Source organism: Aliiroseovarius sp. S2029 (assembly GCF_023195575.1).
Lineage (GTDB): Bacteria > Pseudomonadota > Alphaproteobacteria > Rhodobacterales > Rhodobacteraceae > Aliiroseovarius > Aliiroseovarius zhejiangensis.
This window is the reverse complement of record NZ_JALPQE010000008.1, coordinates 56,253-110,564: the sequence shown is the minus strand read 5'-3', so window position 1 is coordinate 110,564 and position 54,312 is coordinate 56,253. Positions and strand designations below refer to the sequence as shown.

General features: G+C 59.9%; 64 protein-coding genes and 1 pseudogene (1 of these 65 cut by a window edge). 44 read left to right on the top strand and 21 right to left on the bottom strand.

The window, feature by feature from the left end:
• Positions 1-128 precede the first annotated feature (128 nt).
• From MUY21_RS15060 to ccmI, 7 genes are all read left to right on the top strand, one after another.
• Positions 129-851 (top strand): response regulator, encoded by a 723-nt coding sequence (locus tag MUY21_RS15060; RefSeq protein ID WP_007803380.1) that lies wholly within the window; start codon positions 129-131, stop codon positions 849-851.
• Positions 851-2,317, top strand: a complete 1,467-nt coding sequence (locus MUY21_RS15055; protein ID WP_248411119.1) for an ATP-binding protein — start codon at positions 851-853, stop codon at positions 2,315-2,317. The genes MUY21_RS15060 and MUY21_RS15055 overlap by 1 nt, the downstream gene beginning before the upstream one ends.
• Entirely contained in the window at positions 2,253-2,558 is a 306-nt protein-coding gene (locus MUY21_RS15050) for an SHOCT domain-containing protein (protein WP_222481198.1), read from the top strand. Before MUY21_RS15055 ends, MUY21_RS15050 begins: the two co-directional genes overlap by 65 nt.
• A 65-nt stretch (positions 2,559-2,623) precedes the next feature.
• Positions 2,624-4,624, top strand: coding sequence for a heme lyase CcmF/NrfE family subunit (locus MUY21_RS15045; RefSeq protein ID WP_040884124.1), 2,001 nt, complete (start codon positions 2,624-2,626; stop codon positions 4,622-4,624).
• 8 nt (positions 4,625-4,632) lie between these two features.
• Positions 4,633-5,199, top strand: coding sequence for a DsbE family thiol:disulfide interchange protein (locus MUY21_RS15040; protein WP_248411118.1), 567 nt, complete (start codon positions 4,633-4,635; stop codon positions 5,197-5,199).
• Entirely contained in the window at positions 5,196-5,669 is a 474-nt protein-coding gene (locus tag MUY21_RS15035; protein ID WP_008327281.1) for a cytochrome c-type biogenesis protein, read from the top strand. The genes MUY21_RS15040 and MUY21_RS15035 overlap by 4 nt, the downstream gene beginning before the upstream one ends.
• Positions 5,666-6,817, top strand: coding sequence for a c-type cytochrome biogenesis protein CcmI (ccmI, locus tag MUY21_RS15030; RefSeq protein ID WP_248411117.1), 1,152 nt, complete (start codon positions 5,666-5,668; stop codon positions 6,815-6,817). The genes MUY21_RS15035 and ccmI overlap by 4 nt, the downstream gene beginning before the upstream one ends.
• A gap of 28 nt (positions 6,818-6,845) precedes the next feature.
• On the opposite strand, the gene MUY21_RS15025 is transcribed toward ccmI, so the two are convergent.
• Both MUY21_RS15025 and MUY21_RS15020 read right to left on the bottom strand, forming a co-directional pair.
• Positions 6,846-8,975, bottom strand: coding sequence for a protein-disulfide reductase DsbD domain-containing protein (locus MUY21_RS15025; RefSeq protein WP_009807485.1), 2,130 nt, complete (start codon positions 8,973-8,975; stop codon positions 6,846-6,848).
• Positions 8,976-9,258: 283 nt separating this feature from the next.
• Complete coding sequence (locus tag MUY21_RS15020) at positions 9,259-9,561, bottom strand: DUF2933 domain-containing protein (RefSeq protein ID WP_007803398.1); 303 nt, start codon at positions 9,559-9,561, stop codon at positions 9,259-9,261.
• Between the two features lie 155 nt (positions 9,562-9,716).
• Here MUY21_RS15020 and MUY21_RS15015 point away from each other — a divergent pair, with 155 nt between their 5' ends.
• From MUY21_RS15015 to MUY21_RS14985, 7 genes are all read left to right on the top strand, one after another.
• Complete coding sequence (locus MUY21_RS15015) at positions 9,717-10,277, top strand: L,D-transpeptidase (protein WP_009807486.1); 561 nt, start codon at positions 9,717-9,719, stop codon at positions 10,275-10,277.
• Positions 10,278-10,305: 28 nt separating this feature from the next.
• Positions 10,306-10,764 carry a cytochrome c gene (locus MUY21_RS15010; protein ID WP_007803401.1) on the top strand — a complete coding sequence of 153 codons (459 nt, stop codon included), beginning with the start codon at positions 10,306-10,308 and terminating at the stop codon, positions 10,762-10,764.
• Between the two features lie 369 nt (positions 10,765-11,133).
• Positions 11,134-11,727, top strand: a complete 594-nt coding sequence (locus MUY21_RS15005; protein ID WP_007803403.1) for a cytochrome c — start codon at positions 11,134-11,136, stop codon at positions 11,725-11,727.
• A 2-nt stretch (positions 11,728-11,729) separates the two neighbouring features.
• The gene (locus MUY21_RS15000) at positions 11,730-12,647 is read left to right on the top strand and encodes a cytochrome c (protein WP_248411116.1); all 918 of its coding nucleotides are present in this window, start codon (positions 11,730-11,732) and stop codon (positions 12,645-12,647) included.
• A 43-nt stretch (positions 12,648-12,690) separates the two neighbouring features.
• Positions 12,691-14,085 carry a multicopper oxidase family protein gene (locus tag MUY21_RS14995; RefSeq protein ID WP_007803406.1) on the top strand — a complete coding sequence of 465 codons (1,395 nt, stop codon included), beginning with the start codon at positions 12,691-12,693 and terminating at the stop codon, positions 14,083-14,085.
• A complete protein-coding gene (locus MUY21_RS14990) occupies positions 14,082-14,564 on the top strand; it encodes a cytochrome c (RefSeq protein WP_007803408.1) in 483 nt (160 codons plus the stop codon). The genes MUY21_RS14995 and MUY21_RS14990 overlap by 4 nt, the downstream gene beginning before the upstream one ends.
• A gap of 1 nt (position 14,565) precedes the next feature.
• On the top strand, positions 14,566-15,297 hold the full coding sequence (locus tag MUY21_RS14985; RefSeq protein WP_009807488.1) for a DsbA family protein: 732 nt from the start codon (positions 14,566-14,568) through the stop codon (positions 15,295-15,297).
• Between the two features lie 42 nt (positions 15,298-15,339).
• Here MUY21_RS14985 and MUY21_RS14980 read toward each other — a convergent pair whose 3' ends face one another.
• Positions 15,340-15,540: a heavy-metal-associated domain-containing protein gene (locus MUY21_RS14980; RefSeq protein WP_007803412.1), complete on the bottom strand. Its 201-nt coding sequence runs from the start codon at positions 15,538-15,540 to the stop codon at positions 15,340-15,342.
• A gap of 152 nt (positions 15,541-15,692) precedes the next feature.
• Here MUY21_RS14980 and MUY21_RS14975 point away from each other — a divergent pair, with 152 nt between their 5' ends.
• Both MUY21_RS14975 and cueR read left to right on the top strand, forming a co-directional pair.
• The gene (locus MUY21_RS14975; protein WP_040182674.1) at positions 15,693-18,203 is read left to right on the top strand and encodes a heavy metal translocating P-type ATPase; all 2,511 of its coding nucleotides are present in this window, start codon (positions 15,693-15,695) and stop codon (positions 18,201-18,203) included.
• Positions 18,204-18,215: 12 nt separating this feature from the next.
• Positions 18,216-18,614 carry a Cu(I)-responsive transcriptional regulator gene (cueR, locus tag MUY21_RS14970; RefSeq protein WP_248411115.1) on the top strand — a complete coding sequence of 133 codons (399 nt, stop codon included), beginning with the start codon at positions 18,216-18,218 and terminating at the stop codon, positions 18,612-18,614.
• A 21-nt stretch (positions 18,615-18,635) separates the two neighbouring features.
• Here cueR and MUY21_RS14965 read toward each other — a convergent pair whose 3' ends face one another.
• Positions 18,636-19,400 carry a glutaredoxin gene (locus MUY21_RS14965; RefSeq protein ID WP_012187037.1) on the bottom strand — a complete coding sequence of 255 codons (765 nt, stop codon included), beginning with the start codon at positions 19,398-19,400 and terminating at the stop codon, positions 18,636-18,638.
• Positions 19,401-19,412: 12 nt separating this feature from the next.
• Positions 19,413-20,132 carry a DUF305 domain-containing protein gene (locus MUY21_RS14960; RefSeq protein WP_338142629.1) on the bottom strand — a complete coding sequence of 240 codons (720 nt, stop codon included), beginning with the start codon at positions 20,130-20,132 and terminating at the stop codon, positions 19,413-19,415.
• 296 nt (positions 20,133-20,428) lie between these two features.
• Here MUY21_RS14960 and MUY21_RS16110 point away from each other — a divergent pair, with 296 nt between their 5' ends.
• From MUY21_RS16110 to MUY21_RS14940, 4 genes are all read left to right on the top strand, one after another.
• Complete coding sequence (locus tag MUY21_RS16110) at positions 20,429-21,010, top strand: L,D-transpeptidase (RefSeq protein ID WP_012187183.1); 582 nt, start codon at positions 20,429-20,431, stop codon at positions 21,008-21,010.
• A 125-nt stretch (positions 21,011-21,135) separates the two neighbouring features.
• Positions 21,136-22,398: a multicopper oxidase family protein gene (locus MUY21_RS14950; protein ID WP_007803424.1), complete on the top strand. Its 1,263-nt coding sequence runs from the start codon at positions 21,136-21,138 to the stop codon at positions 22,396-22,398.
• 140 nt (positions 22,399-22,538) lie between these two features.
• Entirely contained in the window at positions 22,539-23,024 is a 486-nt protein-coding gene (locus MUY21_RS14945; protein WP_248411121.1) for a disulfide bond formation protein B, read from the top strand.
• Between the two features lie 42 nt (positions 23,025-23,066).
• Positions 23,067-23,732 (top strand): L,D-transpeptidase, encoded by a 666-nt coding sequence (locus MUY21_RS14940; protein WP_248411114.1) that lies wholly within the window; start codon positions 23,067-23,069, stop codon positions 23,730-23,732.
• 76 nt (positions 23,733-23,808) lie between these two features.
• Here MUY21_RS14940 and MUY21_RS16180 read toward each other — a convergent pair whose 3' ends face one another.
• Positions 23,809-24,702 carry a hypothetical protein gene (locus MUY21_RS16180; RefSeq protein WP_306315108.1) on the bottom strand — a complete coding sequence of 298 codons (894 nt, stop codon included), beginning with the start codon at positions 24,700-24,702 and terminating at the stop codon, positions 23,809-23,811.
• A 61-nt stretch (positions 24,703-24,763) separates the two neighbouring features.
• Here MUY21_RS16180 and MUY21_RS14930 point away from each other — a divergent pair, with 61 nt between their 5' ends.
• From MUY21_RS14930 to MUY21_RS14910, 5 genes are all read left to right on the top strand, one after another.
• On the top strand, positions 24,764-25,372 hold the full coding sequence (locus MUY21_RS14930) for an EF-hand domain-containing protein (RefSeq protein WP_248411113.1): 609 nt from the start codon (positions 24,764-24,766) through the stop codon (positions 25,370-25,372).
• Between the two features lie 141 nt (positions 25,373-25,513).
• Positions 25,514-25,900 carry a DUF302 domain-containing protein gene (locus MUY21_RS14925; protein ID WP_248411112.1) on the top strand — a complete coding sequence of 129 codons (387 nt, stop codon included), beginning with the start codon at positions 25,514-25,516 and terminating at the stop codon, positions 25,898-25,900.
• A 96-nt stretch (positions 25,901-25,996) separates the two neighbouring features.
• Positions 25,997-26,917, top strand: coding sequence for a prolipoprotein diacylglyceryl transferase (gene lgt, locus MUY21_RS14920; RefSeq protein ID WP_248411111.1), 921 nt, complete (start codon positions 25,997-25,999; stop codon positions 26,915-26,917).
• Positions 26,918-26,995: 78 nt separating this feature from the next.
• The gene (locus tag MUY21_RS14915) at positions 26,996-29,341 is read left to right on the top strand and encodes a copper-translocating P-type ATPase (protein ID WP_282569079.1); all 2,346 of its coding nucleotides are present in this window, start codon (positions 26,996-26,998) and stop codon (positions 29,339-29,341) included.
• Between the two features lie 48 nt (positions 29,342-29,389).
• Entirely contained in the window at positions 29,390-30,727 is a 1,338-nt protein-coding gene (locus tag MUY21_RS14910; RefSeq protein ID WP_248411110.1) for an APC family permease, read from the top strand.
• A 7-nt stretch (positions 30,728-30,734) separates the two neighbouring features.
• Here the strand turns inward: MUY21_RS14910 and MUY21_RS14905 are convergent, their stop codons facing one another.
• The gene (locus tag MUY21_RS14905; RefSeq protein ID WP_007803445.1) at positions 30,735-31,379 is read right to left on the bottom strand and encodes a hypothetical protein; all 645 of its coding nucleotides are present in this window, start codon (positions 31,377-31,379) and stop codon (positions 30,735-30,737) included.
• A 109-nt stretch (positions 31,380-31,488) separates the two neighbouring features.
• On the opposite strand from MUY21_RS14905, the pseudogene MUY21_RS14900 reads away from it, so the two are divergent.
• From MUY21_RS14900 to MUY21_RS14890, 3 genes and pseudogenes are all read left to right on the top strand, one after another.
• A pseudogene (locus MUY21_RS14900) lies at positions 31,489-31,608 on the top strand (IS5/IS1182 family transposase); the annotation flags it as partial.
• Positions 31,596-32,318, top strand: a complete 723-nt coding sequence (locus MUY21_RS14895) for a cytochrome c biogenesis protein CcdA (protein WP_007803446.1) — start codon at positions 31,596-31,598, stop codon at positions 32,316-32,318. The pseudogene MUY21_RS14900 and the gene MUY21_RS14895, both read left to right, overlap by 13 nt.
• 193 nt (positions 32,319-32,511) lie before the next feature.
• Positions 32,512-33,177, top strand: a complete 666-nt coding sequence (locus MUY21_RS14890) for a L,D-transpeptidase (protein WP_007803448.1) — start codon at positions 32,512-32,514, stop codon at positions 33,175-33,177.
• 47 nt (positions 33,178-33,224) lie between these two features.
• Here MUY21_RS14890 and MUY21_RS14885 read toward each other — a convergent pair whose 3' ends face one another.
• Positions 33,225-33,497 carry a hypothetical protein gene (locus tag MUY21_RS14885; RefSeq protein ID WP_012187176.1) on the bottom strand — a complete coding sequence of 91 codons (273 nt, stop codon included), beginning with the start codon at positions 33,495-33,497 and terminating at the stop codon, positions 33,225-33,227.
• Between the two features lie 192 nt (positions 33,498-33,689).
• Between MUY21_RS14885 and MUY21_RS14880 the strand changes: the two genes are divergently transcribed.
• On the top strand, positions 33,690-36,044 hold the full coding sequence (locus MUY21_RS14880; RefSeq protein WP_207287124.1) for a cation-translocating P-type ATPase: 2,355 nt from the start codon (positions 33,690-33,692) through the stop codon (positions 36,042-36,044).
• Here MUY21_RS14880 and MUY21_RS14875 read toward each other — a convergent pair.
• Positions 36,038-36,301 (bottom strand): hypothetical protein, encoded by a 264-nt coding sequence (locus tag MUY21_RS14875; protein WP_224888552.1) that lies wholly within the window; start codon positions 36,299-36,301, stop codon positions 36,038-36,040. The two genes, MUY21_RS14880 and MUY21_RS14875, sit on opposite strands and share 7 nt — an antisense overlap.
• A gap of 109 nt (positions 36,302-36,410) precedes the next feature.
• Here MUY21_RS14875 and mntR point away from each other — a divergent pair, with 109 nt between their 5' ends.
• Positions 36,411-36,869, top strand: coding sequence for a manganese-binding transcriptional regulator MntR (gene mntR, locus MUY21_RS14870; RefSeq protein WP_008327326.1), 459 nt, complete (start codon positions 36,411-36,413; stop codon positions 36,867-36,869).
• 261 nt (positions 36,870-37,130) lie between these two features.
• On the opposite strand, the gene lnt is transcribed toward mntR, so the two are convergent.
• The 10 genes from lnt to MUY21_RS14820 are packed head-to-tail and all read right to left on the bottom strand — an operon-like array spanning position 37,131 to position 44,583.
• A complete protein-coding gene (gene lnt / locus MUY21_RS14865) occupies positions 37,131-38,702 on the bottom strand; it encodes an apolipoprotein N-acyltransferase (protein WP_046212133.1) in 1,572 nt (523 codons plus the stop codon).
• The gene (gene lspA / locus MUY21_RS14860) at positions 38,699-39,172 is read right to left on the bottom strand and encodes a signal peptidase II (RefSeq protein ID WP_007803461.1); all 474 of its coding nucleotides are present in this window, start codon (positions 39,170-39,172) and stop codon (positions 38,699-38,701) included. Before lspA ends, lnt begins: the two co-directional genes overlap by 4 nt.
• A 4-nt stretch (positions 39,173-39,176) precedes the next feature.
• A complete protein-coding gene (locus tag MUY21_RS14855) occupies positions 39,177-39,959 on the bottom strand; it encodes a ZIP family metal transporter (protein ID WP_007803463.1) in 783 nt (260 codons plus the stop codon).
• Between the two features lie 22 nt (positions 39,960-39,981).
• Positions 39,982-40,440 carry a DUF411 domain-containing protein gene (locus tag MUY21_RS14850; RefSeq protein ID WP_007803465.1) on the bottom strand — a complete coding sequence of 153 codons (459 nt, stop codon included), beginning with the start codon at positions 40,438-40,440 and terminating at the stop codon, positions 39,982-39,984.
• A gap of 3 nt (positions 40,441-40,443) precedes the next feature.
• Positions 40,444-41,817, bottom strand: a complete 1,374-nt coding sequence (locus MUY21_RS14845; RefSeq protein ID WP_007803467.1) for a M23 family metallopeptidase — start codon at positions 41,815-41,817, stop codon at positions 40,444-40,446.
• Positions 41,814-42,440 (bottom strand): SCO family protein, encoded by a 627-nt coding sequence (locus MUY21_RS14840; protein ID WP_007803468.1) that lies wholly within the window; start codon positions 42,438-42,440, stop codon positions 41,814-41,816. Before MUY21_RS14840 ends, MUY21_RS14845 begins: the two co-directional genes overlap by 4 nt.
• Complete coding sequence (locus MUY21_RS14835) at positions 42,440-42,907, bottom strand: copper chaperone PCu(A)C (protein ID WP_028288644.1); 468 nt, start codon at positions 42,905-42,907, stop codon at positions 42,440-42,442. Before MUY21_RS14835 ends, MUY21_RS14840 begins: the two co-directional genes overlap by 1 nt.
• Positions 42,908-42,932: 25 nt before the next feature.
• Complete coding sequence (locus MUY21_RS14830) at positions 42,933-43,592, bottom strand: thioredoxin domain-containing protein (RefSeq protein WP_007803472.1); 660 nt, start codon at positions 43,590-43,592, stop codon at positions 42,933-42,935.
• Positions 43,589-44,011, bottom strand: a complete 423-nt coding sequence (locus MUY21_RS14825; protein ID WP_007803474.1) for a disulfide bond formation protein B — start codon at positions 44,009-44,011, stop codon at positions 43,589-43,591. The genes MUY21_RS14830 and MUY21_RS14825 overlap by 4 nt, the downstream gene beginning before the upstream one ends.
• A gap of 5 nt (positions 44,012-44,016) precedes the next feature.
• A complete protein-coding gene (locus MUY21_RS14820; RefSeq protein WP_007803475.1) occupies positions 44,017-44,583 on the bottom strand; it encodes an SCO family protein in 567 nt (188 codons plus the stop codon).
• A 213-nt stretch (positions 44,584-44,796) separates the two neighbouring features.
• Here MUY21_RS14820 and MUY21_RS14815 point away from each other — a divergent pair, with 213 nt between their 5' ends.
• The 7 genes from MUY21_RS14815 (at position 44,797) to MUY21_RS14785 (ending at position 48,681) form a co-directional block, all read left to right on the top strand.
• Positions 44,797-45,225 (top strand): helix-turn-helix domain-containing protein, encoded by a 429-nt coding sequence (locus tag MUY21_RS14815; RefSeq protein ID WP_007803476.1) that lies wholly within the window; start codon positions 44,797-44,799, stop codon positions 45,223-45,225.
• A gap of 82 nt (positions 45,226-45,307) precedes the next feature.
• Positions 45,308-45,928, top strand: coding sequence for a cation transporter (locus MUY21_RS14810; protein WP_008327361.1), 621 nt, complete (start codon positions 45,308-45,310; stop codon positions 45,926-45,928).
• A gap of 69 nt (positions 45,929-45,997) precedes the next feature.
• Positions 45,998-46,561, top strand: coding sequence for a transglutaminase-like domain-containing protein (locus MUY21_RS14805; RefSeq protein WP_248411108.1), 564 nt, complete (start codon positions 45,998-46,000; stop codon positions 46,559-46,561).
• Complete coding sequence (locus MUY21_RS14800) at positions 46,551-47,516, top strand: cation diffusion facilitator family transporter (protein WP_007803480.1); 966 nt, start codon at positions 46,551-46,553, stop codon at positions 47,514-47,516. Before MUY21_RS14805 ends, MUY21_RS14800 begins: the two co-directional genes overlap by 11 nt.
• Entirely contained in the window at positions 47,488-47,799 is a 312-nt protein-coding gene (locus MUY21_RS14795; RefSeq protein WP_007803481.1) for an STAS/SEC14 domain-containing protein, read from the top strand. The genes MUY21_RS14800 and MUY21_RS14795 overlap by 29 nt, the downstream gene beginning before the upstream one ends.
• 352 nt (positions 47,800-48,151) lie before the next feature.
• Positions 48,152-48,382, top strand: coding sequence for a type II toxin-antitoxin system CcdA family antitoxin (locus MUY21_RS14790; RefSeq protein ID WP_248411107.1), 231 nt, complete (start codon positions 48,152-48,154; stop codon positions 48,380-48,382).
• Positions 48,382-48,681, top strand: a complete 300-nt coding sequence (locus MUY21_RS14785) for a CcdB family protein (protein WP_248411106.1) — start codon at positions 48,382-48,384, stop codon at positions 48,679-48,681. Before MUY21_RS14790 ends, MUY21_RS14785 begins: the two co-directional genes overlap by 1 nt.
• 265 nt (positions 48,682-48,946) lie before the next feature.
• On the opposite strand, the gene MUY21_RS14780 is transcribed toward MUY21_RS14785, so the two are convergent.
• Complete coding sequence (locus MUY21_RS14780; protein WP_248411105.1) at positions 48,947-49,615, bottom strand: LuxR family transcriptional regulator; 669 nt, start codon at positions 49,613-49,615, stop codon at positions 48,947-48,949.
• Between the two features lie 181 nt (positions 49,616-49,796).
• Here MUY21_RS14780 and MUY21_RS14775 point away from each other — a divergent pair, with 181 nt between their 5' ends.
• On the top strand, positions 49,797-50,486 hold the full coding sequence (locus tag MUY21_RS14775; protein ID WP_248411104.1) for an acyl-homoserine-lactone synthase: 690 nt from the start codon (positions 49,797-49,799) through the stop codon (positions 50,484-50,486).
• Positions 50,487-50,630: 144 nt separating this feature from the next.
• A complete protein-coding gene (locus MUY21_RS14770) occupies positions 50,631-50,831 on the top strand; it encodes a hypothetical protein (RefSeq protein WP_248411103.1) in 201 nt (66 codons plus the stop codon).
• On the opposite strand, the gene MUY21_RS14765 is transcribed toward MUY21_RS14770, so the two are convergent.
• Positions 50,825-51,403, bottom strand: a complete 579-nt coding sequence (locus MUY21_RS14765) for a hypothetical protein (protein WP_248411102.1) — start codon at positions 51,401-51,403, stop codon at positions 50,825-50,827. The two genes, MUY21_RS14770 and MUY21_RS14765, sit on opposite strands and share 7 nt — an antisense overlap.
• Positions 51,404-51,571: 168 nt before the next feature.
• Between MUY21_RS14765 and MUY21_RS14760 the strand changes: the two genes are divergently transcribed.
• The 5 genes in view from MUY21_RS14760 to MUY21_RS14740 are tightly spaced (at most 42 nt apart) and all read left to right on the top strand, a layout consistent with a single transcriptional unit that may run on beyond the window.
• Positions 51,572-51,904, top strand: coding sequence for a hypothetical protein (locus MUY21_RS14760; RefSeq protein WP_248411101.1), 333 nt, complete (start codon positions 51,572-51,574; stop codon positions 51,902-51,904).
• Positions 51,876-52,490, top strand: coding sequence for a lytic transglycosylase domain-containing protein (locus MUY21_RS14755; RefSeq protein WP_248411100.1), 615 nt, complete (start codon positions 51,876-51,878; stop codon positions 52,488-52,490). Before MUY21_RS14760 ends, MUY21_RS14755 begins: the two co-directional genes overlap by 29 nt.
• Before the next feature lie 19 nt (positions 52,491-52,509).
• On the top strand, positions 52,510-52,791 hold the full coding sequence (locus MUY21_RS14750) for a TrbC/VirB2 family protein (RefSeq protein WP_248411099.1): 282 nt from the start codon (positions 52,510-52,512) through the stop codon (positions 52,789-52,791).
• Positions 52,792-52,833: 42 nt separating this feature from the next.
• The gene (locus MUY21_RS14745) at positions 52,834-53,112 is read left to right on the top strand and encodes a VirB3 family type IV secretion system protein (RefSeq protein WP_248411098.1); all 279 of its coding nucleotides are present in this window, start codon (positions 52,834-52,836) and stop codon (positions 53,110-53,112) included.
• A protein-coding gene (locus MUY21_RS14740; RefSeq protein ID WP_248411097.1) for a type IV secretion system protein B4 crosses the window boundary here: on the top strand, positions 53,102-54,312 show its 5' portion. Its footprint extends 1,165 nt past the window's final position; the window shows 1,211 of its 2,376 coding nt (coding positions 1-1,211); it begins with the start codon at positions 53,102-53,104; its stop codon lies beyond the right edge, outside the window. The genes MUY21_RS14745 and MUY21_RS14740 overlap by 11 nt, the downstream gene beginning before the upstream one ends.

The following is a 54,312-nucleotide window of genomic DNA, read 5'->3' as shown; positions in this document are numbered from 1 at the left end:
CGCTACCCGGGAGCACGACACGGTGCAGGCACAGATTTGTATCCATCTGTAGCAAGGGACTGACCTGATACAAACGGCTACAATTCTGCCCATGAAACAGAATGCAACGATGATCTAGGAAGGACGCCATGGGACCGCCACCTCATATCCTTATCGTGGACGACCACGCTCAGATACGCGAAAGCGTCGCGCGCTTCCTGGAGAAGAACGGAATGCGCACGACCGTCGCCAGGGATGCCGTGGAGATGGATGCCAAGCTGGCCACTGGTCACTTCGACCTCCTCGTGCTCGATGTCATGATGCCGGGCGAGGACGGTTTGTCGGTTTGCCGCAGACTTGCGCCAGAGGGTGATCTTCCGATCATCATGCTGACGGCGCTTGGTGAGGAAACGGATCGGATCGTGGGTCTGGAAATCGGTGCGGACGATTATCTCGCCAAGCCGTTCAATCCACGAGAACTGCTCGCCCGCATCAAGTCGGTTCTTCGGAGAAGCAACCGCGACGAACCTGTGGCCGGAAGCCTCGCTGGGAGGAAAGTCTCTTTTGCGCACTGGATACTGGATACCGACCGGCAGGTGCTGATTGACGAGTCCACCACCGAGACCCCATTGACGACCTCCGAGTTCAAATTGCTGGCGGTCCTGCTGGAACGCGCGAGGATGGTGCTCAGCCGTGACCAGTTGCTTGACCTGACCGCTGGTCGGACGGCAGGCCCGATGGATCGCACCATCGACAATCAGATCAGCCGTCTCCGCCGCAAAATCGAGCCGGATGTACTTAGGCCCAGTGTCATCAAAACGGTGCGGAACGGCGGATACTGTCTGGCTGCCGATGTCGAGGATGCGCCGTGATGCGCCGTGCGATGAGATCTCTGAGCGGCCAATTGATCCTGCTTGTGGTCGCGGCACTTGTCGTGGCCCAGGTGATCAGCCTGTTCCTGTTCGCCGACGAGCGCAGCCTTGCGATCCGTGCAGCTTTAGGATTCGAGGCCGCGGGTCGCGCAGCGAATGTCGCGCGGTTGATCGAAGAGGCCCCGCTGGATCTGCAGGACTCGATCCTTCGCGCGGCAAATTCGCCTCTGATCCGGTTCGATCTGTCGGACGCTCCGATCGTGGATCACACCGGTCATTCGGACGGCGGCATCGTGGAAGCGCGCATACGCGCCCTGATGGATGACAGCTACAGCCGGGATATTCGCGTTGAATTGCACGAGGTCGAGGGCGAGTTGCGGCCTCTTCCCAATCTCTCGGACGAGATGACAGAAATGCATCTCGCGATGATGCGCGGAGAGTTGACAGCGGTTGAAATGAACCTGTCCATCGCCATCAAGGGAGCGCGTTGGCTGAATGTCGGAACGCGGTTCGAGCGACCGCCGATCCAATGGCCTTTCTATTCGATGCTGACCTTCGGGATTTCCGCCGGACTGCTTCTGGTGGCGATCTTCTGGTTTGTAATGACGCGCCTGACGCGTCCTTTGCGGCACCTGTCGAAGGCCGCGGACCATCTTGGCCGGGGCGAAGATGTGGGCGAATTGGCGGTCACAGGGCCGACCGAGGTCAGAGATCTGACCGTCGCATTCAACCGCATGCAACGACGGCTGACCCGGTTTGTCAGTGATCGTACACGTATGCTCGCAGCCCTTGGCCACGATTTACGCTCGCCGTTGACTGCCATGCGTGTCCGCGCGGAGCTGGTTGACGAAGAAGAGACGCGGGACAGCCTCATCGCATCGGTCGAAGAGATGCAGAGTATGGTCGAAGCGACGCTCACCTTTGCACGCGGCCTTACCGGATCCGAAGGTGCCGAAGTGGTCGATCTGCGCAATTTTCTGGACAGCTTGTGCAGCGATATGGCGGCACACTGCACCTTTGCCCCGAGTGATGGTGTTGCCGTGCGGCTTCGACCCAACGCGTTCCGAAGGGCACTGAGGAACTTGCTTGAGAACGCCGTTCGCTACGGTGGTGCCGCAAAAGTCAGCTGGGCGACCCACGGTTCGAACCTCGTACTCAACATCGATGACAATGGGCCCGGCATTCCCGTCGACCAGTTGGAAAAGGTCTTCGATCCGTTCTATCGCCTCGAGCAATCGAGGTCTCTGGAAACGGGCGGTTATGGGCTTGGGCTCTCAATCGCGAGGACAATCGTCCAATCCCATGGCGGCGATATCCAGCTGGTCAATCAGAACAGCGCGGGTTTGCGCGCTGTTGTCACCATCCCGTTGGATGAAACCGAACTGATCGAAGGAGAAACAGATGAAACTGAACGCGTTGATCCTGCCGTTGCTGGCCAGCTTGCCCGCCAGCATGGCGCAGGCTGATGGACCAGGCTCCTGGACGGGGCACATGTGGGGCAGTGGCTATGGCTTTATGGGCGGCTTCATGATGCTCGCCTTCTGGGGTGCGCTGATCGCATTGGTGGTGTTTCTGGTGTTCAGGCTGCGGGACAATGGCACCCGTCCCCCGGACTCGGACGCGCAGGAAGCGCTCAGGCGCCGCTTTGCAAATGGGGAAATCGACGAAGAAGAGTTCCGTCGCCGCAAAGCAACGCTCGACGAATAGACCCCGCCGCGGACGCCAAAGCCGTCCGACGCGACGCCCACCGACGCTGAATAGGAAAGAACGCCATGGTCCCGGAAATTGGTCACTTCGCACTGGCCCTCGCACTGGCGCTTGCGCTTGTTCAGAGTGTTCTACCGATTGCAGGTGCGTCGCGTAGAAATGCCGTCTGGATGAAATCCGCCCAGGCGACGGCAATAGGACAAGTGCTGTTTGTGGCCATCGCCTTCGCAGCGCTGATGCAGGCTTTCATCGTCAGCGATTTTACCGTCAGGAACGTCGTCGAGAACTCCCATTCGCTCAAGCCAATGCTCTACAAGGTGGCCGGGACCTGGGGCAGCCATGAGGGTTCGCTGCTGCTCTGGATCCTGATACTCGCGGTGTTCGGCGCGGGCGTCGCCTGGTTCGGATCGAACATCCCCGCCGAGACCAAGGCGCGCACCTTGTCGGTGCAGGCGTGGATCAGCGTCGGCTTCCTGTCCTTCCTGCTGCTGACGTCGAACCCCTTCGAGCGGGTGTTTCCGCCGCCGCTCGACGGCAATGACCTCAACCCGTTGCTTCAGGACATGGGTCTCGCCATGCACCCGCCGCTCTTGTATTTCGGGTATGTCGGCTTCTCCATCGTGTTTTCCTTTGCCGTTGCGGCTCTTCTGGAAGGGCGCGTCGATCCGGCCTGGGCCAGATGGGTCCGCCCGTGGACATTGGCCGCGTGGGTCAGCCTTACGGCAGGTATCGCTCTTGGATCGTGGTGGGCCTATTATGAACTGGGCTGGGGCGGCTGGTGGTTCTGGGACCCGGTCGAGAACGTGAGCTTCATGCCCTGGCTTCTGGGCACGGCGCTGCTGCATTCCGCCATCGTCACCGAAAAGCGCGACGCGTTCAAAAGCTGGACCATCCTACTTGCCATCCTGACTTTCTCGCTTTCGCTGCTCGGGACGTTCATCGTCCGGTCAGGCCTGCTTACATCCGTGCATGCCTTCGCCGTCGATCCAGAGCGCGGGCTTTACATTCTGGGTCTGCTGGCCGTGTCCATCGGTGGGTCGCTGGCGCTCTACGCCTGGCGGGCGCCCGAAATGGAGCCGGGTGGTCTGTTTCGCCCGATCAGCCGCGAGGCCGGGCTGCTCGTGAACAACCTCATTCTGGCCGCCGCTACGGGAACGGTCCTGTTCGGGACGCTTTATCCGCTGATCCTCGAGGCTATCACGGGGGACAAGATCTCGGTGGGTCCACCTTTCTTCAATGCGGCTTTCATTCCGATGATGCTGGCGCTGGTCGTGTTCATGGGTCTTGGTCCATTCCTGTCGTGGAAGCGGGCTGATATCGCCGGGTTGCTCGATCGCATTCGGTTCGTGGTCGTTCTGGCGTTCATCGCAGCTTTGGCCGCATGGTATCTTCTGAACGGTGGGCCGATCATGGCCTATCTTGCCATCCTTGGCGCAGCGTGGCTGCTTTTTGCAACCCTACGGGAATGGGCGCTACGCATCCGCCTGTTCGAGGTTCCCCTTGCAGAGAGCGCGAGACGCGCGCGCAATCTGCCACGCGCCTCTCACGGTATGACACTCGCCCATGCCGGCGTCGCTGTGTTGATGATGGGGATGATCGGCTCGACCGGATGGAAGAGTGAGGAGATCGTCTTTGCCGCCCCCGGGACCGAAGTCACGATCGCGGGGTTCGACATCACCTTCGAAGGGGCCACACAGGTTCAAGGGCCGAACTACATCGCGGATCGCGGCACCCTTGTGGTCCGTCGGGATGGCGAGCTGGTCACGACGCTTTTCCCAGAACGCCGGTATTACCCGGTCGCGGAAAGCCAGACGACGGAGTCGGCCATCCGCTCTACATTGGCGGGTGATCTCTATACGTCGATTGCAACGCCAGCCTCCGATCAAGTGAACAACGCCGGAGCATGGACCCTTCGGATCCTCTATGAACCGCTCGTCAACCTGATCTGGATCGGCTCGATCCTGCTGGTGATCGGTGGCTGTTTGTCCTTGTCGGATCGCCGTTTGAGGGTCGGGGCGCCGCGCCGCGCCAAACAGCCAGCCAGCGATGCTGTTCCTGCCGAGTAGGAGAGAAGATGAAACGTCTCATTGCCGGGCTGCCGTTTATTGCGGCGGTCATATTCGGGGGTTTTTTTCTCTGGGGGCTCAATCCCGACCGGGATCCCAACGAGATCCCTTCCGTCCTGATCTCGCAACCGGCCCCGGCGTTCGACCTCGATCCCGTGCCGGGGTTGGAGACACACGGCCTGGCCCGAAGCGATCTTGTAGGCAACGAACGACCGGTCGTGGTCAATGTCTTTGCGTCCTGGTGCGTGCCCTGCCGCGCGGAACATGCCGTGTTGACACGCTTTGTCGAACGCGAGGGCATGCGGTTGTTCGGCATCAACTACAAAGACAAACCAGAAGATGCCGTGAAGTGGCTCAATGACCTCGGCAATCCCTACGAACGGATCGGGTCCGACCTTTCAGGCCGGACAGGGATCGAATGGGGCCTTTCAGGCGTGCCGGAAACCTTCATCGTCGATGGCGATGGTACTGTTCTGTTTCGCTATGTCGGGCCGGTCGTGGGTCCGGACGCCGTCGAACGGTTCACGCAAGCCCTGAAGCAGGCAGGCGCACTGCCAAAGGGAGCAGCATCATGAGACAGTTGATTTTCGCGTTTTGCATCGGGCTCTTTCCCTTTGCCGCCAATGCGGTCGAACCAGACGAAATGCTGACCGACCCGGTATTGGAACAGCGTGCGCGGGAGATTTCCAAGGATCTACGATGCGTCGTCTGTCAGAACCAGGACATCGACAGTTCGAACGCGGGTGTGGCGCGGGACTTGCGTCTGCTCGTACGCGAGCGCCTGGTCGTTGGAGACAGCGACGCGGAGGTGATCGAATACATACGGGCGCGGTACGGGGATTACGTGCTGCTGAAACCGCCTCTGGAGCCTGCGACCTACGCGCTTTGGTTCGCTCCGATCGCTTTCGTTCTGATCGGGGTTTTCGTTGGTGGCGGGCTACTGATGAGTCGGCGAAAGCAAGAGGCATTTGAAGACTTGGGCTCGGAGGATGAGAACACCGTGTCCGAAATTCTCAGGCAAAACGAAGCGGGGGATGCGTCATGATCTGGGGTATTTTCGTTCTTTTGACGCTGGTCGCAATCGGAATTGTCCTCTACCCGCTGCTGCTGTCCAAATCGAACACTCTCACCAGAGGGGATGCGGTACCGGCGATCCTCGCCGATCAGATGCGGGAAATCCAACGAGACATGGACCGCGGTTTGATTTCTGAACAGGAAGCTCAAGCGGCCAGACTCGAGATCAAGAAACGGATCCTCGCGACGACCCGCAATTCGGAAGAAAAAGCCGGATCATCCCGTAATGGTGGCAGAGTCACTCTCGTTGTCGCGGCGGTCCTCGCGCCGGTTATTGCCGCGGGCTACTATCTGACGATGGGATCGCCGGAGGTTCCTTCAATGGCCTTCGCTGCCCGTGCAGAGGAGCGGGCACAGACTGATGAAGTGACGGCGCTGGCAATACAACTTCGCGAAAGGCTTGTATCCGATCCGACCGGCGGCCCTAGCGAAGGGTGGATGCTGTTGGGCCAGACCTATCAGCGCATGGGCAGAGCAGCCGATGCCGTCGAAGCCTTCGAAGTCGTTGCCGAACGGGAGGATGCCACCTCCGCGACATTCTCCATGCTGGCAGAGGCTGTCGCGGTTGCCAATGACGGCGTTGTTATTCCACGGGCGAAATTGGCCATTGATCGCGCTTTGGACCTTGACCCATCCAATCCTGCGGCAACCTACTTCGAGTCTCTGTATTACTTTCAGCAAGAAGAGACGCGTAAGGCCTACGATCTGCTTGTTTCACGACTGAATCAGGAAGAGGCTTACGTTCCCTGGATGGAGACCTATGCAGCGCAGATCAACCGGATTGCAGCGGCAGCTGACCTTCCGGTCGTCAATCTACCCAGCGGGCCGACGTCGCAACCAGGCCCGAGTGCCGCAGATGTCGCGGCGGCGTCGGAGATGAATGACGCGGATCGCGCGGAGTTCATCCGATCGATGGTCTCGCGGCTGGCCGAGCGTCTTGAGGATGAACCGGACGATCTGGATGGTTGGATGCGGCTGGCAAATGCCTATACCGTCCTTCAGGAGCCCGATCGCGCCGTTGAGGCCTACCGCAAGGCTGAAGCGCTGTTGGAGCAGCAGCCCGCCAGTGATCCTCGGCGTGCGGCGGTCAGTGCCGCGCTTGAGCGGCTCGGCGGCTGACTACTGCTCGGTGTCCCGGTCGAGCAGGTCACTCCTGTCCGGCAACCTTTGCGGAAACATCCCGACCACTGGCTTGCGCCAAGGCGTTCATCACATCCTCGGTTTTTAGCAATTCGGACAGCACAATGCCGTTCGGTGCCGATGGTCCGTAGACGGCATTGAAGGGGATGCCGTATCTGCCGAAACTCTCAAGGTAGCGGGAAATGCGCGTGTCCGGGCGTGTCCAATCTGCCTGCATCGCCGTGACTCCAGGCGCTTCAAGCGCGCTCCGGACTGGCTCCCGATCGATGATAAGTGTCTTGTTCGCTTTGCAAGTCAGACACCAGTCAGCGGTCACATCGACAAAAACGACCTCTCCTGCGGACACGCGTTTCGCTATTTCCGAACGATCAAATGCGATCCAAGCCATTGCCAACTGCGGCGTCGAACGCGCAGGTGCTGATTGCTGCAAGAGAGGACCTGCGGCAATGGCCAGGACAAGGCTGGCTATGGCAATAGACCACCTGAATTGGGACTGCACATTCGGGAGAGATAGTATCAGAACGGCGAGACCGGACAACGCCGCGACCGCGATGACAGACGCAAGCCCGGCGACACCGTCGAGCACCCAGAACAGCCACACGGCGGTTGCAAGCAACAAAACCCCCATGACGCTTTTGATGATCAGCATCCATCGACCAGGCTTGGGCATGAATGCGACCAGACGCGGGAACGCGGCGATGACGAGATAGGGCAGGGCGAGGCCGAGCCCGAGGCTCGTAAAGACGATGAGGATGTCCACGCCACGCCCGGCCAAAGCAAAGGCCACCGCGGTGCCGAGGAACGGTGCCGAACAAGGCGTCGCCATGACGGCACCGAACATGCCAGTGAAAAAGTCGGCGGAATACCCGTTGCGTCCTCCGGCCCCTGCAAGCCGCGTCTGCATGCCGTGTGGAAGGGCGAACTCGAACGCTCCGAACAGATTTGCCGAAAAGACGAGCAGGACAGCGATCATCGCCGCAAGAAACAGCGGGCTTTGAAACTGCAAACCCCACCCGACGCTGAGGCCTGCCGTCTGGAGCGCCCAGAGGACGAGCGCCAGACCCCACATGAACGTCATGATGCCGGCGCTGGCAGCGACGAAACCGAACCGGACACGGGTTGTGTCGTGATCGGTGTGTTTGAGCACAGACGACACCTTGATGGACAGCACCGGCAGCACGCAGGGCATCACATTCAGGATCAATCCGCCCAGCAGCGCGATCGCGGCAATCCAGATCAGTTCCATCATGTCCGGTGTCGTGGCGGCCAGTTCAAAGGGTGGTGCTATTCCTTGCGCCACGCGATCCGCGATGATCGTGAAGGCCCGGTTCTCGCCGTCGGTGACGGTAATCGACGGAGCCACTGTCACATCCGTATTCGACGAGAGGATCGGCAAGCGCGCCCAAAGCAAACGATCCTCTTCTCCCAAACGGATATCGGGTTTGCCAAGCGCAACACCCATACCCAGTTCGGGAAACACATCCGGCGACTGGAGTGGTTCATCGACGCGAAGGCTGACGATCAACTCCGTGAGGTCTTCGTCGATGAAGGCATTTGCCTCGCTGACGCCGCTCGTCTTGGCCCCTTCGGGGACGCGCTCGGAAAACGTACCGATCAGCCCAGCCGAAGTGCTGTCGATGACGTTGCCCCGTCCGAGGCGAAGTGACAGGTCAAACTCTTCCGGGACACAGACATTGGAGCACACCAGCAGTTTGACCTGCGCGGAAAGAGTCACAGGTGCGCCGGGATCTTTGAGCGTTATGCGCAGCGGAAAGACGACTTCACCCGCATAACCAAAATTTTCGATGCCGAAGGCGGTGAAGCGCGTCGGGGCGGGCCACATGAATTCGACATCTGCGACGTTTTCGGAACCGCTCCATTCGACCGAAGGCGGTATTCCCACCTCGCCCGCCGACCGCCAATAGGTCTTCCAGTTTTCGTTCAGTTGAAGGTGAAGCCCGGCTGACAGAGTCTGTGTGTTCTCGGGAACGCCGTCCTGTACACTAATGAGATGCGCGGTGAGTGGCGCGCTCTGGTATTCAGCAGAGGTTGCTGCCGCGACACTTCCAGAGACAACGGCCAGGAGCACGAAGGGAATAAGCAAAACCCGTCGGAGGATCAAAAGGCAATCGATCAAGATACCTGCTTCCTTCCCATATTTTCCGCAGATTTCGCCAGGACGGCGGAAATTGCGTCAAAGTCCACCTGTGGCAAAACCCTGACGACCGTCCGCACAGACAATTCGCGCAACGCCAGTCGCAGAAGATGAAAGGGTTCGACACCCATCCGGCAGAAGGTCTGACGCTTGCTTCGTGGACACGATAGCCTTCAGATCTAGGCAGTCTGCAAGGCTTCCCGCGCAACCTCCAAGTAATGTAACCATCAACAGCAATACGAATACCTTTGCTTTCCCTCGCACATCACTGCCTGTTGCGGGCGACGCTAGGAATCACGGAACTTATGGGCTCGGGCGCTTCCTCGATAGTATCGTTTGCCTTGTCGGAATGGCACGATTTCCCCATGAATCTATGCATCACAAGATGCGCTCCAACGCACAACAGGAGCGGGGCGAAAGCCGATGCATTGCCCCACATACCCGCAAGCGTTCCGCCAGCGAGAAAAAAACCGATCACGGGCAACAGCATCACAATGCAACACGCCATCATTCCGTAATGCATGAGCTTGTCTGTAATCGGCTTATTCTTGGGATTTTCGTCGTCCATGACACCCTCTTTGTCTCGTTCCTGGCGTCATTTGCGACCCTCCAGCAGGGTAAGGTCAAGGATACAAATGGATACACTTCTCGCGGCCTTGTCAGGTTGCCTGATGCCGGGTCTCCCGTAAAAGACATGTACAAACCGTAGGCTAGGAGTGTGTCATGACGACATCGCGAAACAACAAGATCAATCGACGAAGCCTGTTGGGGTATGCGGCTGTCGCTTTGGTTGCACCAAGCGTGGTTCGAGCCGAAACCATTCGCCGCAACATTTCTTCTTTCCGAGTTCATGACTGGCAAGACCATTTCGACACGCTCGGCAAAGGGATCATCATCTCAGACACCGTGACGATGGCGCTACAGCACTGGACAGCGGACGGCGAGATGCGGATTTACCCGACATCCGTTCCGCTGACCGACGAACTCACCAAACGCGGTTACACTGAAGTGGTGGAAAAACGCAAAAACCCCAGTTGGGCGCCGACGCCCTCCATGCGGGAACGCAATCCGGAATGGCCGGCACGTATCGAGGGGGGTGATCCGGACAACCCCTTGGGTACTCGCGCACTGTACCTGTCGTGGCAGTACTACCGTATTCACGGGACACAGGACACGCGCAAGATCGGCCGCCGGTCGTCAAACGGCTGCATCGGTTTGTTCAACGAACAGATCGAGGAAGTCTACGAGCGAGCGCCTGTCGGCACTCAAGTCAAACTCATCTGACCCAACGGGCAAGGCGGAAGATACAGGCATGGACAAATTAACTGCGCTGATTGGTGCCGTTTTTGTTATCGGCGGGGGTTTTGCCGTTTGGCAGTTCGTTGGAGCCGAAGATTTAGCGGTTGGCCACTCCATGACGCCACCTGACACAAGCGAGATTGCCGAAGGCGATCCGATCGTCCAGGTCCAGCTGCCTGACGCACTCTCGCAGCAGGCGGCGCTTGGGAAGAACATATTCGAGGCAAAATGTTCCGAGTGTCACGGCGAAAATGCCGCCGGTCGCAACGGTGTTGCGCCGCCTCTCGTGCACAAGATCTACGAACCGAGCCACCATTCGGACATGGCTTTTGTTCTGGCAGCTCAAAACGGCGTCCGTGCACATCACTGGAATTTCGGTAATATGCCTAAGATCGAGGGATTGACCCAAGGAGACGTCAAGATGGTGGCCGCCTATGTCCGCGAATTGCAGCGGGCCAACGGGATCAACTGATGCGTTGGTCGAAGACGAACCGATGGATTCTGTCGGCCGTTTTCGGCCTTTTCCTTGTAGTACTCGGGGTGCCAGAGGCGCCGGTATATCATGGTGAAACGTCGTTGGGGCAGGAATACCATGGTCACGAAGACGCAGGGCCATCGACCGAGGCCTCTGGCCACTGCCATCCAGGCCTCGATTGTTCTGTCCCGGCAGCGTTATTGCTTCAGCCGAACATGGCGTACGAGCCTTCTTTTCTGAAAGCCGTCATGCAAGACGGCGCGATCCAACGAACCGAATTGCGCCCGATCAGCGATCCTCCACCGCCCCGACGGTGGGTCTGATTTCACATCGCTCGAAAAGCAGACCCAAAGAAGGATCGAAGACATGAAAAAGACGACTATCGTAGCGGCAGTGTTGATTGCAGGTACTGCGGTCACGGCATTCGCGCATAGCGGTGCCACCGGCATCGTGAAAGAGCGCATGGATGCCATGCTTGCAATGGGGAAGGCGGTCAAGACCGTGGCCCCGATGATGCGGGGCGAAACGGCCTATGACGCAGAAACAGTGCGCGATGCCGCGCGCCTGTTCCAGCAGCACGCCGGTGAGAGCATGACAAAGCTGTTCCCAGAGGGCACAGGGGGCATGCCCTCGGAAGCCAAGGACGAGGTGTGGACCGACTGGGAGCGCTTCGCGGCATTGGCAAGTCAGCTGGAAGAATACTCTGAGGGCCTGGAACGCGCAGCCGACAATGGATTGGGCGGCATGAGCGGCAATACCTCCATGGATGGCGCCTCGATGATGGGCGGCGGGTCAATGATGGGAGGCGATACAACCATGATGGGCGGGAGCACGATGATGGGCCGAGGCGACATGATGGATGCGGCCGCCATTGCCGAAATGCCCGCCGACGCAGCATTCGCGATGACGACCCAGGTCTGTTCCGCATGCCATGAACGCTTCCGGGCGGAAGAAGACTGACCATGCGCCGGTTCTTGACACTCGTCAGCGGGGCCGCCGTGCTGGGCGCGGCCAGCCTCGGCGTCGTGATTGCATGGCCTGTCGGCAGTGCAGTGACTCCGATTGCAATAGAGGGCAATGTCGACCGGGGCGCATATCTGGCGCGCGCCAGTGGGTGCATTGCCTGTCATACCAATTTTGAAGCGGGCGGCGCACCACTTGCCGGAGGGGCGCCGCTCGAAACCCCGTTCGGAACGTTCTACCCGCCCAACCTGACGACAGACCCGGAACATGGCATGGGCGAATGGACGGCAGAACAGTTCGCAAAAGCCGTGCGGCAAGGCATCGGCCCCGATGGAACGCCGTACTATCCGTCTTTCCCGTACACCTTCTATGCGGATTTTTCTGATCAGGATATCGCTGACCTCTGGGCGGCGTTTCAAACCGTGCCGCCCGTGGACGAGCCTGCACTAGAAAATGATGTCAGCTTCCCATTCGACCAACGATGGGGGCTGAAGCTCTGGCGAGCGGCGTTCTTCTACGATCCGGATACCGAACCGATTGAAGGGCGAAGCGACGCATGGAATCGAGGACGGGAATTGGTGCGCGGTGCGGCACATTGCGGAGCCTGCCATACGCCGCGCAATCTTGCGGGAGGCCGCGATATCGGTGCTTCCTTTGCAGGCAACGCCCAGCTTCCCGGTGGCAGCAAGGCCCCCGCGATACGGCCAAAAGACCTGGTCAAAAATGACTGGACGGTTTCAAACCTCGCTTATGCGCTCCAGACCGGCATCACCCCTTCGGGCGATGCTTTCGGCGGCAGCATGGCGGAAGTGGTTCGCGAGGGAACTCGGTTTCTGACACCTGCCGATCGCGAAGCGATGGCGCTTTTCCTGCTGAACAAGGACACGGTCGAGGCGGAGAACCCCGCGTCGAACTAACACCACGCGGGGGCAACACGCCCCCGCTTTCTCGAGGATCGAAATGAGACAAACACGTCGGGATTTCTTGCGCCATGCAACACTGGCGGCCTGCGCGGCGGCCATCCCGCAGTCGGCTTTTGCCGCGACCCCGTTCGAGGACCTGATTGCCAAGGTTGCACGTCGACAGCTTCTTCCGGACACCTACCCGGAAACAGAGATCTGGGGCTATGACGGCCTCGTTCCGGCCCCGGAAATCAGGGTCACACAAGGCGATCGGGTGCGTCGCAGGTTTCGCAACGAGGTACCCGATCCCAGTTCGGTTCACTGGCACGGAATCCGGATCGACAACGCGATGGATGGCGTTTCAGGGCTGACCCAAGAGGCCGTAGCGCCGGGTGGAACCTTTGACTACGACTTCGTCGTACCGGACGCGGGCACCTATTGGTATCACGCGCATAATCGCTCATACGAGCAAGTCGCGCGTGGTCTGCGCGGTGCCTTGATCGTCGAAGAGGTCGATGGACCGGACATCGACCGCGAGGAAGTCATCGTTCTGGAGGACTGGTTGCTCGACCCTGAGAGCGGGCAGCTGTTCGACAATTTCGAACAGCCCATGATGATGAGCCACGGTGGACGTACCGGCAACTTTATCACGACCAACGGGCGCTATGACCTGACCTTGCCCGCGCAGCGCAACGAGCGCATTCGCTTGCGGATCATCAACGCAGCAAGCGCTCGAATTTTCCCGCTGAGGCTCTCTGGATTCAGTGGCTGGACGGTGGCCGTGGATGGAATGCCAACCGGCCAACCCCAGTCGGTTGACGGCGAGTTGATCCTCGGCCCGGCACAGCGCGTCGACTTAATTGTGGATGTGACCGAAGACGAAGGCGGCACCGCCCAATTGCTTCGCATCGGCGATGATGATCAACTGACCCCGTTGGTGAGTTTTCTGGTCAACGGCACAGCCAGTTCAGTACCAAGAGGCAAGCCACTGCCGTTGCCGCCGAACCCCGCGGCACACGCCCCGGACCTTGCCGATGCGCGTGATTTGCGACTGGTCATGTCCGGCGGGGCAATGGGGCGAATGCAGTCCGCATTGCTTGGCGGGGAACGTCTTGGATTCCGTCAGCTTGCCCAAGCGGGCAAATTCTGGGCCCTGAATGATGTCGCCGAAATGACCTACACGCCACTGGCCGATCTATCCCTGAACGAGCCGGTGCGCCTGAAGATCGAGAACCAGACCGTTTTCCCACATGCGATGCACCTGCACGGGATGCATTTCCGCGAGCTGCGCCCCGACGGCGCGTTCGGGCCGATGCGGGACACGATCCTGTTGGCCGGCAACGAGTCCCGGGAGATCGCCTTTACGGCAGACAATCCCGGCAAGTGGCTGTTCCATTGCCACATGCTCAGCCACGCCGCATCTGGCATGACAACCTGGATACGGGTCACATGAGATATCTCGTTTGGTCCCTTCCGATCACTGTCGCAGCAGCCGCCTTCACGTATTGGCTCTCGACCAGTGCATCCTCGGATGTCGGCAGCGCGTCCAGGGCGGAGAGCTACGACATCGAAGAAGGCGCGTTGCTCTACGCAGAAAACTGTGCGTCTTGTCATGGCGCGGGTCTGGAAGGCCAGCCGGAATGGCGAACGCCCGGCGCGGATGGGCGCCTGCCAGCACCACCACATGATGAGACGGGTCACACCTGGCATCATCCTGACAGCCTGCTCTTCGATTACACAAAACTGGGGGGTGCGGCGCTTCTGGCGCGTCAGGGCGTCGAATTCGACAGTGGCATGCCCGGTTTCGCAGACGTGCTGACCGACCAGCAAATTCACAACATCCTGGCCTTCATCCGGTCCACCTGGCCAGACCGCATCCGCGAAGTCCAGGCCGCGCGGACAGAAGCCGACGAACAACGGGGAGAGAACTAAAATGCGTTTCAGACAAGCCTTCACGACGGTCGCGATAGCTGCCTTGCTTCCGATACCGGCACTCGCGGACGAACTGTCAGAGTCCCGGGTCAAGGAACTTGTGCTCGAGGCAATCCGCGAGAACCCGGAGATTGTCATGGAGGCCGTGGCGATCCTCGAACAAAGGCAGGCGCAAGCGCAGGAGCTCAGTCAGGCCCAAGTTCTGAATGACCAGCGCGATCTGATCGAGAACGATCCGAATGCGCCGGTTCTCGGCAACCTGGAAGGGGACGTCACTGTTGTGGAATTTTTCGACTACAACTGTCCCTATTGTCGGCGGGTCAAACCCGAGGTGCGGGCTTTGATCGAAGACGATCCCAACATTCGCCTCGTCTATCGTGAATGGCCCATTCTCGGAGACGGATCGGTGTTTGCCGCGAAAGCGGCCTTGGCAGCGCGCAAGCAGGACAAATACGAAGAGTTTCACTGGGCAATGATGGGGCTGGAAGGCCGCGCGGAAGAGGCCTCCGTGCTGCGCGTGGCCGAGGAGATCGGCCTGGATATCGCGCAGTTGCGCAAGGACATGGAGGCCCCCGAGGTCGAAGAGCACATTGCGACCTCCATGCAACTGACCCAAGCTCTGGGCTTTAACGGCACGCCGTCTTTCGTGATCGGGGATGCGCTGGTCCCGGGCTTCGTCGAAAAGGCGCAGCTTGCCGACTTGGTCGAGGAAGCCCGCAAAGTCGAAGACTGAAATTCTGTGCCCGGACCACCCTTGGGTGGTCCAGGCACTGCATCAAGCGGCCGCAGGTTCCACGTTGTAGCCCGCATCCCGAATGATCGCTTGGACCTGATCGGCTGGTAACACGCTGTCGACATGCACCTGTCGGGCAGAAAGGTCACATTCTACGCCTGCATTCGGATCTGCGCTCTTCACCGCGCTTTCGATTGCTGCGGTGCAATGCCCACAGCTCATGTCCGGAACGCTGAACTTCATCGGAACCACTCCTTGATCTGATTTCTATCGGTGACATGGGGCTTCCCCCCGCTGGAAGGTCAAGTGAAGAAATTTATTTGGCGCCCTCCCATTGACCCTCCAGTAACTGGAAGCCTCATATTCCACTTCGAATGGAAAAACAGGTGACACATATGCCCGAACCCAAACAGATCAGCCTGCCGATCGAAGGCATGTCATGCGCGTCCTGCGTTGGCAGGGTCGATCGCGCATTGAATGCAATCGACGGCGTAGAGGATGTGTCGGTGAACCTTGCCTCGGAAACTGCTCGCATGAGCGTGGACGCGCTCAAGCGCATTCCCGACATCATCGAATCCCTTCGCGAGCTGGGCTACCCCGCGCGGAAGGCCAGGGCCGAACTCACGATTGCAGCGATGTCCTGTGCCTCTTGCGTCGGGCGGGTCGATAAGGCGCTTGCCGCGGTGCCCGGGGTGGTCGAGGTGAACGTCAACCTCGCCTCAGAGACGGCGACGGTCGTTTACGTCGAAGGTCTTGTCACGACATCCGATCTGATCGAATCAAGCGGCGCGGCAGGGTATCCAGCAACCGTGGCAACGGCCCAGGCCGGTGACGACAGAGTTGCGCGCAAGGAGGAAGAGGCTCAGGCGCTTGCCAAACGGGTCACCTTTGCGGCCATCCTCGCCTTGCCGGTCTTCCTGATCGAAATGGGTGGCCACGTCATTCCGGCCGTTCATATGCTGATCGAGACCACGATTGGCCAGCAGACGAGTTGGCTTCTTCAGTTCGTGCTGACGACAATCGTTCTCTTCGGCCCGGGCCGGACGTTTTACACCAAGGGTTTCCCGGCCTTGTTCCGGGGTGCCCCCGACATGAACAGCCTCGTCGCGGTCGGCACCGGGGCGGCTTACCTTTATTCCGTGGTTGCGACATTCGTACCGTCGGTCCTGCCTGACACGCTGCGCACCGTCTATTTCGAGGCGGCAGCGGTCATCGTCGTTCTGATCCTTCTGGGGCGGTTTCTTGAAGCGCGCGCCAAGGGGAGAACCGGCGCGGCCATCCAGAAGCTATTAGGGCTTCAGGCGCGGACTGCACGCGTGATGCGGGACGGAGAAAGCGTCGAGATCGAGATCGATGCGCTGGTTCAGGGTGACATCGTCATCGTGCGCCCTGGTGAACGCATCGCGGTCGATGGCGAGGTCATCGAGGGGACCAGCCGCGTCGACGAAAGCATGCTGACAGGCGAGCCGATCCCCGCTGAAAAAGGTGCCGGAGATACGGTGACCGGCGGGACGGTCAACGGCGCCGGAAGCCTGCAGTTCCTCGCCACGCGGGTCGGCGCCGACACGACCCTGGCGCAGATTATTCGCATGGTCGAAGAGGCCCAGGGCGCCAAACTGCCGATCCAGGGATTGGTCGACCGGATCACCTTGTGGTTCGTGCCTGCCGTGATGGCGATCGCGGCGGCGACCGTGCTGGTCTGGCTGTTTTTCGGGCCTGATCCGGCCCTGACGATGGCGCTGGTCGCCGGTGTGTCGGTGCTCATTATCGCGTGCCCCTGCGCGATGGGGCTTGCGACGCCGACCTCGATCATGGTCGGGACGGGACGTGCTGCGGAAATGGGTGTCCTGTTCCGTAAAGGTGACGCCTTGCAGCAACTTGATTCCGTTGATGTGGTCGCCCTCGACAAAACAGGCACGGTGACCGAGGGGCGACCCGCACTGACTGACCTTGTGCTGGCGGAAGGGTTCGATCGCCCAACAACGCTCTCGAAGATCGCTGCAGTGGAGTCGCTCTCCGAGCATCCTGTCGCGGACGCCATCGTGCGGGCCGCGCGGGCCGAGGGCGCACCTCTTGTGGCGGCCGAAGGCTTTCAATCGGTCACAGGTTACGGCGTGCGCGCCGTGGTCGAAGACGTGGAGGTGTTGGTTGGGGCCGACCGCTACATGGCGCGCGAAGGCATTGACGTCTCGGCATTGGCTCCAGAGGAAACGAAGATCGCAAGCAAGGGTCGCACGGCGCTTTACGCTGCCATAGATGGGCGTGTCGCCGCCGTGATCGGCGTGGCCGATCCGGTCAAACCGGCAAGCCGCGCAGCCATCGCAGCGCTGCACGAAAAGGGTCTTGCGGTTGCGATGATCACCGGCGACAAACGCGAAACCGCCGAAGCCATCGCCCGCGAAACCGGTATCGACCACGTCATCGCCGGCGTCCTGCCGGACGGCAAGGTTGCGGCGCTCGACAGTTTGCGCCAAGGGAACAAGCGCATCGCCTTTGTCGGCGACGGGATCAACGACGCCCCGGCGCTGGCGCATGCCGATGTGGGCATCGCCATTGGAACCGGCACCGATGTAGCCATCGAATCTGCGGATGTCGTCCTGATGTCGGGCGATTTGCGCGGCGTGGTGAACGCCTTCGAAGTATCGCGGCGGACCATGCGCAACATCCGGCAGAACCTGTTCTGGGCCTTTGCCTACAACGTGGCACTTATTCCGGTCGCTGCCGGGGTGCTTTATCCCGCCTTTGGGTTGCTCCTGTCACCAATCCTTGCGGCGGGTGCGATGGCGTTGTCCTCGGTGTTTGTCCTGACCAATGCCCTGCGGCTGCGGCGCATCGCGCCTGCGATGGACGAGCAGCGCGCAATCCCGGCAGAGCTGGCAGCCGCCACTCCTGCTCCAGCAGAATAACGGAGGTTCGACATGAACATCGGAGACGTTGCCCGACAATCGGGTGTGCCCCCAAAAACAATCCGCTACTACGAGGACATCGGGCTGATCCGCCCGAACCGTAGCGAGAACGGCTACCGCGCGTTCACCGAGAGCCACATTCACAAGCTGGCGTTTCTGGGTCGCGCACGGGCCTTGGGGTTCACCATCAAAGATTGCAGGACGCTCCTGTCGCTCTACGAGGATGAAAACCGCGAAAGCATGCAAGTGAAGGCGGTTGCGGAAGACCATCTGCGCCAGATCGAGGAAAAGATCGCGAAACTGCAATCCATGCGCGCGACGCTCGCCGAACTGGTGGAAAAATGTGCCGGGGATCACCGGCCCGACTGCCCCATCATCGAGGATCTGTCGCCGGAGCGGTTGGCCAAGTGACAGGCAAGAAGGGGCTGTACCTCAGAACCAGATCGCGCGGACCGGCATCCAGATACCCATGAAGATCATCATCAGGTTTTCCGTCAGCGAAATGAACCCCAGCGGGACGGAACTGTCACCGCCGACGCAGGCGCATTTCAGCTCTCTCTTGTCGATATAAACAGCCTTGAACACGCTGACAGCGCCGACCGTGCCTATAAACAGGGCGACAGGCGCCGAGAGCCACAGCAGCGCGCCGGCAGTCATCAGGACACCTGCCAACGCTTCGCCGAACGGGTAGACCTTGCCGTATCGCACCCATTTGCGCGCCAGCAGATCGTAGTTGAGGAACATCGTCGAAAACCCTTCGACATCCTGCAATTTCTGGATCGCGAGAATGGTCATGGACAGCGAAATGAACCATTCGAACCCCCGCAAGGTAAGGACCGACCCGTACTGGTGCCAAGACAGGCCCAATGCCAACAGCGCGGCAACGGAAAAGATCGCGATGACCGGCTGGTAGGTCGTGTCGCTTTGCTCTTCCTCGGGTGGGTCAATGTCGAAAAACACCCTGAGATCATCGTAACCGCCGATCCGTTCGTCCCCGATGAAAGTCTGCGGCGTCGTCTCGACCCCGTGCTTCTCCATGAAAGCATCGGTGTCTTCACGGGTGTCAAGCGGATGGTCTTCCACCTCGAAGCCTTGCCGCTCCAGCAGGTCTTTCGATTTCAGACCGTAGGGGCAGACATGGCCCGGCATGACCATGCGATAAAGCTGCGCGGATTTACTGTCTGTGTCGCGGGGCATGTCCTTTCCTCCTTATCCGCTGCACGTAAGTTGACCACGGAACCCGGCTTCGTAGTCGGTTCCCGCGCTGACGATCAGATCGGTCAGGTCACCGTTCGTCTCTGCGATCTCGGCCGACAGCGGGCCTTCAGAAAATGCATTTTCGCCCTGCGCATTCAGGCGCACCAGATCACCGCTGATCTTCATTGCGGCGGCAGACCCTTCGCCGGTTTCACCAGTCACCAGTACAGCCGGACTGTCCGAGGTGTAAGCAAAGCGGCAATTTCCGCCATTCGGGAACACCGCAGCGATTTCGTCTTCCGTCAGAAACTCAGGATCGACCTTCGACACGACCTCCGTTTGAAGCGCCTGTTGCGCATCCACAACCTGCGCCGGCGTTTCGCTTCGCGTGGCCGATGCTTCGCCGTTTGCTCCAATGTCAGCAATAAGGTAGCGCATTTCGGCGATTTCCTTGTCCTGCGCATAGATAATGTCGTCTGCGAGCCCCCGGACGCGCGGGTCGGTGATCTCGGCACGAGTCGACGTCATGATGGCGATCGAGTGGTGCGGGATCATGGCGCGCATGTAGGACCTGTCCTGCACCGTGAATTGCCCGCGAACCAGCCAGAGGCTCGCCGCGAAAAGGACTATTGCGCCAACGAAAATCGCGATGTTGGCTTTGGTGTTCTGATACATGGACAACATGTACGCCAACATGATCACGGCCATGGTCGCCCCCATCAGGATGGCCATGTAAAGGCGTGTCTCCGAAAAGAAGATATGGCCCCAAAGATAGGTGTTCAGGTACATCAGAACGAACATGACCACGGTCGATGTTCCGATCATCATAAAGAATCGTGAGTAGTGCATTTCCAGTCACCTCCTTGCAGTTCTCTGTAAAACAACAACATTCCAGCGCTGGAGAGTTCCAAAAGCACGAATTTTCGTAGTTTCAAGGCAACAAAGGCGCGTCGTTTGCCCCGGTTCACGGCTTCTTTTCTTTGCCCCTGACGCGCACTGAATTTTCATGGGTCCGAGGAGATCGCGCCATGCAGAATTTCACGAGACGAGAATTGATTTGTGCCGGAGCGATGGGTTGCTTTCTGCCCACAACTGCCTGGGCCCACAAAGTCAAATTGCCCGAACGGTTCGAACCACAATTGGTAAACACCCGTCGTGGTGACTGGGTTAAAGGCGATGTCCACGTCGTTCCCGACGATTTTTTCCTTTATTTCATGCTCGAGGACGGGATGGCGATCCGCTACGGGGTCGGGGTAGGGCGCAAAGGTTTGTACGAACCCGGAGAGTTCACGGTAGCGCGCAAGGCCAAATGGCCATGGTGGCGGCCAACGAACGCCATGATCCGGCGCGAGCCACGCAAATACGCAAAGTACAAGGATGGACTGAAAGGCGGGCCAAACAACCCGCTCGGGGCCCGCGCGCTCTATCTCTACGATGCCGAGGGACGCGATACCTATCTTCGCATTCATGGAACGAACGCCCCGGAGACAATTGGGTCTGCCGTGTCGAATGGATGCGCGCGGTTGACGAATGAACATGTGAAGGATCTGTACGAACGCGTTGAAATCGGCGCCCGCGTCTTCCTGTATCCCAAAGTGACAACGGCGTGAGGAGTGTTCTGTCGCCTTGAAGTTCCTCTTCCGGAAATGGCACAAGTGCGGCAGTTGGCGAAAGCCAGTCTATCATTCATGAGGTGACGGAATTGTCTTTGAGCCGGAGGTCTTTCCTTGGCGGGATGACCGTTGCGCTGGCTGGTACCCGCTTGCCAGCAGCGACACACGAGTTGATCCTCGCGCCCCAATCGATCAAGGCGCACCTTGCTGGGTACGACGTGTCGATGTTGGGCTTCAACGGTGGTCTGCCGGGCCCAGAAGTCAGAATGCGACAAGGACAAACCGCCCGCATTACCCTCGATAACCGATTGGAGGAGGGCGCTCTCGTTCACTGGCATGGGTTGCGGGTTCCAAATCGGATGGATGGTGTCAACGTCCTCACTCAGGATGTGGTCATTCCGGGCGACTCGTATCGTTATCAATTCGGCGTCCCGGATGCCGGCACGTATTGGTATCACTCGCATTACCTGTCTTACGATCAGGTCAGCCGCGGTCTTTTCGGCGCCTTCATCGTCGAGGAGCAAAATGCGCCGGCTGTCGACCATGACATCGTTGTTCAGTTCTTCGATGTCTTGCTGGATCAGTCCGGGCAGTACGACGAAGCGTTCAACCCGGCCCACTTCGCAACCGAGGGCCGTATCGGCAATACGGTCACGGCACTTGTTTTCAATGGAACCGGCAAGACTGTGAAACGAGGCGACCGTCTGCGACTGCGTCTCATAAATCCCTCTATCGACAGGGTGTACCGTGTCGGCCTGGATGGTTTGATAGGCAAGATCGTTGCACTGGATGGCATGCCTCTGGCGCATCCTCGGACGCTCGAACCGATCCTTCTCGCTCCGGGGCAAAGATGCGATGTGATTGGTGATGCGACCGGGCCTATTAGATTCGACGACAGCTTTGGAGAACAGACGTTGAGCCTTGGCGAAATCGCTGTTTCCGGTTCCCGTGAGCCCGCGAAAGCGCCCATCACCGCATTGCCCGCCAACCGAATGCCCGCCCCGAAAGACCCCGGCCAAACCGCGGAGCTGGTGCTCCAGGGAGGTGCGGGAAGCGCGTCCCACAACGGCACAGGGACATGGGCGCTCAATGACGTATCCGGCCTGCCTCGAAGGCCTTTCCTATCCGCCGCGCAGGGGACGACCGCGCGCATTTCGATCCGCAACGAAACCGGGTTCCCACACGTCATGCATCTGCATGGCCACCATTTCTGGGAACTCGATGCGGCGGGTGAAGCCGGTCCATACCGGGACTCGACCTATCTGGATACCGGCGAGACGCGGGATATTCTCGTCGTCCTGGACAATCCGGGATCGTGGATGCTGCATTGCCACATGTTGAGCCACCAAGCCGACGGTATGGCAACGTGGATCAGAGTCGGCTGAGGGTCGAGACGGATACATACCGTTACAAATCTCTGAATGATAACAGGCCTTTCGCCGTCTACGTAACCTGACAAGCGAGAAACAGGTCCATCGACTGCCAATGGGAGCGTTCATTGACCCTGACACCAAAATCTCTCGGCATGACTGCGGCGGCAGGATCAGCCGCCTTGCTGTTGGGGGCCTTCGTTTTCCAGGCTCTTGGGTACGCGCCGTGCGCAATGTGCATCTGGCAACGCTACCCACACGCAATCGCCATTGGAATGGGCGCTCTGTTGCTCTTTGCTCTGCCGATTTTGCCAATCCTGATAATCGGTGCCCTGTCGGTACTCAGCACATCCGCGTTGGGAGTGTTTCATACCGGTGTCGAGCGCGGCTGGCGGGAGGGACCGACTTCTTGCACGGGATCCGGCCTCGATGTTTCCCAAATGTCGGTATCGGAATTGCTGCCCTCTGCCAGTTCAAATACGTCCAATCTTGTTCTGTGCAGTGAGGTTGTCTGGGAATTTCTGACGTTGTCCATGGCCAGTTGGAACGCGATCCTAAGCGGTGTCCTTGCTTGCCTCTGGTTGGTCGCGATCGCAAGACATCAAAAGGTTCGGTGGCATGGGGTCGCGGACGTTTCTTGAATCGTCCCGCATTCATCGAAAACAAACAAAGGGCTTCGCTTCATGGTTACAAGACGACACTTCCTTGCACTTTCCGGCTCGCTGTTTTCAGCGTCTCTGAGTTCGCCAGCATTCGCTAAGACCTGGCCGTCAACAGCCGAAAAAGCAGCTTGGGTTGCGCAGATCACGCCCGCCAACTATGACCCGGCAACAACCAACCCATGGGGGCTGCATCCCAGGCTGCTGCCGCAACGCGTTTTGGCGAATGACGGTTTGCGCCCGGGTGACATTCACGTCGATGCGATCGCGCGCTATCTGTACCATATCGAGGAAGGTGGCACCGCGATGCGATACGGGGTGGCGATTGCCAAGGGCGATCTCTATGAACCCGGCACCTATACGATCCGCCGAAAGGTCGAATGGCCGCACTGGACGCCAACGCAGTCAATGATCGAACGCGATCCGGAGGCTTACGAGCGGTTTGCCGACGGTATGGAGCCCGGCCCCAACAATGCCTTGGGCAGCAGGGCTTTGTATCTATTCGTCGGAGATCGGGATACGTACCTTCGAATTCACGGAACGCCGAGCCCTCGCAGCATTGGCGGCCGGGCCAGTTCGGGATGCGTGCGCATGGTGATGGCCCACATCAATGATCTCTATCCGAATGTCGCTGTCGGATCGACGGCGTTCCTTTACTCGGCCGAAGACAGCGTTACCGCTCGAAGCTAACCTATTGCATCTTTGGCTCACACGCCGAGGACTGCGTCGTGCAGGGACATCTTCCAATGAATTGTTGGACGAACACTCACGGCTGTGTCGCAAGTGAACTTTCGAACTGTGCGATCGCTACGGATTTGTCGTCCTCATCGTTCTCGAACAGCTTTGTGGTTCGCACGCCCGGCAACTTGCCAAAATCCGCCATCAGGCGCTTTGGAAAAAATGTGCGTCCGATGGATTCAAATCCTGGTAATTGTCTGAGTACCGCGGAGGTACTGGCACTACAAAAACCGGAAGCGGCTGGGCCGCTGGCAATTGCAAGGCGCAAAGCCTGCTCCGCGACTTCGGGAGACACATCGATCTCTTGTATGACGACATGGTAGGTCTCGCGAGCATGAGCCCGCGCATAAAAATCGGCCACTTGTGGAGTAATGCCATAAAGCACATCTCCCCGTTCCGGTACAGCGCTCAGCCGGACCGTTCCTGCCGGATCGAAGATAACACGCTGCGACCCATTAATCATGACGCTGCTATGCGCACCCGCCCCGGACCTGTTGTTGATCATGGTGTACAACGTCAGCGCGGCCGGTCCATCGTGACGGTAGGATGCGCTACTGATGACTTCGGCTGAAGCATCCGGGCGCATGTCGTTTCCTGCACCGCACCCCGCCAAAATTACCAAGGTTAGAACTGAGAAAATGCGGTTCAAAAAGAGCACCCTGCAGCCTCCTGCCATGGGTTGAATGATTGAATTTTCGGGATATTCAGGGCCTCTAGCAATCTCGACATCAACTCTTCCGGATTTCACCTCTACCGAAACATGGGTTCGGTTTCGGTTGGTATACGGATCCTCGACACCTTTTTTTCTGGATATCGCATGTTTCAGATGAAGAGGAGCGTTCGCCCCGAATTGATTTGTCGCAATTTGTAACAGACCCCGCCTTTGTGACCTCGCGATACAAAACACCGGCTCGCGTGGCATTCCGCATCTGCAGGTGCCCCCCATATGCTGGGTATCGCAACACTGACACGAGGTGATCGAAATGAAACGCAACACTTTACTCGCTGCAATGACCCTGGCTGCAACCGCCCTTGGCGGTGCCGCATTCGCGGACGCCAACCACGGGCGTGGGGGACAATTTGGCGCCCAGAGCGGACCAGGCATGATGCAGAACGGTGGTCCCGGTATGATGGGGAACATGGGCGGAATGATGGACATGATGAAGCGCATGCACGGAAACATGATGGGCGCAGGCATGATGGGCGCAGGCATGGGCAATGGTATGATGAGCCCAGGCATGGCTGGCGGCATGATGCAAATGTTCGACACTGATGGAGACGGCACAACGACGCCGGAAGAAATGCGCACGCAGCTGGAGGCCAAGCTTTCCGAGTTTGACAGCGACGGGGATGGAAGCCTCTCGATTACTGAATTTGAAGCTCTCCACAGCGCGATGATCCGCGAAATGATGGTGGATCGCTTCCAACACCTCGATGCCGATGGCGACGGCGCGGTGACGCCGGAAGAGATGGCCGCTCCGGCCGATAGGATGGAACGGATGCAGATGATTCGGTCGAACATGGCAGATGCGCCCGTGCGGCCCGGCAATGGCCAGGGCATGGGCGACGGCACCATGATGCAGGACAACTGAGTCGTGGCGTGCCGGTTCTTTTACCGGCACCCTTTCTCGAAGCGCCAAAACCATACGCCGGTGGGACATTGAACCCAACAGCGGCATGAGGCGTTCAGCCTCCGTAGGCAGACAGTTTTAGAAACGGAAAGGAAACAACCCATGTCATATACCCATGATCGCGTCTTGAAAGATACCACTATCGATGACGCGGAGATGCGCGTCCGAGACGCTCTGTCAGACAAGGGATTCGGCGTTCTGACCGAGATCGACGTCAAGGCGACGATGAAAAACAAGCTGGATGTGGATATGCCAGCCTACCGCATCCTGGGGGCCTGTAATCCGGGCATGGCGCACAAAGCCATCGAGATCGAGCCTCGTATCGGCGCGATGCTCCCGTGCAACGTGATCCTGCGGCAACTGGACGGCGACACCGAGGTCAGCGCGGTCGATCCTGTCGCTTCGATGCAGGCGGTGCAGAACCAAGACCTGGCCGCGGTCGCCGGCGAAGTCCGCGATCTACTCCGGGACGCCCTCGACGCCGCGTGATGGGGATTGGATATCCTATCCCCGATTGAGCACCTTTGGCATTGCTCGATCAATGCCATTTGAACCCACATCTGTCTTTTATTAGGAACTCACCCAGTGTTGCCAGCGGCTTTGCCATTTCCGGACATCGGAACCGACCTCTTCTCCTTCGACATCGGGGGGGTCACATTTGCACTCCGCTGGTACGCGCTAGCCTATATCTTCGGTATCCTGATTGGCTGGCGCATTTGTTTGAGTGCCATAAGCCGTCCAGCGCTCTGGACGTCAGCTGGACCGCCGCTTGACCGAACGCAGATCGAAGATCTTCTGACGTGGATTATCATCGGCGTGATTGCTGGCGGGCGTCTGGGCTTTGTATTGTTCTACCAGCCCGCATATTATCTCGCCAATCCCTTGGAAATTCTGATGGTCTGGCAAGGCGGCATGTCTTTCCACGGGGGGTTCGCGGGCGTTGTCATTGCGGCCTTGCTGTTCTGCCTTAGACAGAACGCGTCATTGCTCAGCACTGGCGACTTGCTGGCTTTGGCAACACCACCAGGCTTGTTTCTTGGGAGGCTGGCGAACTTCACCAACAATGAGTTATGGGGGCGTCCAACGGACGTTCCCTGGGCGGTGATCTTTCCCGGCGAAGTCGCGCAGGCCTGCCCAGGGATTAGCGACCTCTGCGCGCGACACCCGTCGCAGCTGTATGAGGCGCTATTGGAGGGGCTCATTCTTGGAATGCTGCTCATTTATCTCGCTTGGGGCCGGGGCTGGCTGAAAATGCCCGGTGCCTTGGCTGGCGTGTTTCTGACCGGCTATGGTCTTGCCCGAAGTTTCGTCGAGATGTTCCGGCAACCGGACCAACAATTTGTGACGGCGGACAACCCGATTGGCCATGCGTTTCATTTTGGTGAGTGGGGTTTGACGATGGGCCAGTTGCTCTCCATGCCGATGGTGTTGGTCGGGCTGGCGTTGATCGTGTTCGCCCGGCGGGAACGGGGCCGGAAAGCGCCACCCCGCAGAGCCGCAATGTAATCTCCATACTGATCTCTCTTGACCTTCCTGTGGATGGAAGCCTTAGGCAAGAGAAGCATTCTCGGAAAGGACCGCAAAATGAGCACTCCCGACAGTTCTGAAACCACAGCAGCTTCTTCGGTATTCGTTTGCCCCATGCACCCTGAGGTGCGGCAGGACGAGCCCGGCAATTGTCCGAAATGCGGGATGCACCTCGTGCCGGAATCGGAGCTCGAGGTCCATTCAGCACATGATCATCACGAACACCACGCGGGTGCCACGCCGGCCGATGGCCGATATGATCTGGTTCCTACAGGACATGATGGTCCCATTTTCACCTGCCCGATGCACCCTCAGGTGCGGCAGCCTGATCCGGGCGCGTGTCCGATCTGTGGTATGGGATTGGAACTGGAATCCGGTGTGCCGGGCGATGAAGGTCCAAATCCCGAACTGGTGGATTTCACACGGCGGTTCTGGGTCGGCACAGTCCTGACGATCCCGCTCCTTGTCCTCACGATGGGGCCATTCGTCGGTTTCCCCGCAGTCCGGACTTTTTTTGGCGAAAGCACCACACAATGGATCGAATTGATCCTGGCAACGCCAGTGGTCTTGTGGTGCGGCTGGCCGTTTCTGGAACGCGGATGGATTTCGTTCCGCACATTGAACCTCAACATGTTCTCCCTGATCGGCATGGGCGTTCTTGCCGCCTGGCTCTTCAGCGTCGTTGCCGTTCTCGCACCGGACATATTCCCTGATGGGTTCCGAGACTTCGAAGGCCATGTCGGCGTCTACTTCGAGGCGGCGGCGGTGATCGTGACGCTCGTGCTGCTCGGTCAGGTGATGGAATTGCGCGCACGTGAAGGAACCGGTAAGGCGATCCGCGCGCTTCTCGACATGGCCGCCAAGACCGCGCGGGTCATGCGGGACGATGGCTCCGAGGAGGAGATTCCGCTGGAGGACGTACAGGTCGGCGACCGTCTGCGCGTGCGGCCCGGCGATAAAGTGCCTGTCGATGGCGTGGTTCTGGACGGCCGGTCCTCGATCGACGAAAGCATGATCTCCGGTGAACCTGTGCCGGTCGAGAAGACCGAAGGCGACCCGGTAACTGGTGCGACGATCAACGGCACTGGCAGTCTGGTGATGGAGGCGACGCGTGTCGGGTCCGACACGATGCTGGCTCAAATTGTCGAGATGGTGTCGAACGCGCAGCGCTCGCGCGCCCCGATCCAGAAATATGCCGACAAGGTGGCGGGTTATTTCGTTCCGGCCGTCATCGGTATCGCGGTCCTGTCCTTCATCGCCTGGGCGATCTGGGGGCCCGCGCCTGCGCTTTCCTACGCATTGATTTCGGCGGTGGCGGTTCTGATCATCGCCTGTCCTTGTGCGCTTGGCCTGGCGACACCGATGTCGATCATGACAGCGACAGGACGGGGCGCTCAGGCAGGGGTGCTGATCAAGAACGCCGAGGCGCTGGAGCGGTTCGAGAAAGTCGATACCCTGATCGTCGACAAGACCGGCACGTTGACCGAAGGCAAGCCGCGGCTTGTCGACGTACTCCCGCAACCCGGCCACGACGAAGCCGAGGTCTTGCGTCTCGCCGCATCGCTTGAGCGCGGATCGGAGCACCCCTTGGCCGAAGCGATCGTCAGGGGTGCGGAGGAGCGAGATGTCAAAATGGACGAGGCACGGGACTTCGAGGCGGTCACTGGCAAGGGCGTCAAGGGGGTCGTTGACGGCAAAGCGGTCGCGCTCGGCAATTTGGCGATGATCCGCGAATTGGGGCTCGAGGCGGGCGCGTTGACCGCCAAGGCCAATGCCCGCCGCGACGAAGGCGAGACGGTCATGTTCGTTGTGCTGGATGGCGAGATCGCCGGTCTAGTTGCTGTCGCCGACCCAGTGAAGGAGACCACGCCAGAAGCCATCGAGGATCTGCATGAACTGGGGTTCCGCGTCATCATGGCGACCGGCGACAACGAACGCACGGCCAAGGCCATCGGCACGCGGCTCGGAATCGATGAGATCCGGGCCGACGTGCTGCCGGAGGACAAGGCGCGGATCATCCTTGAGTTGCAAGAGGCGGGCCACAAGGTCGCCATGGCCGGGGATGGCGTCAACGACGCCCCCGCGCTCGCGCAGGCCGATGTCGGCATCGCCATGGGCACCGGCGCCGATGTGGCCATCGAAAGCGCGGGCGTCACGCTGGTCAAGGGCAACCTTGATGGTATCGTGCGTGCGCGGCGGCTCGCCCGGGCCACGATGCGCAACATCCGCCAGAACCTGTTCTTCGCGCTGATCTACAACGCCTCCGGCGTGCCGGTCGCGGCGGGAGTTCTGTTTCCCTTCTTTGGCATCCTCATCAGTCCGATGTTTGCTGCCTTCGCCATGAGCGCGTCGTCAATCTCGGTGGTGCTCAATTCGCTGCGCCTTCGCGGCGTTCGTATCTAGAAGCGCGCAACAGCGTTCGGATGAACCAAAATTAAAAGGGGGCCATTTATGCAGAGCGAAAAAGAAACGTACCGCGAAAATTCCATCAGTCTGGGCGGAGCCGTTGCGATGGGGACAGGCGTGATGATCGGCGCTGGAATCTTTGCGTTGACGGGGCAAATCGCGCAGCTCGCCGGCCCGCTTTTCCCGCTTGCATTCATCGCCGGCGCGGTCGTCACAAGCTTCAGCGCCTACAGCTACATCAGGATGTCGAACAAATGGCCGTCCTCGGGTGGCATCGCCATGATCCTGCAGAAATGCTATGGCCCCGGAGCCATCGCGGGCGGGGCCGCACTGCTGATGGCGCTCAGCATGGTGATCGCGGAAAGCCTCGTCGCGCGAACCTTCGCCACCTATGTCCTGCGCCCTTTCGATATCGAAGGTGGCCCATTGGTCCCCGCTCTGGCTGTGGCCGTGATCGTTTTCGCCTTTTTGGTGAACATGGCCGGAAACCGCTCGGTCGGGCTGTTCTCGTTGATCATGGCCGCGATCAAGATCGGAGGCATAGCTCTGTTTGGCATCGCGGCCCTGTGGTCCAGTGGTTTTGCGGTCGCCGCGGCGTCCGAGACCTCACAATCCTACGGGCTCACGGGGTTCATCGCCTCTACGGCGCTGGCCATCCTTGCGTTCAAGGGATTCACCACGATCACCAACAGCGGAGCCGAGATCACTGAACCAAATCGCAATGTTGGCCGAGCGATCATGTTCTCTATCGGAATCTGCGTCGTCGTCTACCTGTTGGTCGCCTACGGGGTCGGTTCGAGTCTCACGATCGAGGAGATCATCTCAGCGCGTGACTATTCGCTGGCACAAGCGGCGCAGCCCGCCCTTGGACAAACCGGCTTCATACTCACGGTGATCCTGGCCGCTGTCGCAACGGCGTCCGGCGTTCTGGCCAGCGTCTTCGCGGTGTCGCGTATGCTGGCGATGCTGACCGACATGGAAATGATCCCGCACAGCCACTTCGGTATGCCAGGTCCCATCCAACGCCACACCCTGGTCTATACTGTCGTCATCGCCGCGACGTTGGCCGTGCTCTTTGATTTAGGCCGGATCGCATCCCTCGGTGCTTTCTTTTACCTCGTCATGGACATGATCATACATTGGGGCGTGTTCCGCTATCGTCGAGCAGACGTCGGCGCCTTCGGTATCGTGCTTTTGACTGCCCTGGCGCTCGATGCGATAGTACTGGCAGCTTTCACCGTGATGAAGCTTCAAAGCGACCCGATGATCGTTCTCTACGCCGCTGTCGGGATGATCGCTGTGTTCGCCTTCGAGCGCGTTTACTTGTCGCAATGGGTGGCACCGCAAGTCGCCCCCGCCCCCGCCCACGCCCACGGTGATTAGCCTGCCATCACCTGGCCTGAAGAGATGCGATGCCTTGTGCGCCGATCGTGATCAGCCCGACCGACAAGGCAAACGCAGCCAGGGCAAGCAGCATCACGCCCGTGTTCATGGGCAAGCGACGTACAACCGGTCCAAGAAATTCCGACCGCCCGAAAGCCGAGACGTAGAGCGGCAACGCGCTTATCATAGTCGCATAGAGGTAAACGCCGGAGATGTTCTCGAAAAACGCCGAACGCGCAAGAGTCGGGGATACAACCGCCAAAGCGGTTGAACGATTGCCGCCGAATGACCCGAACCAGTCGGCAGATAGAACGTATATCAGCACGTGGAGACCTGGAAAGAGAAGGGCTCTGAGCAAGACATCGACCAGCACGAAAAACGCCGTGTCTCTTGAGCCCGCCTTTGGTTGCTTTGTCATAGCGAAAAGGAAAAAACTGACATAGTTGACGGCAAAAACCACGGGCAAACCGTTGGTCGCAACCTGCCTTAGTAAGCGCATGAGTGCCGGTCCGCCGGCAGCAAGAGCCGGAGCAAAGCCCGGAGCCAGTAAGACGTAGAACAACAGGACCGGCAGTAATGCAGCGAAGCTGAACAGCAGGACATTTCTAACAAACTGAGCCGCGGGCATACTGATAGAGAAAAATCTATCCATTGAAATAGCCTGCCATGTGGGCACCACTAGGTCGATGATACGGGGCGTTGTTGCACAAGTCTGACGCCTCAGGATTCCCTTCGCGAACCCATGCTGTTAGCCGCATTCCATGAGCAACCCATCTCCCGCCCGCTATCGTACGACCAACTGGTCCAGCTACAACGCATCGCTGCGCAAGCGGGGGTCCCTGCTGATCTGGGTCGACGAAGACATCACTTGGCGCGCGCCCTCACCGCCGCCCTCCTAGCCGGCACGATATCATTTCTGTCCCCCTGCGTGCTACCTCTTGTGCCAGGTTATGTCTCCTACGTAACCGGGCGCACAGCCGCTGAGGGCGGGGTGGTCGGCGCTTCGCCGTCGCGCGCGGTCTGGCTGAGCCTGTGTTTTGTCCTCGGCTTCTCCACCATCTTCATGGGACTTGGCGCATCCGCGACTGCAATGGGTCAGGCCCTGCTTCGGTGGCGGTATGAACTCAACCTCGTTGGGGGCGGCATCATCATTTTCTTCGGGCTCTTCATGATAGGAGCCGCGCGTGTTTCGGTCATGGAACGCGACTTCCGATTCAATCTCAACATCCCCGGGGGCCAACCCGCTGCGTCCTATGTCCTCGGTCTTGCCTTCGGTTTCGGCTGGACTCCGTGCATCGGCCCGATCCTCGGCGCGATCCTGACAGCCAGTGCGGCGAGTGCCACGATGGGCGAAGGTATCATGCTGCTTGCCGTCTATTCCGCCGGCCTTGGAATACCGTTTCTGATCGTGGCCGGATTCACCGACCAGATCGCGGGACGGTTGCGGGCCATCGGCCGGGTTGGCCGCCGCCTCCACCAGCTTGCGGGCATAGTGATGATCTTGATGGGGCTGGCGATGATGACAGGGCAGTTGAGCGCGCTGTCATACTGGATGCTCGACGTATTTCCGGTTCTGGGACGGATCGGATAGCTCCATTAGTAGCAGCGTCTATTGATAACAGAAAATTTTCTTGAACCTCTAGTAGCTTTAGGAGTTAAGCCACCGACAAAGAACGGCACCATGGAGCAAGTTGCCAATAACGCCTCACTCCTTCCCGGGCGAACAACACTGCGTTCGGGGTAAGGTTCGGTTTGCCGTCCAATGCGTGAACGGAGCAATCTATATGCTGACAAGACGACATTTCATCCAGACGACCACCGCGCTGTTTTCGGCATCGATATCCAGCCCGCTCCTTGCAGACACGTGGCCTACCGATGCGCAGAAGGCAGCTTGGGACGCACAGGTTACACCTCCCGGCTACGACCCGGCCACGTCCAACCCTTGGGGCCTTCACCCTCGCTTCCTGCCACAGCGGGTCCTCGCGAAGGACGGACTTGTACCCGGTGATATCCATGTCGATGCTGTTGCGCGCTATCTCTACCACATCGAAGAAGGCGGCACGGCGATGCGCTATGGCGTGGCGATCGCGCGCGGTAAACTTTACGAACCGGGCACCTATACGATCAAGCGCAAGGTCAGGTGGCCGCATTGGCAGCCGACACAAAACATGATCGACCGCGACCCAGAGCTCTACGCCGATATCGCTGACGGTATGGAACCCGGACCTGAAAACGCGCTCGGATCGCGAGCCCTCTATCTCTTCGTCGGCGACCGAGACACCTATCTAAGGATTCACGGGACACCGTATCCAAGAAGCATTGGCGGCCGTGCGAGTTCCGGCTGCGTCCGAATGGTCATGGCACACATCAATGATCTCTATCCCAACGTCGAGATTGGCTCGACGGCATTCCTGTACTCGGCGGAAGACAGCGTCACCCCGAGAAGTTGACTGGCGCATCATGTGTTACGCGTGGGCTTGACGCATCTATGGGCTGATCAGGACTGGCGCGAAGTGCAGATGGGGTTGCCACCTGCCGAGCGTAGCGGAACCAAGGTGTTTTCCACCGGACCGCTGTGTTCATACCAATAACAGCCATCCTCGGGACGAAGCCGCGCCGTGGTGAGATCCTGACCAGGCGCAGCAAGGGCAATGACGGCCTCGGGAACACTTCCCACTTCGTTGCGAGCGCCGCCGTCGTCCAGCGTTGGCACCGCGCAGCCAGCAAGCACCAATGTCGCTGCGATAATCGGCGCGTTTCGTTTCTGCATGTCTACCTCACTCATTCTGATCGCTTCGTACCGGCAAGCGTTGCTCCAACCGCGTCGTTTCAAGGGGGCGGCTAGCTTCAAGCCTCCGCAGGGCGCCTTTCTTGCTGGACGAATATCCACTTGTTGCCCTTGAAGCTCTAGTTACTGTAGGGGCTATGTCAATGTGGAATCAATGAATCCTGAGGTCAATCCATGTCTTCCGACGGCAACCGCAACGATCACGGCCATCCGGGTGATCAAGAGCATTCTGACCCAAGAGGCAACTCCTGTTGCGACGCCAGCAAGGACGTCGCGTCCACGGCGCCAGCGCCGTCTGGCGGAAGGAGCTTTCAGGTCTCCGGGCTCGATTGCGCCGAAGAGGTGGCGATCCTGAACCGGGTTGTCGGGCCGAAAGTGGGCGGAACCGAACACCTGGCATTCGACGTGATCAACGGGCGAATGACCATCCTCGATAGCGCCGAGAGGATACCAGACGACGAAGTCACGCAGTTGGTCGCAACGACCGGCATGAGCGCCAAGCCATGGGATGCCGACAACGCAGCAGAGGACCAGGCGGCGCATCTGGCACGTCAGAAGCGCTTTACCTCGTTGAGCGGCGGCTTCTGGGCGGCGGGATTCCTTTTTCACATTGTCGAGACCGGCATGGGCGGCGCGCTCGGGCTCTTTGCGGGCCATGGCGAGGTGCCTATGCCTATGGTGGAAGCAGGGATCTTCGCCGTCGCGATTCTTTTTGGCGTCTGGCTTGTCGCGCCCAAGGCCTGGTCTTCGGCGCGGAGGCTTAGCCCCGACATGAACCTGCTCATGGTGGTGGCCGTCGCGGGCGCCATCGGCCTCGGCGAGTTTTTTGAGGCCGCGACGGTCGCCTTCTTCTTCTCGCTTTCGCTTTATCTTGAGAGCTGGAGCGTGGGGCGGGCGCGTAATGCGGTTTCCGCGCTCCTCGATCTGGCGCCGCCAACGGCGCGGGTTCTTTACGACGACGGATCTGAATCCGACGTTCCGGCCGCGGCCGTGGCAGTCAATGCAAGGTTTATCGTGCGCGGCGGCGACCGGATCCCCCTCGACGGTGAGGTCGTGGACGGGGCAGGGGCCGTCGATCAGGCCCCAATTACTGGGGAAAGCGCGCTAGTGCCCAAGGAACCAGGCGACGAGGTCTATGCCGGCACGATCAACGGCGAGGGCACACTGACGGTGCGGGCGACGAAGGCCGCCTCGGACACGGTGCTCGCGAAAATCATTCGCATGGTGGGCGATGCCCATGCCCGCCGCGCGCCGGTCGAACAGTGGGTGGCCAAGTTCGCGCGCATCTACACACCCATCGTGATGGCTTTGGCGATTGCCATCGCGCTGGTGCCGCCACTGCTGCTCGGCGGCGCCTGGGACTACTGGTTCTACAATGCTCTGGTCCTTCTGGTCATCGCATGTCCTTGCGCGCTGGTCATTTCTACGCCGGTCTCCATCGTGGCAGCGCTGACCGCGTCGGCACGGGCGGGGGTGCTCATCAAGGGCGGCGCCTATGTCGAGGCGCCGGGGCGGACCACGGCACTGGCGATGGACAAGACCGGGACGATCACCATGGGCGAGCCTGAGGTGGCGGCGGTTCACCCACTGGTCGGCGTTTCCGCACGCGATCTCATGGCGCTGGCAGCAAGCCTGGAGGCGCGGTCTTCACACCCGCTGGCACGCGCCATCCTCTCGCGCGCCGAAGCCGATGGTGTTTCCGTGTCTGCCGCAGAGGACACCCGTACCGTGCCCGGGCGCGGTCTGGAAGGACGCGCCGACGGGCGCGCTATCTGGCTCGGCTCGGATCGCTTCGCCGAAGAGAAGGGGTTCGGCAATGCCATTCCGGCGGATCTGCGGGATCGGATCGAAGGGGCAGGGAGCACCCTCGTTGCCGTGGGTGACGAGACCGGCGTGACCGGCGTACTGGAGCTTCGCGACCGCATCCGCCCAGATGCAAAGGGGATCGTTGCGCGTCTGCATGCGCAGGGTGTGAAGACCATCGTGATGTTGACGGGCGACAACGAACGCACCGCGCGCGCGGTGGCAGCCGAAGTCGGCATCGACGAGGTGCGCGCCGAACTTTTGCCAGAAGACAAGGTGACGGCCATTGAGGAACTCGTCGAAAGCCACGACATGGTGGCGATGATCGGCGACGGTGTGAATGACGCACCGGCCATGGCGCGGGCGCATTATGCCATCGCCATGGGCGCTGTCGGATCGGATGCCGCGATCGAGACGGCCGACATCGCGCTGATGACCGACGACATCGGCAAGGTACCCTGGCTTATCGGCCATTCGCGCCGTGCCATGACGATCATCCACCAGAATATCGGCATATCGCTGGCGACCAAGGCGCTGTTCGTCGGGCTGACCGCGTTCGGTATGGCCTCAATGTGGGGCGCCATTGCTGCGGATGTAGGCGTGTCTCTGCTGGTGGTCGCCAACGCACTTCGGCTCCTGAACGGCCATCAGGTTGAGGCCGGGCCTTCAGGCGGAGAACCGGTGGGCGAGCAGATGGCGAAAGGAGCACTGGCGCACGGTCATTGATCCGGCGGTTTCGGTAGCTCGATATCGCTTTTGCGGTCCAGCCACGCCAGCGCCCCGACAGAGAATTCCGAACCCCGGTAGGGTTCCGTCCAGGCGGTCTCGATGTCGTCCCAGGGCAGCGGCTCGAGATTTCCAAGAAAGAGCGTCAGACGGTAGGCCGCTGCCTCGGGAAGCCAAGGCGCCTCCTTGGCCGGCGTCGCGGCGACAGGTCCGGACAGGAGGAGCGCACTTGCGAGTGTGGCGAGCAGCACTCTCATAATATTTCGCATCACCACGGCCTCCAAAGTAAAAAGTTAGACATGGCTAACTTATCTACCCGAAGCAAACAAGTTGTCAATCCCGCTGTTTCGCTGCAAAGTCCCGAGTATGACAAAGCTACAATCACAAGGGCGTGAGCCATTCGAAGCGGTCGACCGGGCTCCCGAGGCGCAGGCCGATGGCTTTGCGACCGTGCGTCAGGCACATGAAAGCGAGATGGCGGAGGATTACGTCGAACTGATCGCGGAACTGATCGAGACGCGCGGGGAGGCCAGACCGGTCGAGATCGCCGAGCGGCTTGGCGTGAAGCCGCCGACCGTGACCAAGAACATCTCGCGGCTCAAGGCTGCTGGTCTGGTCCGGCGGGAGCCATACCGCGCGATATTCCTCACCGATGCCGGGCAGGACCTCGCGGAGATCTGTCGACGCCGCCACAGGGTCGTCGTCGCCTTTCTTCTGAGCCTGGGAATCGACGAAGAGACCGCGGAACGCGATGCGGAAGGGATCGAGCATCACGTCAGCGGGACGACATTGGAGGCGTTCGAGCGACGGCTCAATCAGAAATGAGCTCGCCTAGATGCACATTCGCGCGATTCTCTATCGGGACCTCGAGCTATCAGGTCTTCAAGCCGCTGACACGTTTGCGCAATTTCGAAGCTCGCTAGCCGAGAACCCGCGACAGCACGATGGTTGCAAACAGGGCGACAAGTCCGAAGGCGATCGCAGACGCTACCGCATATTGGAGGATATCCAGGTGATTCCCCCTCCTCCGTCGTGCCAGATAGCCACCCCAGATCGCGCCTCCGATAGCGCTCACGATCACAAGCATCAGGATACCTCCGTTCCAAAATGCCGCGCATCGGGATCTCGTCCGAGCAAACTGGCCAGCCAGCCGAAGACCCAGCACCCAAAAACAAGAACCAACAAGGTCCAGTCGCCGAACCGCGCATAGGGCGTTGGAGTACGCGCGCCCGGCAGGCCGGCATCAATGGTGCCTGTTTCCCCGGTATCAAGACGCGCGACGACATTTCCATTGGCGTCGATGATCGCGGATATTCCAGTGTTGGCCGCCCGGACCACGGGAAGTCCCTCCTCGACCGCGCGCATCCGCGCGGAGGCGAGGTGCTGCTCGGGTCCGATGCTGGTTCCGAACCAGGCATCATTTGTGGCGTTGAATATCCAGTCGGGGCGGAAAAGGTCATCGACCACGTGGCCCGGAAAGATGATCTCGTAACAGATCGCCACCGCGACCAGAGGCGCGCCAGGGATCGCCAGCGTGCGCGGCCCTGGTCCCGGCGTGAAATCGCCCAACCCTTCGGTCAGCCGCTCGATGGGCAGCCAGCCTTTCAGGGGCACATATTCCCCGAACGGAACAAGATGATGTTTTGCATACCCCGTCAGAACCTCGCCGCTGCCGTCATAGGCCTGAACCGTGTTGAAATATCTGGTTCCCCCATCGCCCTCCACTCGGTCAGGCGCACCTGTCAGTAGGATCCTGCCGTCTGGCAAAGCTGCAGATATCCGCGCGCGTGCCGCAGCATCTTCGTCCAGAAAGCCGGGGAAGGCCGTTTCCGGCCAAAGCAGCAAATCGAAACGTCCGGGTTGCGCGGACAAGCCCAGGTATTTTTCCAAGGTTCGCTGGCGGCTGCCCGGTACCCACTTCTCGACTTGTGGCACATTGCCTTGGACGATGCGCAAAGCAACGTCTGTCGGCGGCACGTCCTGCCCTGACCGAAGCGCACCGCCAACCCAGAAACCCGCCACAGCAACGGCGAAGAGCACGAGAACAGGCGCGCGTCTCTTTGGCGCCGCCACAGTCAACACACCTGGCAATATGCCGATGAAGACCGTGAGAAAGCCCAAACCGTAGCTTCCGACCCAGGCGGCGGGTTGGCGCAGGGCGGCATAGTCGACAAGGGCATAAGCGGCAAGGTTCCAGGGAAACCCTGTCAGGACATGACCCCGCAGCCATTCCGTGGCCACCCAGCAGGTTGCAAACAGCAGGCCCGCCGCAATGCCGCCGACAGCTCGGCGCTGCATGATGGCGGCAAAAAGCATCGCCGCCATGCCCGGGAAGATGGCAAGTCCGGCGGACAGACCCGCGACCGCCGGAATCGCCAGTGCGCCGAAACGTTCGGCATCGACGTAAAAGCTCTCGGCGATCCAGGAAATTCCAATCCCGAATTGGCCCAGTGCGAAAGCCCAACCGACAAGGAAAGCGCGCGAGGTTGAGATGTTCCGGAGAACGATAAAGAGCACGGAGAAGGCGACAGGGACCGCGATGAGCCAAGAAAACGGCGGAAGAGTCAAAACCGTCAATCCGCCGGCAGCAAGGGCAAGACCCATGCGCTGGAACAGGTTCAGGTCCTCACTAACGAACTGCGGCAATCCCGGCTTCATGAATCGGTCTGAAGTCGAGCGCCAACCCACGGCGCAATGAGCAGCAGCATCACGCCGCCAACCACAAAAACATCGGCCATGTTGAAGGCAGGCCAGTGCGCCGTCCCGATGTAGAAATCGAGGAAATCCGTCACCGCACGATAGCGCAGGCGGTCCAGAATATTGCCGAGTGCACCGCCGATGATCGCACCATAGGCAATGGCCTCGACCCGGCTGCTGGTACGGACCAGCATGAACGCCAGCCAGACGCAGATGCCAAGCGCCAGTAAGACAAGGCTCCACCACGGCGCGCCGCCGAGAAGCCCGAAGGTCACTCCGTCATTGCGCAGGTAGATGAGATTGAAGCCGGGAAAGACCGATACGCCGGAACTAAGAACAGTCGCATTGGACACAACGATTGCCTTCGTTGCCTGATCGACAAGAAAGGCGATCAGCGCAGCAAGCAGACCGACGAAGAGGCAAGTTCTCATCAGCTTATCCCAGCCAGACGTCGAGGAACAACATGATCACAAGACCAACGGCGAGGCCGAGCGTCGCCCTGTTCTGATGGCCGGATCGGTGGGTTTCCGGAATGATCTCGTGGCTGATGACGTAGAGCATCGCACCTGCTGCGAAGGCGAGACCCCAGGGCAGCAGCGGTTGCGAAAGACTGATAATCCCTGCGCCGAGAAGTCCACCGACGGGCTCGACGAGACCGGTCAGAGCGGCGATGCCCCAGGCGCGAAGCCTGGAATAGCCCTCGCCGAGCAACGAAACCGCCACCGCCAGACCTTCGGGGGCATTCTGTAATCCAATACCGATCGCAAGTGGCAACCCGCCCGACAAACCGTCAGCCCCGAACCCGACGCCGACGGCAAGCCCTTCGGGAAAATTGTGGATAGTGATCGCGATGATGAAAAGCCAGACGCGCCGCAGCGATGCGGCGTCGGGACCTTCCCGCCCCGTCTTGAAATGTTCATGCGGTAGCCGTTCGTTCATCAGAGCGATCGCGCCCATGCCAAGCAGGATCGCAACACATACGATGGCCGCCGGGAGAGCACCGTTGTCGAACTGTCCTTCAGCTGCGTCGAGAGCCGGGATGATCAGCGAGAAGAACGAAGCCGCGAGCATGACACCCGCCGCGAAGCCAAGCAGCAGATCGCGCGTGGCCCGGGACGGGATGCGCCCAAAAAGAACGGGGACCGCCCCGACCGCGGTCAGCGATCCGGCGGCCAGGCTTCCAAGAAAGCCAAGCGCTATGGGGGAGAGGGGTTCCAATTGTTAAGGTTCTGCCGCGAGTTCAGTCAGGAGCCGAGTAGCTGGTGTAGACCTCGGTCGATCCGTCTTCGTGGATCAGGAAGACATCGTAAGCCTCCCGGTCGTCCTCCGGTCCCATGCCGGGCGACCCGTAGGGCATTCCCGGCACCGCCAGGCCTACCGCGTCTGGCCGGTCCTCCAGCAGGCGTTGGATGTCAGCCGCCGGCACGTGGCCCTCGATCACATAGCCGTCGACCAAAGCCGTATGGCAGGAGACCATGCGCTGCGGCACGCCATTGTCGAGTTTGAAGCGCACAAGAGATCCTCCGAACATGTCCTCGCCCATCGGCGCGAAGCCATTCTCCTCGAGGTGCTTCATCCAGGACAGGCAACAGCCGCAGCCGTTTGTCTTCCGGACGTCGATCTGAATCGCCTCTGCGACGGCCTGCGCCGCAGGAAGCAAGGCAAATGCGATGGCAAGGGCGGGAGTAAATCGTTTCATGGATCAAAGCCTTTCGGTTGTCGTCTGTGCAAATTCGCTGGCGAGCCTCTCAGCAAGAAGTGAACGCGCCTCACGCAGTCGCTCAAGCGCGGCCGTGTCGTCCGCTTCACGCTCGGCCGCCTCTGCCAATCGGTCGTCAGAGAGAGGGTCGGTTGGGCGACCGTCCACCAGCACTTCGTAATGTAGGTTGGGGCCTGTCGCGGTACCCGTCGCACCGACCCGCCCGATCATATCTCCGGCCATCACGCGTTGCCCTTGTGTGAGCCCGTCCGGTACGGCGCTCAGATGCGCATAGCGCGTCAGGGTGTCGGAGCCATGAGCGATCTCGACGACCCGGCCATACCCACCGCGTCGGCCGATGAAGCTAACGCGGCCCGGCGCCGTCGCCTGTACCGGCGTGCCGCGCGCCGCCGCGAAGTCGACTCCTGTGTGCATCCGTACATTGCCGTAGACCGGATGGGTGCGGCGCCCGAACACAGAACTCAGCCGTGCACCTTCGACCGGTTGCGCAAACACGCGCAGGACTTCTCCGTCGACATAGATCGTCGCTTGGCCGCTGCCGTCGTTCGGCCAGACGATTTCATAGACCGAGCCATCGATATCCAGTGCGGCAAAGGCAAGCTCGGGCTGACCAATCCTCTTGTTCCCGTCTCGGGCCTCGCGCCAAAGGAGGCGCATCGTCTCGCCACCCGCAAGATCACGACGGAAATCCACGGTGCCGCCCAGCATCTGCGCCAGGTCCACCGCAAAACGGGCGGGGATGTCTGCCGTGTTCAGGGCGGCGAAAATCGAGCTCTCGATCACCGCCTCGCCGGCGAAAGTCACCAATTCGGGATCCGGGTCCAACACGCGGGCGGCAAGCTGTTCGCCGAAGACCGCCTCTATCCGGACACCGTCTTCGACGGCGAGCTCTACACGACGCGGGTTGTCGTCCGTTGTGGAAACCACCGTAATGATGTGACCCGGACGCAGACGGCGCAGATCGTATTCCGTGCCAATCGCCAAGGCGATTTCGGCGCGATCCGAAGCATCCAGCCCCGCATCGGAAAGGACCGCATCAAGCGTCTCGCCGGACGCAATCTCCCGCGACCAGGTGACCAGCGGGGGCTCGATAGATGGCAAGGAGGTATCAGCGGGGGAAACGGTCAGGAGCGGCCGGGGTCTGAACTCGAATGCGATATCCGCCTGGGCGAGTGTAGGGCGGACCGAATTGGTTTCGGTAATCCGAGGCGGCGCAAGCGGATTGGGAGTCCAGAGGGTCGCTTCAGCAATCGCAGGGGGCACCGGTTCTTTGGACAGAACGCCAGAGATGGCGATGGCGGTCACCGAAAATGCGCCTGCGACCGCAACGGCCGCCAAGACAGTTCTTATCTTCATGTTGCCCCCTCTACGTCTTCTGTCAGTGCGCGCTGGATCTTCGGCACCGCGAATTCTCTTTGCTCGTGATAGTCGATCATGGTGACGAGCTCACCCTCGGCATCGAACAGGAATACGCTTGCCGTATGGTTCATCGTATAGCCGCCGCCCTCAGTCGGGACGCGCTCAAATGAGGCACGAAACCCTTCTGCAGCGCGGGCAATTTGGTCTTCCGGCCCCGTCCAGCCACGAATGACCGGATGAAAATAGCCGACATATTCGGCCATGGCCTCGACCGTGTCCCGCTCCGGGTCGACCGTGATGAAGACCACGTTCATCTCTGATGCTTCGTCGCCCAGTTCCTCAAGCCAGCCGGAAATATCCGATAGGGTCGTCGGGCAGACGTCCGGGCAGTAGGTGAACCCGAAAAACACCATTGTGGGACGACCGATCAGGTTGCCAGGCCCTACCTCATTTTCCTCGTGGTCGGTCAGCCGGAACTCCATCGCCGATAGGGGCAGGGGCCGCTGCCCTTTTGGTTCAGGCGCACCGGGCCCGTCCACCCGCCACCAGCCCACGAAGAGCGTCAGGCCAAGAACGCCGGCACCGGCTGCGCCGTATAGAAGGAGCTGCCGACGTTGCATCAGCCCTCCGGTCCACGCGCGGCGATTCCGAGGATTGGGACCTCGACCGTCACCTTGCCGCCATCCGAGAAGGTCAGTGTCAGCGGGAAATTCTCGCCTTCGGTCATCGGCTCTTGCAGCTTCATGAGCATGGCGTGCAACCCGCCCGGCTCCAATGCCACGCTTTGGCCGGGCTCAATCGTGATCTCGCCTGCAGGCGCCATGGAACTGACGCCATCGGAGTTGGTTTTCGACTCATGGATCTCGGGCATCATTGCCAGCGGTGTCGCAAGTCCGGTCAGCGTAACGGCGTCTTCACCCGTGTTGCGCACGGTCATATAGGCGGCACCTGGCCTGTTGACGCCGATCGAGGCGCGGGACCACGCATTCTCGACCACGACATCCTCCGAACCGGCCAGTGCGGGGGCCGACAGCCCTGCAACCGTCAAAAGCACGGCCAATGCATTGGTATATCTCAACTTCTTCACCACTCGTTTCTCCTGCCTCCGCAAATCAGCTTTGGCTTGCCGCAACTTCCACTGCCACCAGCCTCTGCAATTCGGCCTCACCGAACGGATCGAGAGGCTTGCCGTTCACGAAGAACGTGGGCGTTTGGCGGACCCCGACTGTCTCGACATCGGCGCGGTCCTGGTTGAGCACCGCCACAACACCGGGGGCCAGCATCTGTGTCCGGGCAGCTTCGACATCCAGACCTCCGCTTGCTGCAATCTCAAGGATCAATCCGGGTGCCGGGGTCCCGTGAGACGCCCATCTGGGCTGCTCTCGCAAGACTGCCTCGAGCACAGGTTCAAACACGTCCTGCATGCGCGCCGCCTCGAGCACACGGATCGCTTCTACCGACGCCTCGCCGTGAAAAGGCGTATAGCGGATTACAACGCGCACCGCGTCTCCGTGCTCCGCCATGATATCCTCGACGACCGGATAGAAAGCGCGGCATGCCTCGCAGGCCGGGTCGAAGAATTCAACGATGGTTACGGGCGCATCCTCGGGCCCGAGGATCGGGGAATAGGGTCGGATCAGCGCGTCGGCCATTTCAGGGTCGATGGGATCGGACGCGGCAATCGGGTCGGGGCGGGTGGCATACCAGGCGGCACCGCCGAAACCGGCGACCCCGAGCGCGAGAACGGACAGGATGAGGCCGCGTCGTTTCATTTTTGTGTTTCCTTCAGTGAGAGAGCCGACAGCAGACCGATCATCGCGAAGGCGACGAGCGCCATCAAAGGAATCGGAATGCCGAAGACCAGTTGATTGTCGTCGGTACAGGATGGGCCGGTCGCCGTGCAGGGCTGGATACGCTCGGGGATAACGCCGACATAGAGGCCCAAGTGCCAAAGCGCGACGGCGGCACCGCCCAAAGCCAGCGCGATCCCGTAGCGACCCACGCGCCGATCCTGCCACCACAGCCCAAGCCCGAGGATGATGGCCAAGGGGAACATGAAGGCACGCTGGAACCAGCAGAGCACGCAAGGTGTCTGCCCCAGAACCTCGCCGATGAAGAGCACGGCAAGCGACGCGGTGAGCGCGATGATCCAGGCCAGGCCAAGGGCCGTCTCTCCGGAAAGTCGGGTCATGACGATCAGATCCTCTGTCTCAGATCGGCGAGGATCTCTTCGGCGGGCGTGCCGTAGGGCCAGGAGTCCGCGAAGCCTGCTTGCGTGTCGAAAAGGAAAAGATGCGACGTGTGACCCATCGTGTATCCGCCCGGCGCAGTCGCCTGCTCGATCCGCTCAAAGAATATCGGAAAGGTTTCGGATGTCGCGGCGATCTGCTCCGGTGTACCGGTCAGCCCGATGATCCCTGCGTCGAACAGGGGCACATACTCGGCAAGTGCAGTCGGCGTATCCCGCTCCGGATCAATCGTTATGAAAATCGGCTGAACCATTGCTGCCTCATCGCCCAGGCCCTCCATCACGGCCGCGACTTCGGACAGTGTTGTCGGACAGACGTCGGGGCAATTGGTGAAGCCAAAGAAGACCAGCATCCAGCGCCCTGCGAAATCTTCGTCCGTTTGGACCATGCCGCGATGATCGGTCAGTTCGAAATCAGCAAGAAACGGTGGTTCACTCTCGGTGCGGGCAAGATCGGCACGGTAGTCGGACCATAGCAACAGCCAGATGAAAACGAACGCCGCCGCGCCCGCCAACACCCACAATACCTTCTGAAGACCTGAAAGCCTCACGCCGCTCCGCCCGAACCTGATTCTATATTTTGTGTGCGTTTACATCCTCTAGCTACTGTAGGTTCAAGCGTGATTGTCATCGATCGGCCAACAATCACCGATCTGTGAAACTCGGGTGAAGCTTGTGATGCGCACCGCATAAAGCTACACCCACTGTAGGTAATGTGGGGAGCGGAAATGCTGACGATTGGGACGCTGGCGAAGAAGACCGGAACAAAGGTGCAGACCATCCGGTATTACGAGCAGATCGGACTTATGCCTGAGCCCGGCAGGACCGAGGGGGGCCAACGACGCTATGGCGACGCCGAACTCGACCGCTTGTCATTCGTCCGGCACGCACGGCAACTGGGGTTCTCGTTGGACGCGATCCGTGAGCTCCTCGATCTCAGCGATCATCCGGGAAAGTCCTGCGCTGAGGCGGATGCAATAGCCCGTCGGCAACTCAAACAGGTCGAGCAACGATTGGCGCGGCTCGAGGCGCTGCGGACGGAATTGAAGCGGATGGTGCATGAGTGCAGCGGCGGACAGACTTCTGATTGCCGTGTGCTCGAGGTACTGCGCGACCATTCCGAATGCCTGACCGACCATGAAGAGATCGGCGCCTGAGCAATTTCGACGACCTTTGATCGGAACGCAAAAAGCCCGGTGTTAGTTACTCATTGGCAATTCACTAATTTGGATACCCGGCATGGCGGAGCAGAGAAACGCAACGGAAAGACGCACACTCTGGATCGTGCTGGGTCTCAACATCGGGCTGGCAGTCGCTTTCTTCGCCTCGGGCGCATTCGGCGAGTCAAGCGCGCTTATAGCCAATGGCCTCGACAATCTGTCGGACAGTTTCGTCTACGCGATCAGCCTCTTCGCGCTGTCCCGCTCCGCCAAGTGGAAGCGCGGAGCGGCGAACGTTTCGGGCGGCCTGCTGATCCTCTTCGCCCTTGGAATCCTGTATGACGCGTGGCGCCGCTACGTCGGCGGATCGGATCCTCTTGGCACGATCATGATTGTCATGGCGCTGGTAGCGGCGGCCATCAACGCGCTTTGCGTCTGGCTGCTGGCACGGCTTCGCGATCCAGACGTAAACATCCGAGCGGCGAATACGTTCAGCTGGAACGACTTCGCGGCCAATCTCGGAATCGTCGTCGCAGGCGGGCTCGTAGCCTGGCTCGGAACGAATTGGCCGGACCTTGTCGTGGGCGTGATTGTCGCCGGCATCGCGGCCTGGGGTGGCGTCGGAATCCTGAGAGACGCGCATGGTGAACACCACAAGGCGGTGCACAATGACGATCAGGTAACCAAGGACTCGGCCTGAAATCGGGGCTTGAAGCTACAGTGACTGTAGCAACTACATATTCTCGTGAACGATTCGAGGAGGTATCCCGTGAACCCCGCCGACCCTCATTTGGCCAAAACCCGGCTGCTGGATTTTGACGCGACCTCAATTGCAAAACTGATCGAGGAGCGCGGCTGGGCAGACCTTCCCAGCGACGACCGAATTGGGGCCATCTACGATTTCGTCAGGAACGAGATTACCTTCGGCTACAACCGCGCCGACGACATTCCGGCGTCCGAGGTCCTCGCAGATGGCCACGGGCAGTGCAACACCAAGGGCACGCTCCTCATGGCCCTGCTGCGTGGCGTGGGAGTTCGCTGCCGACTGCACGGGTTCACAATCCACAAGGCGCTTCAGAGAGGCGTCGTTCCGGAACTCGTCTATCCCCTCGCGCCGTCCGAAATCCTCCACTCCTGGGTAGAGGTGGACTTGGGCGACGGATGGGTCGATCACCGCCAGAACTTCGGATTTGTGCGCGACTTGCTCTATCGCCACGTCATCCGTCACTGGATGAATGCCAGGGTTCGCCGCATCCGCCGCGGAATCTTGCCGCCGGTCCCCGGATTCGATCGGCCGAACCACCGCCATGAGGAGACGAACCGTGCCGCATGATCACGGCCACGCCCACATCGATCCTCAATCCGGTGATCGTCGCGTCTCCATCGCCATCTGGGCCAACGGCCTCCTGACGGTCGCGCAGATCGTCGGCGGGATCCTTTCCGGCAGCCTCGCGCTGATCGCGGATGCCCTCCACAATTTCTCGGACATGGCGTCGCTGGTGATCGCCTTCTTCGCGCGTAAGATCGCTCGCCGCCCGGCGGACAAGCGCATGACCTTCGGCTATGGGCGGGTAGAAATCGTCGCAGCGCTCATCAACTACACGACACTTATCCTGATCGGCTTCTACCTGATCTACGAGGGTGGCATGCGCATGATCGACCCACCAGAGGTACAGGGCTGGACGGTGGTGATCCTGGGCGGTGTGGCACTGGTCGTCGACACGTTGACGGCGCTGCTCACCTATTCGATGCAGAAAGGCAGCGTGAACATCCGTGCGCTCTTCCTGCACAACCTATCGGACGCTTTGGCCTCCGTGGCGGTCATCATCGGCGGCTCGCTCATCCTCCTCTACAACATGCGGTGGGTCGACCCGGCGATCACCATCGGCATCGCTCTCTACATCCTCTACCTCGCATTTACCGAGATCGGCGGTCCGATTCGGACGCTGATGCTCGGCAGTCCACCGGACATCGATAATGAAACCGTCGTTCAGGCGATGCGGGGTGTGGATGGTGTCGCGGACGTTCATCACGTGCATCTGTGGCAGATGCAGGAGCACGAGGCGGCTCTGGACTGCCACGTCGTGCTGACAGCGGACGGCTGGGGTCAAATCGAAAAGATCAAGGCCGCGATCAAGGACCGGCTGAAGGACGATTTCAGCATCGGTCATTCGAGTCTGGAATTTGAGCACGAAGACCGCGCACACGAAAACGCTGACCTTTACGGTCACGGCAAACCGGAAAAAGAGGAGGAAAACCATGTTCACCGAGACACTGACAGCTCATGACGACACGATTGGCCTCGCCTGCGAGGGCAAGCTCAGCGAAAGCGACCTGAAACGGATGCACGCCCTGCTTCATGAGCGCCTGCAAGAGACAAGTAAGCCCGGCCTGGTTCTCGATCTCACGAGGTTCGAAGGCTACGATGGGCCGTCCGCTCTGCTCGAAGATCTGAAAATCGACACAGCCCATAGGAATGACTTCCGCCGCGTCGCTGTGGTGGGCGAAGGGGCTTTGTTGGAGTGGGGAACCAGGTTCGCCGACGTGCTGACCACGGCAGAACTCCGTTAGTTCGACCCGGCGGAAATGAAGGCGGCAATCGCCTGGGCAAGTGAAAGGTAGAGTAGCTTTCAATCAGATGCCTTCGCAGAAGACAGCATCTGTTCGAAACCATAAACAAAAGAACTACAGCAGTTGCGAGACCCAAGAGCAATCCGAAAGTTCTGAACATGGTCGCTCCTTTCGCAAAGGAGTAACTTTGGTACGGTGGCACTGCCCTTGCCGGGGCATTATCAAATCGTAATGTTTTAGCGGCTCAGGGCGCCAGTTGGTTAACATAAACTTCATTATACGCGCGCATAATCTATGCGCATGATTGACGCGCATTTACCCAAGGTGTAACCTCCTCTTAGGAGGTGGATTCATGAATTCTCATACTCGAAAGCCTACAAATCTGTCCCTGGACGTAACTTTGCTTACAGAAGCCAAAGCATTGAAGGTGAATCTATCTCGAGCGGCTGAGAACGGAATTCGGAGTGCTGTTGCTGCAGCTAAAGCGGAACAGTGGACAGCTGAGAATGCCGCCGCAATTCGGAGTTCTAACTCATACGTTGAGAAGCGTGGTTTACCGCTCGATCGTTATCGTCAGTTCTGATGCCCAAGTATGACGTATTTCCCAATCCGTCCGGAGACGGTTATCTTTTGGATGTTCAAACCGACCTGCTGAGTGATCTGAATACCCGCGTTGTCGTGCCTTTGCTGCCACCATCGAGCGCACCGAAACCGGCAACCAGGCTCAACCCGATTTTCGAATTCGATGGTGGGCCGGTCGTGATGGTCACGCAGTTCATGGCGGCAGTGCCAACCGGCATTCTTAAGACTTCCATTGGAAACCTCGACACTGAATTTGAGAAAGTCACGACCGCAATCGACATGCTTATGCAGGGTTTTTAGACGATCAGAATCAATTCACCCCACCTCATCTAGCATAAGCCTGTGCCTGACTGTCTGACGTCAGCGCCAATGGGACAGTTTATGCTGAATTGAAAAGAGAGGGTCTCTGGCTCATCGTAACCGCCAAGGAGTGACGATGAGATAGAAACCCTGACGACGGTCATTTCATTATAAGCCGACTGGTCAAAAATGTCTGTGCGGCAGTTGTTTAGCGATGCTTCTGCGCCCAATCATCGGCCTGAGACCGCCATCACATCTTGCCTGACTACCTAATCAAATTCTTCCTTAGCGCCGTGGCCACTAATTGATAGTTCGTCTTGCACCCGACCTTGCGTCGTGCGGAGGCCAGCCTTTCCTTGGCCGCCGATTCAGATATGCCCAGATGCTCTGACGCCTCTTTGACTTTCATGTCTTCTGACAGGCACTGCAACACGGCGATCTCGCCTTTCGACAACCCACGCTCATCTTCCAAAGATTCGAAGAACTCGGTTGCCAGCCCGGACAGGAACAGCATCTCTTGCGGCAGCAATTCCCGGTCAGGGCGCGACACACTGACCAGCGATCTATTGGCGCCGGTTTTTCGGCTGAAGGCCGCCCCATAAACCAGACCATGTTTCTTTGCGGAATTCATGAACCGGCGCAGGTCGGGGATGGGCACTTCGGACCACTGTTTGTCTCCGGTGGAGAAGAGCGCCCAAACCAGGACAGGGTCAAAGGCATAGTAACGCCGCTTTTCATATTCGTCCTGCCAGGCCGGTGGGTAGGTGCTTTCAAAATACTCGTAGCCGCGCACATTCACGTTCACGAGGATGCTGTATCCGGAGATCGCGATCTCCTCGATATCAGCCCGGTAAGGCGCAAAGGCCTTGGCGACAGCATTCGTTGTCTCTAGGGCCTCGGGGTCCTGTTGTATGCCCTTTTCGTAAATCTCCAAAACCGATTCCTCCACTCACCACTTACCGAACCTGACCTCAAGTCAGGTCTGCGCCGACCACGGGTCTGACCAAACCTTGGGTTTCTGGCCCCAGGTCAGTTTCTATCAAAGATTGAGCTATTTTCCTAGACCTGCCTTCCTGGCGTGTGGCTCATGGGCATACCGAATGCAGGAGCAGATCATGATACACGCACAAACGGTATTGCCGGAAAACCCGTCAGAAGACACCCTCCGCTGCGTGGTCGCTCAGATGCCACGAGAACTCTTCGCCCCGCGCGCGGCCTTCTCCTCGGATATGCGCTTGATCGGGCAGTTCATGGATCTCAGGAAACGCATCTTCGCCTTAGGCAAGGGCTGGAAGGTCTGGATCTCTGGGCAATCCGATCTCGATCAATACGACCGACCCGATACCATCTATGTCGTTGCGCTCAAGCACGCCACGGATACAGTTGTTGGCGGGGCGCGACTGATCCGCACGGACAATGTGGCCGGTGCGGCAGGTCATGCCATGTTCTCCTACATGATCCGGGATGCCTGTCGTGGCCTGCTCGATGGATTGCCATTTGATCTTTGTACGGATGTCCCGCCTGTCGATAGCGGCGTCTGGGAACTCACCCGTCTTGTCACCGATGGCACGCCCGGCGCCGGGGCAGCCGTGTTGCGAGCGGCGAACGCGTATCTTGCAACGCAGACGGCCGAACATTGCCTGTTCCTTGGCCCGGTCGGGTTTCAGAAGATGGCGCGATCCATGGGATTTACACCCAGGACCATCGGTCCGATCTGTGGCAACCGGGATGGACGTTTCCAGGCCTTTGCCTGCCCTGTCCTGTACGGTGATCACCACCACAAATCGCGAGGGCGTGGCACGTGACCATCCCTCACGTGCATAAGCGTTCTGAAGATCAAGGCCCGGCTCACACGGGCCATGACAAAAGCGCTCACCTAGTGGCGCGCACGCAGCACGTTCGGGATCGGCCAGGCGTCATCGGCAAGACGCCCTGTCAGGCTCTGAACTATGGGTGAGAAGCTTCTATTCGCACGGCCTGTCGCCGAAGCCGTGATGCAGGACGCGTCGGCACCCCAAGCTGTCTGGCGGGACTATCTTTGGAACTCGGGGCGGGTGGTCCGCCTGTGGTTTGTGGATCCCGAGACCATTGATGATGCAGAGATCGAAATACAGTGCCTGCAAGATGAAGACACAGCACGCGGTCAATAGGCAAACCACGCCGAATGACCCATTACGCCCGCATGGTCGCCAAACTCGACCATCACCGCGCGATGGAAAGGCACGAGGCGGCCCTCCGTATCGGGATAAGGGATCGTCTGGCCGTTCTCGCTCACAAAACCGACGGGCCATGGCGTTCTCGATCTGAAGACCTGGAACAAAACATGACAATTGTCGTTCTCAAAGTCGCAAGAGTGAATGGACCAATCCCATTTTTGCGGCCCAGAGTCATCCTTGTACGATGCGCCGCGAAACCACAACACGCGCGTGCGCCTGAGCCAGCCATAATCCGGGGTGGAGATATCTACTTCCCCTTTCCCACCCGGCCCGCCAGTTTGGACCGGCATGGCGGCATAGGTGCAGATCCCAAAGGGCGGGCGCACCGGCCAGGGTGTGATCCGCCGGATCATTTCGGCATAGGCCGCAGAGCAGACCGCGCCTGGTGGAAACCCTCCCGCCATACAGAGCATGATCGCACAATCCATATCATAGGCGCGCGCGACTTTGGCAAAGATCGGCAATGTCAGGATGGACAGGATCAGGCGGAGGACGAGAATACGCATCTGTTTCTCCCAGGAGTTTGCTGGAATTGGTTGGAAACGAGCTCAATATAACAGCGATTTTACAAGTATTCCACATTTTTCTATTTTCTACGTTTTATATATATTGACTCTATCTATGCTTTTCGTGATGTTTGCATCATGTAAGAAGGTCTCTCAAAAGGAGAGACCATGCCGATCGCAAGACACCTGAGTCTGATCACACTGGATGGTGTGAAGGACCTCATTCAGAGGAAGGTGGACTTCACCTGTCGGTATGAGCTCGTAGGGGGCACAGGTGATGGCAAGCCGCTATACCAGTGCATCTATAGCGTCGGGGATGAGGAACTCATCCTGGTCGCTGCCAAGGTTCAGAAACACGGACCCAAGGTGCGTCACTTCGCGCTCTGGCCGGGGCTCGTCAATCACCACACCAATTTTGGTGACGGTCGTCCTGTCACTCTCGATCTCGATATCCGCAACGCCGAAGGCGGCGATGGCGGACCTGATGGTGATCGGGACTGAGGGCAGCGTCAGGACCTCGAACTGGACCTTCCACGACCGAGACCGCGATGAGCCACAGACGGCGTCGCTGGAATTGCCGGTCCGGGCTGATCGCGCCAGCATACTCGCCGCGATCCGTGCCACGTCCGACCGACACACCGGGAACCGCGCCCTGACGGCGGTCGGGCTGACGCCCGCCGCGTGGCACATCCTGTTCCGGGCCATGATCGAAGCAGAAAGCGCCTATGATCCGACCGCAACGAGCCCCAAGGGCGCCTACGGTCTCGGGCAACTCATGTCGGCGACAGCGCGTGCCCTCGGCGTTGATCGCAACGATCCGGCACAAAACCTCGAGGGCGCCGCGCGCTACCTCTTGGCGCAATTGTCGACCTTCCGGGACATTGATCTCGCGCTGGCCGCCTACAATGCCGGCCCTGATCGGGTCCGCGACTACAATGGCGTACCGCCCTTCGCCGAGACACACCGCTACATCACCCGCATCCACAACATCCGCCGCCGACTTTCCGGGCAACCATTCGGGCAGCCCGTCATCCGTCTCTCCACCAGGGCTGAGTCGCGCGTCCCGGTCGTGATCAACCTCAACTAGAGTCAGAGGACTTCCGCGCATGAGAATTCCCCGCCGCCGACACCTGTCACCCATCATCTCGATGCTGACAATCGCCTCATCACCTGCCCTCGCCCAGGACCTTTCGCCGATCCAGAACATGCTGGAGACCGTCGAGGCCGCGCTTACGGGACCGATCGGGATTGCCGTCGCGACCCTCGCCGTCATTGGCACCGGCTTCATGTGCATGATGGGGCGGTTGAACTGGGGCTGGTTCGCCTCGGTCATCATCGGGATCGTGCTGATCTTCTCGGCCGGCACCATCGTTGACGGATTCACCTGATGTTTATCTCACCATTCTGGCTCCAATCGGTGGGATAGGCTGATGGCAGAACGATCCCCTTTGTTCCTGGGTCTTGCGAGGCCGCCCAAATATCTCGGCCTCCCTGTTGGCTACCTTGTTATGCTGGCCATGGGGGTCGTTCTGCCCTTCATCTGGACCAAGTCGCTCGTCTTTTTCCTGATCGGCATCATCACCTACCCGGTGCTCTGGTTCGTCGCCGACAAGGAGCCGCATTTCTTCGAAGTGCTGCGGGTGTCCTACGGCTCGGTTCGCGCGACGAAGAACCGGGCGCTGCACGGGGGCGACAGCTATGGCGCTTGACGGAACCCGGCACGCCGCCCCTGCCCTCCTCGCTGCCGATGGCCGCGCGTTCTCGCGCGAAAGCACCCATGCCGAGCACCTGCCCTATTTCGCGGTAGCGGCACCGGATGCCCTGATCACCCGCGAGGGCGATCTGATGGCGACGCTCCGCCTCGACGGCCTCAACCCGATGACGACACCGGACGGCGAGCTCGACGCCCTGCGCCGGGCCGTCGCCGCGATCGTCGCGCAGACCGGCGATCTTTTCGGCTTCTATGTCCATCGCATCTCCGTGCCGCAGGACCTGCGCCTGCGCCCCATCGAAGGGGACGGGTTTGCCGCCGAGATCGACCGCCGCTGGCAGCACCACATCGCCGGCCTGCAGCCGAAGAAGAAACAGCTCTACCTCACGATCCTGCGACGGCCCGAGCTGGCGGCGCGTCTTCCCATCCTCAGGAGCATTGCCACCCGCGCCTGGGTGAAGGATCGCGCCGCACGGCTCCAGGAGCTGAACGAGGTCACCGGCTTCTTCGAAGTCGCGCTCGCCGCCGCCCGACCAGTGCGCCTCACCACCGAAGGCGGCGAATGGCTCGGGGTCCTGAACACCCTCAACTCGGGCCGCTTTGCGCCCATTGCCATCGGCCAGAGCGCCCTGCCCCTCTCGCATGCGCTCTCCGATATCCGGGCCACCTTCGAGGGCGACACCATCATCGTCACCGATGGCGTGACGGGTGAGCGCCGCTATGGCGCGGGTTTCAGCATCAAATCCTACCCCGCGCTGACCGATGTCACGCTCCTCGACGGGCTCGACCTGCCGCTCGATATCGTACTGACCAATTCCTTCACGCCGATCCCGACCAACATCATGGCCGAACGCATCCAGCGGATCATCCGGCAGATGCACGCCTCGGATGATGCGGCCGTGTCGCTCCGGGACCAACTGGCCATCGCCGCCGACGACCAGGAGGCCGGCCGGATCGCCTTCGGCAATCATCACCTCTCCATCGCAGTCTATGCCGAGAGCCTCGAGATGCTCGAGCGCGCCGCGGCGCAGATCAAGCGAGCGGGCCAGGAAATCATGGCCGTGATCGTGCGCGAGAAGATGGCGCTCAAGGCCACGTATTTCGCGCAGCATCCGGGGAACTTCGGCTATCGGGCGCGGCGCACGCCGATCTCGTCGGTGAATTTCGCCGATTTCGCGGCCCTTCACGGGTCGGTCGA

Coding starts and splice junctions, on each gene's coding strand:
- MUY21_RS14810 (WP_008327361.1), top strand. CDS start 45,308: ATGGCGGAGCAGAGAAACGCAACGGAAAGACGCACACTCTGGATCGTG.
- MUY21_RS14850 (WP_007803465.1), bottom strand. CDS start 40,440: ATGAAACGATTTACTCCCGCCCTTGCCATCGCATTTGCCTTGCTTCCT.
- MUY21_RS14885 (WP_012187176.1), bottom strand. CDS start 33,497: ATGCAGAAACGAAACGCGCCGATTATCGCAGCGACATTGGTGCTTGCT.
- MUY21_RS16110 (WP_012187183.1), top strand. CDS start 20,429: ATGCAGAATTTCACGAGACGAGAATTGATTTGTGCCGGAGCGATGGGT.
- MUY21_RS14960 (WP_338142629.1), bottom strand. CDS start 20,132: ATGGCCATCCTGATGGGGGCGACCATGGCCGTGATCATGTTGGCGTAC.
- lnt (WP_046212133.1), bottom strand. CDS start 38,702: ATGAAGCCGGGATTGCCGCAGTTCGTTAGTGAGGACCTGAACCTGTTC.
- MUY21_RS14770 (WP_248411103.1), top strand. CDS start 50,631: ATGGGTGAGAAGCTTCTATTCGCACGGCCTGTCGCCGAAGCCGTGATG.
- MUY21_RS15035 (WP_008327281.1), top strand. CDS start 5,196: ATGAGACAGTTGATTTTCGCGTTTTGCATCGGGCTCTTTCCCTTTGCC.
- MUY21_RS15050 (WP_222481198.1), top strand. CDS start 2,253: ATGAAACTGAACGCGTTGATCCTGCCGTTGCTGGCCAGCTTGCCCGCC.
- MUY21_RS15015 (WP_009807486.1), top strand. CDS start 9,717: ATGACGACATCGCGAAACAACAAGATCAATCGACGAAGCCTGTTGGGG.
- MUY21_RS15000 (WP_248411116.1), top strand. CDS start 11,730: ATGCGCCGGTTCTTGACACTCGTCAGCGGGGCCGCCGTGCTGGGCGCG.
- MUY21_RS14830 (WP_007803472.1), bottom strand. CDS start 43,592: ATGAAACGACGCGGCCTCATCCTGTCCGTTCTCGCGCTCGGGGTCGCC.
- MUY21_RS16180 (WP_306315108.1), bottom strand. CDS start 24,702: ATGCCACGCGAGCCGGTGTTTTGTATCGCGAGGTCACAAAGGCGGGGT.
- MUY21_RS14980 (WP_007803412.1), bottom strand. CDS start 15,540: ATGAAGTTCAGCGTTCCGGACATGAGCTGTGGGCATTGCACCGCAGCA.
- cueR (WP_248411115.1), top strand. CDS start 18,216: ATGAACATCGGAGACGTTGCCCGACAATCGGGTGTGCCCCCAAAAACA.
- lspA (WP_007803461.1), bottom strand. CDS start 39,172: ATGAGAACTTGCCTCTTCGTCGGTCTGCTTGCTGCGCTGATCGCCTTT.
- MUY21_RS14910 (WP_248411110.1), top strand. CDS start 29,390: ATGCAGAGCGAAAAAGAAACGTACCGCGAAAATTCCATCAGTCTGGGC.
- MUY21_RS14875 (WP_224888552.1), bottom strand. CDS start 36,301: ATGAGAGTGCTGCTCGCCACACTCGCAAGTGCGCTCCTCCTGTCCGGA.
- MUY21_RS14950 (WP_007803424.1), top strand. CDS start 21,136: ATGACCGTTGCGCTGGCTGGTACCCGCTTGCCAGCAGCGACACACGAG.
- MUY21_RS14975 (WP_040182674.1), top strand. CDS start 15,693: ATGCCCGAACCCAAACAGATCAGCCTGCCGATCGAAGGCATGTCATGC.
- MUY21_RS14785 (WP_248411106.1), top strand. CDS start 48,382: ATGCCCAAGTATGACGTATTTCCCAATCCGTCCGGAGACGGTTATCTT.
- MUY21_RS14905 (WP_007803445.1), bottom strand. CDS start 31,379: ATGGATAGATTTTTCTCTATCAGTATGCCCGCGGCTCAGTTTGTTAGA.
- MUY21_RS14775 (WP_248411104.1), top strand. CDS start 49,797: ATGATACACGCACAAACGGTATTGCCGGAAAACCCGTCAGAAGACACC.
- MUY21_RS14990 (WP_007803408.1), top strand. CDS start 14,082: ATGAGATATCTCGTTTGGTCCCTTCCGATCACTGTCGCAGCAGCCGCC.
- MUY21_RS15060 (WP_007803380.1), top strand. CDS start 129: ATGGGACCGCCACCTCATATCCTTATCGTGGACGACCACGCTCAGATA.
- MUY21_RS14925 (WP_248411112.1), top strand. CDS start 25,514: ATGTCATATACCCATGATCGCGTCTTGAAAGATACCACTATCGATGAC.
- MUY21_RS14840 (WP_007803468.1), bottom strand. CDS start 42,440: ATGCAACGTCGGCAGCTCCTTCTATACGGCGCAGCCGGTGCCGGCGTT.
- MUY21_RS15055 (WP_248411119.1), top strand. CDS start 851: ATGCGCCGTGCGATGAGATCTCTGAGCGGCCAATTGATCCTGCTTGTG.
- MUY21_RS15020 (WP_007803398.1), bottom strand. CDS start 9,561: ATGGACGACGAAAATCCCAAGAATAAGCCGATTACAGACAAGCTCATG.
- MUY21_RS14940 (WP_248411114.1), top strand. CDS start 23,067: ATGGTTACAAGACGACACTTCCTTGCACTTTCCGGCTCGCTGTTTTCA.
- MUY21_RS14930 (WP_248411113.1), top strand. CDS start 24,764: ATGAAACGCAACACTTTACTCGCTGCAATGACCCTGGCTGCAACCGCC.
- MUY21_RS14945 (WP_248411121.1), top strand. CDS start 22,539: ATGACTGCGGCGGCAGGATCAGCCGCCTTGCTGTTGGGGGCCTTCGTT.
- MUY21_RS14750 (WP_248411099.1), top strand. CDS start 52,510: ATGAGAATTCCCCGCCGCCGACACCTGTCACCCATCATCTCGATGCTG.
- ccmI (WP_248411117.1), top strand. CDS start 5,666: ATGATCTGGGGTATTTTCGTTCTTTTGACGCTGGTCGCAATCGGAATT.
- MUY21_RS14995 (WP_007803406.1), top strand. CDS start 12,691: ATGAGACAAACACGTCGGGATTTCTTGCGCCATGCAACACTGGCGGCC.
- MUY21_RS14915 (WP_282569079.1), top strand. CDS start 26,996: ATGAGCACTCCCGACAGTTCTGAAACCACAGCAGCTTCTTCGGTATTC.
- MUY21_RS14760 (WP_248411101.1), top strand. CDS start 51,572: ATGCCGATCGCAAGACACCTGAGTCTGATCACACTGGATGGTGTGAAG.
- MUY21_RS14880 (WP_207287124.1), top strand. CDS start 33,690: ATGTCTTCCGACGGCAACCGCAACGATCACGGCCATCCGGGTGATCAA.
- MUY21_RS14755 (WP_248411100.1), top strand. CDS start 51,876: ATGGCGGACCTGATGGTGATCGGGACTGAGGGCAGCGTCAGGACCTCG.
- MUY21_RS14890 (WP_007803448.1), top strand. CDS start 32,512: ATGCTGACAAGACGACATTTCATCCAGACGACCACCGCGCTGTTTTCG.
- MUY21_RS14765 (WP_248411102.1), bottom strand. CDS start 51,403: ATGCGTATTCTCGTCCTCCGCCTGATCCTGTCCATCCTGACATTGCCG.
- MUY21_RS14790 (WP_248411107.1), top strand. CDS start 48,152: ATGAATTCTCATACTCGAAAGCCTACAAATCTGTCCCTGGACGTAACT.
- MUY21_RS14815 (WP_007803476.1), top strand. CDS start 44,797: ATGCTGACGATTGGGACGCTGGCGAAGAAGACCGGAACAAAGGTGCAG.
- MUY21_RS14965 (WP_012187037.1), bottom strand. CDS start 19,400: ATGCCCCGCGACACAGACAGTAAATCCGCGCAGCTTTATCGCATGGTC.
- MUY21_RS14745 (WP_248411098.1), top strand. CDS start 52,834: ATGGCAGAACGATCCCCTTTGTTCCTGGGTCTTGCGAGGCCGCCCAAA.
- MUY21_RS15010 (WP_007803401.1), top strand. CDS start 10,306: ATGGACAAATTAACTGCGCTGATTGGTGCCGTTTTTGTTATCGGCGGG.
- MUY21_RS14845 (WP_007803467.1), bottom strand. CDS start 41,817: ATGAAGATAAGAACTGTCTTGGCGGCCGTTGCGGTCGCAGGCGCATTT.
- MUY21_RS14985 (WP_009807488.1), top strand. CDS start 14,566: ATGCGTTTCAGACAAGCCTTCACGACGGTCGCGATAGCTGCCTTGCTT.
- MUY21_RS14795 (WP_007803481.1), top strand. CDS start 47,488: ATGTTCACCGAGACACTGACAGCTCATGACGACACGATTGGCCTCGCC.
- MUY21_RS15040 (WP_248411118.1), top strand. CDS start 4,633: ATGAAACGTCTCATTGCCGGGCTGCCGTTTATTGCGGCGGTCATATTC.
- MUY21_RS14825 (WP_007803474.1), bottom strand. CDS start 44,011: ATGACCCGACTTTCCGGAGAGACGGCCCTTGGCCTGGCCTGGATCATC.
- MUY21_RS15045 (WP_040884124.1), top strand. CDS start 2,624: ATGGTCCCGGAAATTGGTCACTTCGCACTGGCCCTCGCACTGGCGCTT.
- mntR (WP_008327326.1), top strand. CDS start 36,411: ATGACAAAGCTACAATCACAAGGGCGTGAGCCATTCGAAGCGGTCGAC.
- MUY21_RS15005 (WP_007803403.1), top strand. CDS start 11,134: ATGAAAAAGACGACTATCGTAGCGGCAGTGTTGATTGCAGGTACTGCG.